This window comes from Pseudoduganella flava, assembly GCF_007830495.1.
Taxonomy (GTDB): domain Bacteria; phylum Pseudomonadota; class Gammaproteobacteria; order Burkholderiales; family Burkholderiaceae_D; genus Rugamonas; species Rugamonas flava.
The window spans coordinates 853,455-911,125 of sequence record NZ_VLKW01000001.1 but is presented as its reverse complement, the minus strand read 5'-3'; the positions used below and the strand labels follow the sequence as shown (position 1 = coordinate 911,125).

General features: G+C 65.5%; 43 protein-coding genes and 1 tRNA gene (2 of these 44 cut by a window edge). 2 read left to right on the top strand and 42 right to left on the bottom strand.

Translation table 11 applies throughout. The annotated features are described in order from the left end of the window. The 5 genes in view from IP92_RS03965 to IP92_RS03945 are tightly spaced (at most 19 nt apart) and all read right to left on the bottom strand, a layout consistent with a single transcriptional unit that may run on beyond the window. On the bottom strand, positions 1–274 hold the beginning of the coding sequence (locus IP92_RS03965) for a nucleotidyltransferase family protein (RefSeq protein ID WP_145873182.1). 893 nt of this gene lie to the left of the window's left edge; 274 of the gene's 1,167 nt are visible here — the first part of the coding sequence; the start codon lies at positions 272–274; the stop codon falls past the left edge of the window. 19 nt (positions 275–293) lie between these two features. Beyond that, complete coding sequence (galE, locus tag IP92_RS03960; protein ID WP_145873181.1) at positions 294–1,292, bottom strand: UDP-glucose 4-epimerase GalE; 999 nt, start codon at positions 1,290–1,292, stop codon at positions 294–296. Then, complete coding sequence (locus IP92_RS03955) at positions 1,293–2,546, bottom strand: glycosyltransferase family 4 protein (RefSeq protein ID WP_145873180.1); 1,254 nt, start codon at positions 2,544–2,546, stop codon at positions 1,293–1,295. It lies immediately after the preceding gene. After that, the gene (locus tag IP92_RS03950) at positions 2,530–3,840 is read right to left on the bottom strand and encodes a nucleotide sugar dehydrogenase (protein WP_145873179.1); all 1,311 of its coding nucleotides are present in this window, start codon (positions 3,838–3,840) and stop codon (positions 2,530–2,532) included. The genes IP92_RS03955 and IP92_RS03950 overlap by 17 nt, the downstream gene beginning before the upstream one ends. An 11-nt stretch (positions 3,841–3,851) precedes the next feature. After that, positions 3,852–5,867 (bottom strand): heparinase II/III family protein, encoded by a 2,016-nt coding sequence (locus IP92_RS03945; RefSeq protein ID WP_229418606.1) that lies wholly within the window; start codon positions 5,865–5,867, stop codon positions 3,852–3,854. A 182-nt stretch (positions 5,868–6,049) separates the two neighbouring features. Here IP92_RS03945 and IP92_RS03940 point away from each other — a divergent pair, with 182 nt between their 5' ends. Beyond that, positions 6,050–7,444 (top strand): phenylacetate--CoA ligase family protein, encoded by a 1,395-nt coding sequence (locus tag IP92_RS03940; RefSeq protein WP_158206818.1) that lies wholly within the window; start codon positions 6,050–6,052, stop codon positions 7,442–7,444. A gap of 62 nt (positions 7,445–7,506) precedes the next feature. On the opposite strand, the gene IP92_RS03935 is transcribed toward IP92_RS03940, so the two are convergent. From IP92_RS03935 to IP92_RS03840, 20 genes are all read right to left on the bottom strand, one after another. Beyond that, entirely contained in the window at positions 7,507–8,571 is a 1,065-nt protein-coding gene (locus IP92_RS03935) for a glycosyltransferase family 4 protein (protein WP_145873177.1), read from the bottom strand. A 16-nt stretch (positions 8,572–8,587) separates the two neighbouring features. Beyond that, positions 8,588–9,826, bottom strand: coding sequence for a glycosyltransferase (locus tag IP92_RS03930; protein ID WP_145873176.1), 1,239 nt, complete (start codon positions 9,824–9,826; stop codon positions 8,588–8,590). A 15-nt stretch (positions 9,827–9,841) separates the two neighbouring features. After that, positions 9,842–10,831: a glycosyltransferase family protein gene (locus tag IP92_RS03925; RefSeq protein WP_145873175.1), complete on the bottom strand. Its 990-nt coding sequence runs from the start codon at positions 10,829–10,831 to the stop codon at positions 9,842–9,844. Positions 10,832–10,916: 85 nt separating this feature from the next. Then, positions 10,917–12,332: a DUF1501 domain-containing protein gene (locus tag IP92_RS03920; RefSeq protein ID WP_145873174.1), complete on the bottom strand. Its 1,416-nt coding sequence runs from the start codon at positions 12,330–12,332 to the stop codon at positions 10,917–10,919. Between the two features lie 8 nt (positions 12,333–12,340). Further along, the gene (locus IP92_RS03915) at positions 12,341–14,113 is read right to left on the bottom strand and encodes a DUF1800 domain-containing protein (protein WP_145873173.1); all 1,773 of its coding nucleotides are present in this window, start codon (positions 14,111–14,113) and stop codon (positions 12,341–12,343) included. A gap of 659 nt (positions 14,114–14,772) precedes the next feature. Next, positions 14,773–17,010, bottom strand: a complete 2,238-nt coding sequence (locus IP92_RS03910; RefSeq protein WP_229418605.1) for a DUF4962 domain-containing protein — start codon at positions 17,008–17,010, stop codon at positions 14,773–14,775. Positions 17,011–17,435: 425 nt separating this feature from the next. After that, positions 17,436–18,392: a glycosyltransferase family 2 protein gene (locus IP92_RS03905; protein ID WP_145873172.1), complete on the bottom strand. Its 957-nt coding sequence runs from the start codon at positions 18,390–18,392 to the stop codon at positions 17,436–17,438. 399 nt (positions 18,393–18,791) lie between these two features. After that, the gene (locus tag IP92_RS03900; protein WP_145873171.1) at positions 18,792–19,778 is read right to left on the bottom strand and encodes an acyltransferase family protein; all 987 of its coding nucleotides are present in this window, start codon (positions 19,776–19,778) and stop codon (positions 18,792–18,794) included. Positions 19,779–19,841: 63 nt separating this feature from the next. Then, entirely contained in the window at positions 19,842–21,296 is a 1,455-nt protein-coding gene (locus IP92_RS03895; protein WP_145873170.1) for an O-antigen ligase family protein, read from the bottom strand. Between the two features lie 9 nt (positions 21,297–21,305). Continuing rightward, positions 21,306–22,811: a lipopolysaccharide biosynthesis protein gene (locus IP92_RS03890; RefSeq protein WP_229418604.1), complete on the bottom strand. Its 1,506-nt coding sequence runs from the start codon at positions 22,809–22,811 to the stop codon at positions 21,306–21,308. 33 nt (positions 22,812–22,844) lie between these two features. Further along, complete coding sequence (gene epsI, locus IP92_RS03885) at positions 22,845–23,531, bottom strand: exosortase-associated protein EpsI, B-type (RefSeq protein ID WP_145873168.1); 687 nt, start codon at positions 23,529–23,531, stop codon at positions 22,845–22,847. After that, positions 23,528–24,421, bottom strand: a complete 894-nt coding sequence (gene xrtB / locus IP92_RS03880) for an exosortase B (RefSeq protein ID WP_145873167.1) — start codon at positions 24,419–24,421, stop codon at positions 23,528–23,530. The genes epsI and xrtB overlap by 4 nt, the downstream gene beginning before the upstream one ends. Beyond that, positions 24,421–25,317: a chain length determinant protein tyrosine kinase EpsG gene (epsG, locus tag IP92_RS03875; RefSeq protein WP_145873166.1), complete on the bottom strand. Its 897-nt coding sequence runs from the start codon at positions 25,315–25,317 to the stop codon at positions 24,421–24,423. The genes xrtB and epsG overlap by 1 nt, the downstream gene beginning before the upstream one ends. 18 nt (positions 25,318–25,335) lie before the next feature. Further along, positions 25,336–26,742 (bottom strand): chain length determinant protein EpsF, encoded by a 1,407-nt coding sequence (gene epsF, locus IP92_RS03870; RefSeq protein ID WP_145873165.1) that lies wholly within the window; start codon positions 26,740–26,742, stop codon positions 25,336–25,338. A gap of 36 nt (positions 26,743–26,778) precedes the next feature. Next, entirely contained in the window at positions 26,779–27,567 is a 789-nt protein-coding gene (gene epsE, locus IP92_RS03865; RefSeq protein ID WP_145873164.1) for a polysaccharide export protein EpsE, read from the bottom strand. Between the two features lie 38 nt (positions 27,568–27,605). Further along, entirely contained in the window at positions 27,606–28,592 is a 987-nt protein-coding gene (locus tag IP92_RS03860) for an EpsD family peptidyl-prolyl cis-trans isomerase (protein ID WP_145873163.1), read from the bottom strand. A 222-nt stretch (positions 28,593–28,814) separates the two neighbouring features. Next, a complete protein-coding gene (locus IP92_RS03855; RefSeq protein WP_145873162.1) occupies positions 28,815–30,197 on the bottom strand; it encodes an undecaprenyl-phosphate glucose phosphotransferase in 1,383 nt (460 codons plus the stop codon). A 12-nt stretch (positions 30,198–30,209) separates the two neighbouring features. Further along, complete coding sequence (gene epsL, locus IP92_RS03850; protein ID WP_229418603.1) at positions 30,210–31,337, bottom strand: XrtB/PEP-CTERM-associated polysaccharide biosynthesis outer membrane protein EpsL; 1,128 nt, start codon at positions 31,335–31,337, stop codon at positions 30,210–30,212. A 118-nt stretch (positions 31,338–31,455) separates the two neighbouring features. Then, positions 31,456–32,205 (bottom strand): CAAX prenyl protease-related protein, encoded by a 750-nt coding sequence (locus IP92_RS03845; protein ID WP_229418602.1) that lies wholly within the window; start codon positions 32,203–32,205, stop codon positions 31,456–31,458. Between the two features lie 138 nt (positions 32,206–32,343). Then, positions 32,344–34,248 (bottom strand): ATP-binding cassette domain-containing protein, encoded by a 1,905-nt coding sequence (locus tag IP92_RS03840; protein WP_145873160.1) that lies wholly within the window; start codon positions 34,246–34,248, stop codon positions 32,344–32,346. A 98-nt stretch (positions 34,249–34,346) separates the two neighbouring features. Here IP92_RS03840 and IP92_RS03835 point away from each other — a divergent pair. Further along, positions 34,347–34,421, top strand: a tRNA-Arg gene (locus IP92_RS03835). Between the two features lie 8 nt (positions 34,422–34,429). Here IP92_RS03835 and IP92_RS03830 read toward each other — a convergent pair. The 17 genes from IP92_RS03830 to kdsB form a co-directional block, all read right to left on the bottom strand. Beyond that, positions 34,430–35,476 carry an alginate O-acetyltransferase AlgX-related protein gene (locus IP92_RS03830; protein WP_145873159.1) on the bottom strand — a complete coding sequence of 349 codons (1,047 nt, stop codon included), beginning with the start codon at positions 35,474–35,476 and terminating at the stop codon, positions 34,430–34,432. Between the two features lie 2 nt (positions 35,477–35,478). Further along, positions 35,479–36,951: an MBOAT family O-acyltransferase gene (locus IP92_RS03825; protein WP_145873158.1), complete on the bottom strand. Its 1,473-nt coding sequence runs from the start codon at positions 36,949–36,951 to the stop codon at positions 35,479–35,481. Between the two features lie 273 nt (positions 36,952–37,224). Further along, on the bottom strand, positions 37,225–37,626 hold the full coding sequence (locus IP92_RS03820; RefSeq protein ID WP_145873157.1) for a RidA family protein: 402 nt from the start codon (positions 37,624–37,626) through the stop codon (positions 37,225–37,227). 9 nt (positions 37,627–37,635) lie between these two features. Continuing rightward, positions 37,636–38,799 carry an acyl-CoA dehydrogenase family protein gene (locus IP92_RS03815; RefSeq protein ID WP_145873156.1) on the bottom strand — a complete coding sequence of 388 codons (1,164 nt, stop codon included), beginning with the start codon at positions 38,797–38,799 and terminating at the stop codon, positions 37,636–37,638. 1 nt (position 38,800) lies between these two features. After that, positions 38,801–39,655: an enoyl-CoA hydratase family protein gene (locus tag IP92_RS03810; RefSeq protein ID WP_145873155.1), complete on the bottom strand. Its 855-nt coding sequence runs from the start codon at positions 39,653–39,655 to the stop codon at positions 38,801–38,803. Then, positions 39,652–40,179: a MarR family winged helix-turn-helix transcriptional regulator gene (locus IP92_RS03805; protein WP_145873154.1), complete on the bottom strand. Its 528-nt coding sequence runs from the start codon at positions 40,177–40,179 to the stop codon at positions 39,652–39,654. Before IP92_RS03805 ends, IP92_RS03810 begins: the two co-directional genes overlap by 4 nt. A gap of 25 nt (positions 40,180–40,204) precedes the next feature. Continuing rightward, a complete protein-coding gene (locus IP92_RS03800) occupies positions 40,205–42,577 on the bottom strand; it encodes a bifunctional salicylyl-CoA 5-hydroxylase/oxidoreductase (RefSeq protein ID WP_145873153.1) in 2,373 nt (790 codons plus the stop codon). Next, complete coding sequence (locus tag IP92_RS03795) at positions 42,574–44,208, bottom strand: AMP-binding protein (protein ID WP_145873152.1); 1,635 nt, start codon at positions 44,206–44,208, stop codon at positions 42,574–42,576. The genes IP92_RS03800 and IP92_RS03795 overlap by 4 nt, the downstream gene beginning before the upstream one ends. A 90-nt stretch (positions 44,209–44,298) precedes the next feature. After that, positions 44,299–44,985, bottom strand: a complete 687-nt coding sequence (locus IP92_RS03790) for a response regulator (protein WP_145873151.1) — start codon at positions 44,983–44,985, stop codon at positions 44,299–44,301. A gap of 72 nt (positions 44,986–45,057) precedes the next feature. Beyond that, positions 45,058–49,281: a hybrid sensor histidine kinase/response regulator gene (locus IP92_RS03785; RefSeq protein WP_145873150.1), complete on the bottom strand. Its 4,224-nt coding sequence runs from the start codon at positions 49,279–49,281 to the stop codon at positions 45,058–45,060. A gap of 1 nt (position 49,282) precedes the next feature. Next, positions 49,283–50,452, bottom strand: coding sequence for a patatin-like phospholipase family protein (locus IP92_RS03780; protein ID WP_145873149.1), 1,170 nt, complete (start codon positions 50,450–50,452; stop codon positions 49,283–49,285). Between the two features lie 340 nt (positions 50,453–50,792). After that, the gene (gene ggt, locus IP92_RS03775; RefSeq protein ID WP_145873148.1) at positions 50,793–52,571 is read right to left on the bottom strand and encodes a gamma-glutamyltransferase; all 1,779 of its coding nucleotides are present in this window, start codon (positions 52,569–52,571) and stop codon (positions 50,793–50,795) included. Positions 52,572–52,638: 67 nt separating this feature from the next. Continuing rightward, positions 52,639–53,397 carry a 3-hydroxyacyl-CoA dehydrogenase gene (locus tag IP92_RS03770; protein WP_145873147.1) on the bottom strand — a complete coding sequence of 253 codons (759 nt, stop codon included), beginning with the start codon at positions 53,395–53,397 and terminating at the stop codon, positions 52,639–52,641. Positions 53,398–53,454: 57 nt separating this feature from the next. Continuing rightward, positions 53,455–54,075 (bottom strand): hypothetical protein, encoded by a 621-nt coding sequence (locus IP92_RS03765; protein WP_145873146.1) that lies wholly within the window; start codon positions 54,073–54,075, stop codon positions 53,455–53,457. Between the two features lie 70 nt (positions 54,076–54,145). Continuing rightward, positions 54,146–56,305, bottom strand: coding sequence for a sodium-translocating pyrophosphatase (locus IP92_RS03760; RefSeq protein WP_145873145.1), 2,160 nt, complete (start codon positions 56,303–56,305; stop codon positions 54,146–54,148). A gap of 150 nt (positions 56,306–56,455) precedes the next feature. Continuing rightward, positions 56,456–57,112 (bottom strand): adenylate kinase, encoded by a 657-nt coding sequence (gene adk, locus IP92_RS03755; protein ID WP_145873144.1) that lies wholly within the window; start codon positions 57,110–57,112, stop codon positions 56,456–56,458. A 124-nt stretch (positions 57,113–57,236) separates the two neighbouring features. Continuing rightward, a protein-coding gene (gene kdsB / locus IP92_RS03750) for a 3-deoxy-manno-octulosonate cytidylyltransferase (RefSeq protein ID WP_145873143.1) crosses the window boundary here: on the bottom strand, positions 57,237–57,671 show its 3' portion. The gene runs 315 nt beyond the window's last position; 435 of the gene's 750 nt are visible here — the last part of the coding sequence; its start codon lies off the right edge, out of view; it ends in the stop codon at positions 57,237–57,239.

The following is a 57,671-nucleotide window of genomic DNA, read 5'->3' as shown; positions in this document are numbered from 1 at the left end:
GCTCCGGCACGACCTCGCCGTCGTCGTTCGTATAGCCTTCGAACGAGTAACCGATCTGCACGCCGAACTGATGGCCTTCGCCGAAATACTCTTCGATCTTTTCGTGCAGATAACTGACGTTGACCATGATTTCCGTCACGCCGTAGCGGGCCAGATGCTCCACCAGGTACGCCATCACGGGCTTGCCGAGGATCGGAATCATCGGCTTCGGTAATTCGTAGGTCAATGGCCGTACACGCGTGCCTTTGCCGGCCGCGAGAATCATTGCTTTCATCTGAAGACCCCCTGAGAAATTATTTCGATGAGGATTGCCAACGCCATGTGTCAACGCACATGCGGGCAATGTCGAACTGTGCTTTCCAGCCGAGCTCACGTTCGGCCTTTGCCGTATCCGCGTAGCAGGCCGCAACGTCTCCGGGTCGTCGATCGACGATCTTGTAAGGCACTTTCCGTCCGCTGGCAGCTTCGAAGGCGCGTACCATCTCGAGCACGCTGTTGCCGCGTCCGGTCCCTAGATTGTAGGTATAGACGCCGGAAGCTGTCGCCAGCTTGTCCAGCGTCTTCACGTGGCCGATGGCGAGATCGACCACGTGGATGTAATCGCGCACGCCGGTACCGTCCGGCGTCGGATAATCGCCGCCGAATACGGACAGGAATTCGCGCCGGCCTTCCGCCACCTGCGCCACGTACGGCATCAGGTTGTTCGGAATGCCGCTCGGTTCTTCCCCGATCAGGCCGCTCTCATGCGCGCCGACCGGATTGAAGTAGCGTAACAAGGCGATGCGCCAGCTGTTGTCCGACTTGTACAGGTCGCGCAGGATCTCTTCGATCATCAGCTTGCTGCGGCCATATGGATTCGTCGCCGACAGCGGGAAATCTTCCGTGATCGGTACCGAGGCGGGGTCGCCGTAGACGGTCGCCGAGGAGCTGAACACGATCGATTTCACACCGAATTTCGCCATCGTCTCGCACAGCGCGACGCTGCCCGAGACGTTGTTGTCGTAGTAGCGCAGCGGTTGTGCCACGGACTCGCCGACCGCCTTCAGGCCGGCGAAGTGGATCACCGAGTCGAACTTGCGCAGCGCGAAAGCCTTCTCCAGCGCGGCGCGGTCGCGGATGTCGCCCTCGACGAACTCGAACTTCTTGCCGGCGATGCGCTCCACGCGCTCCTGCACGGAACGGTCGGCATTGGAGAGGTTGTCGACAACCACCACGTCGTGACCCGCTGCGAGCAGTTCGACGACCGTGTGCGAGCCGATGTAACCCATGCCTCCGGTAACGAGAATGTTCATTCAGCTTCCTTTGTATGACGGTGGTACTGCGCCGGGCAGCGGAGCGTTCGCCGAGTACAGCCGCTCGTACGCCGCCAGCAGTTTCGGCGCTTCGTATTGCCACTCCAGTTCGTTGACGACGCGGTGGCGCCCGTAGGCCCCCATCCGCTCGCGGCGTTCCGGATCGTCCAGCAGTTCGGCGATCTTCTTCGCCATGTCCACCGGGTCGTTCTTGTTCGCGTACAGCGAAGCCTCCTGCGCCGACACCTTGCCTTCGACCAGGTCGAACTGCACGATCGGCTTGCCGAGCGCCATGTACTCCATGATCTTGTTCATCGTCGACTTGTCGTTCATGTCGTTCGCCACGTCAGGGTTCACGCACACGTCCGACGTGTTCAGCATCTCGAGCAAGTCCTGGTCCGGCACCCGGCCCGTGAACGTCACGTAATCGGCGATGCCCATCTTGACCGCCAGCTCCTTCATCTGGTCGAGCGACGTGCCGCCGCCCACCAGGCCGAAGTGCACGTCCTTGCGCCCCATGTCGACGATCAGGTGGCGCGCCGCTTCGAGCAGCAGGTCGATGCCTTCCTGCGCACCCATCACGCCGACATAGCCGACCAGGTAACGCTTGCCCTTCTTCAGGCTGTCGACGGGCGGCAGCACGCGCAGCCGGTCCAGCTTTGGGCCGCTGCGCACGACGTAGACCTTGTCCGGGTCCATGCCGCCACGCTCGATCGCAATCTTCTTGTACGACTCGTTGGTGGCGATCGACACGTCGGACGTCTTGAACGACCAGCGCTCGAACAGCACCATCAGCTTGTAGAAGAAATCGCGGCGGCCGAACTTGGCCTCGTACAGCTCGGGATTGATGTCGTGGTGGTCGAACAGGAACTTCTTGCCCATCGTGAGCTTGAAGAACCCGCCGATCAGGAACAGCAGGTCGGGCGGGTTGCAGGCGTGGATCACGTCGAATCCACGCTGGAACAACACCTTCCACGCCAGGCGGAACGTATGGAACAGCGCCGCGGAGTATTCGATCGCGTAGCCCTTGGCGCCCTCGGCCTCCAGCGGCAGCTTGTAGCGGTAGATGTGAATGCCTTCGATTTCCTCGTAACGGCTTTCGTACCCCTTGCCCGTCGGGCAGATGATCGACACTTCGTAGCCGTTCGCATGCAGCGTGGTCGCTTCCTGCCACACCCGCCGGTCGAACGGGGATGGCAGGTTCTCGACCAGGATCAGGACCCGCCGGCTCTTGCGATTACCAGCAGATGCCATCGTACTGTCCTCCGCTCTGCTCCTTGCTGATGCGTACGAGGTCGACGATGATCTGGCCTTCCTTCAGCTTGCCCGGCACTTCCTTGAATTCCGCGGCGCCGTTACCGATCACCACGGTCTCGGCGAACGCCAGCACTTCTTCCATGGAATTCACCATCAGCTTCGAAATGTGCGGAATGTGGTTCAGGATGTAGTCCTGGTTCGCGCCGGTCAGCGCGGCCAGGTTCACGTTCTTGTCATACAGCTTCAGCTCGTAACCCTTGCCCAGCAAGTACTCGATGACGTCCACCAGCGGCGATTCGCGCAGGTCGTCGGTGCCGGCCTTGAACGAGAAGCCCAGGATGCCGACCTTGCGATTGCCCTTGTCGACGATCATGTTGACGCCCTTCTCCACCTGCTTGCGATTCGACGGCAGGATCGAGTCCAGCAGCGGCAGTTCCAGGTCCAGCGAACGGGCCTTGTACGTCAGCGCGCGCACGTCCTTCGGCAGGCACGAGCCGCCGAACGCGAAGCCCGGCTTCATGTAGTACGGCGACAGGTTCAGCTTGGTATCCTGGCAGAAGATCTCCATGACCTTGTGGCCGTCGATGCCCACCGCCTTGCAGATGTTGCCGATCTCGTTCGCGAACGCGACCTTGACGGCGTGCCACGTGTTGTCCGTGTACTTGACCATCTCGGCCGTCTCGACGTCGGTGCGCACCAGCGGCGCTTCCATTTTTTCGTACAGCTGCAGCAGCATCAGGCCGGCGCGCTCGTCGGTCTCGCCGATCACGGTCTTCGGCGGATGGTAGTAGTCGTATACCGCGGTGCCTTCACGCAGGAATTCCGGGTTGTTGCAGACGCCGAAGTCGACGCCGGCCTTCTTGCCGGACGCTTCTTCCAGGGTCGGGATCACGACGGCCCGCATCGAGCCCGGCAGCATCGTGCTGCGCGCGACGACGACGTGGAAGTCGCTCTTTTCCTTGATGGCGGCGCCGATCTCCTGGCACACCTTGCGCACGTGCGACAGGTCCAGGTTGCCGTTCAGCTGGGACGGCGTGCCCACGCAGATCAGCGAGATATCGGTGTTCAGCACGGCGTCGCGCACATCGGTCGTCGCGCGCAGCAGACCGTCCTTGACGGTCTTCGAAATCATCTCGCCGATGTCTTTTTCGATGATCGGCGTGGTGCCCTGGTTGATCAGGTCGACCTTGGTGCGGTTCGGGTCGACGCCGACCACCGTGTGTCCGTCGGTTGCCAGGCAGCCGGCGGAGACCGCCCCCACGTAGCCCAGGCCAAAGATACTGATTTTCAAGATACCACTCCTTAAATGTTTGATTTACCGCTTACGACATCACCTGCCACGTCAAGCGTGATCCGGGTTTCGATTTCGGTCGTTCCATCGATCCTGCCGCGCCACACCGCTGTCGTGATCGCACTCTTCTCATCGAATTTGCGCGAAATCCATCCCGCGATGGGCGCTTCGCTGCAACGCAGCAACTGAGGCCCGCCGCCGAACGGGGAACTCATCCGCAAACGGTTGCGTTCCCCTTGTGCGACGACGTCCGCGCCCTCTGCCTCCACCCGGCACCCCTCCGCGAAGTGCCAATGCAGGGCGATATCGTGAGCGCCCCGGCATTCTAATATATCTTTTACAACAATAGCGTTACAATTTGCGTCAAACGTAATTTTGCGGCGGTGCAGCACCGGATCCGCCAGTTTGCGGTAGCCGTCCTGCACGCCTTCGAACAATTGCGCCTGTCCTTCGGGGATATGGGCGACCCGCGTGGCTTGTGCCTTGTGCAGCCACATGAAGTTGCCGCCGATCTCGGACTGGTCCTGGTTGTCGACCTGGACAGTATTATGGGCGGCCGTGCTGCGGAAATAATCGCGCCATGCCTTCTGCGTGTGGTACGCATACGTGCCCGGATCGATCAGCAGCTCCTCGCCCCCGGCCGACAGCGTGAACGACAGCGCATCGGCGTGGCCATGCGCGGCGATCGACAGGTAGCCGAGCGGCGCGCAGTCGATGACGATCCGCACTTCGCCCGGGGTGCCAAATTCCTTGCCGAGCAGATAATACCCACCCTCCGGGAAGGCCAGCACGGGCTTTTCCGGCGCATCCGCCAGCGCCTGCCAGCGCGTGGCGCCCGCACTGCCGAACAGCCAGCGGTTCTTGTCGTCCAGCCGGCCCGCTTTGTGCTTCAAGTCGCCGCGGTTGAACAGCAGCGCGCAGCTCGCGAGCAGCGAACGATACGGGCTCCAGCCGTCTTCATACGACAGCCGCACCATCTGGGCGTCGTCTGCGTCGCCCGTCATCGGCACATTGCCGCCGACATCCATCAACGCGGCGACAAACTCGGCGAGCCGCTCGAGCCGCTGCAGGTAAGTGGCCGAGAACCCCGCACCGTTGGCCTGCCCGATGTGATGGCACAGCAGCATCATGTCCATCACTTCGTGCTGGTAATAGATCGCCTGTTCCTTGTTGACGCCGTCCGCGGTGTTCTGCTTGACGGCCTCCACCTCCAGGCCGCGCCGCGCCAGCGCTTGCCAGCGCGTGCTTTCCGGCCAGCACGGCCATTGGACGCTGGCCACGAACAGGCCCATGTACTCGCCAAACAGATGGTTGTTGGCGGACGAATGGCGCGAGAAGTAGCCGCGGATGAAGTGGCAATGCTGGTAGATATTATCGAGCCAGCGGCGCTGGAAGCGGCCGCCCTCTTCCCCCTTGAACAGCGCGCTGTCGGCGCCGCCCAGCAATTGCCAGGCAAACGCCCAGTTCACCAGGCGCACGGCCAGCTCCAGCGAGCTGGTCCAGTGTACACCCTGCGGGTAAGGGCATTGGTCGAACCACGATTCCAGCAGCAGCCGCGCGCCGGCGGCATAGCGCTGCTCGCCGCTCGCGCGCCAGGCCAGCGCCAGCGTTACCAGCTCCAGGTGGCGGCTCGGTTCCCATAGATATTTGATGTCGCCGACGACGGACTCGCGGCGGTAATCAATCGCCTTGCCCAGCTTCATCGGCGCAACGGTCCCCGTCTTCGGGTCGCGGTTCCACTGCGGCGGGAAGCCCAGGTTGAGTCCGCGCATCGCAAACACATTCCACCGCCCCGCCAGGATCGCGTCGGCCGACGCGCGCAGCGCGACCACGTCGATGCCGTCGCCGCCTTCCAGCGCTCCGACAAACGTGGCGCCGAACCGGGCCAGCGACGGTGCGGGCGGCCGCGCAGCCAGTCCCACGCCGATCTTGCTCGCCTTTTTCTGGGCCAGCTGAGTTACCCGCCAAACGATCTCGGCCGGGCCCATCAATTTCAATCTGTTAAATTTCCATGCGAGCGTGGACACAGCGCGCTCTCCTTGCAGTGGTTGACAACTAGACAATGATCTTATCATATACACTGCGGGCGCTTCCAGTGCACGCTTGCGTGCTCGGCAATTTGACGCGCCGCCACACAAGCGGCTATAGTTTGACACTGTTGATATTTAACCAACCCTCCAGGCCTGCCCTCGGGCTGGCCCATGCACTCATGCCGTCGACGATCACCCAACACCTTTCCCTGATCACCCGGCACCTCGTCCGTCGCAATCCGTTCGCGCTGGCGCGCGCGCGCGCCCTGATCGAGCGCGAGACCCTGCCGGAAGCGCAAATTCTTGAACGGCAGAGCGCGCTGCTGCGCCGTACCCTGGAGACGGCGCGCGCACGCTTGCCGCGCTATGCCGGCGTACCGGCTTGCCCGCCCGACGTGGATCCGCGCGTCTGGCTGCGCCGTCATTATCCCGTCGTCAGCAAGCCCGACCTCGTCAACAATCGGGCGCTGTATTACCCGAATGGCGGCGCACGCAAGCCGTGGTGGCCGCTGGGCAAGACCAGCGGCACGTCGGGCACGCCGCTGGAAGTGTTCCGCAGCCTGGATTCCGTCATCTGGGAAGAGGCCTTCCACCTGCAGTACTGGGCATGGGCCGGGCACCGCAACGGCGCCGCCCAGGCCATCCTGCGCGGCGACCAGATCGTGCCGGCCAAGCAGGCCAATCCGCCGTACTGGCTGTGGGACCGCTACGGCAAGCAACTGTTCGTGTCGACCCGCCACCTGACGCTGCGCACGGCCGGCGCGATGCTCGACCGCATCGCGGCCCAGGGCGCAGCGCAGTTGCGCGCCTACCCGTCCTCTTCGTATGAACTGGCGCGCGCCGCCGAACAGCTGGGCCATCCGCTGCGGCTGCGCGCCGTCATTACCGGCTCGGAACCGGTCTTCCCCGCCCAGCGCGAACAGATCGAGCGGGCATTCGGCTGCCGCGTGTTCGACTTCTATGGCATGGCCGAGCGCACGGCCTTTGCCGGACAGTGCGAGCACGGCTATTACCACCTGAATCCGGAGTATTCATACGTCGAGATCCTCGACGAGCAGAACAATCCAACTGACGGGTTCGGTTACGTGGTGGGAACCACGCTGCACAACCTGGTGATGCCGCTGGTGCGTTACCGCATTTCGGACAAGGCGCGCTGGATATCCGGCAGTTGCCCGTGCGGCCGCCATTATCCCCGCATCGAACTCTCTTCCGGCAAGGTCGAGGACCAGCTCTTCGACAGCGACAACAATCCCATCAGCGCATCGATCATCACGTTCGCCCTGAAGGGCCTGGAGCGCATCAGCAAGACGCAGATGGCGCAGGTCGGGCCCGGCGAGTGGGAAGTCAGGATCGTGCCGGAAGCCGGCTTCACGAAGGCGGACGAGGAAAAGATGCTGCGCAATATCCGCGAGCTCGTCACCGAGCGCGTGCATGCGCGCATCCGCTTGATGGATGACATTCCGCTGCAGCCGAGCGGCAAGTTCAAATGGGTGTCGCAGGAATGGCAGGGCGCGAAGGAGTTGCGCTCTGCCACCGCTGCGGCGGCGCCGAAGCCGGCGCCGTCGCTGACCTGAGCAAGGGCGGCTGAAAAACGAAGGGCCGGCTAGTCAGCCGGCCCTTGTTCTTTCCGCCAGGTTCAGCGACCGGCGTCGCACAACTCGCGATAGATTTTTTCCAGGCGCGGCATGATCACTGTGCTGGCAAAGGTCGTTTCGATCTTGCGCCGGCCCGCCTCGCCCATGCGCCGCGCCAGCGCGTTATCGTTCAGCAGCAACTGCAGCTTTTGCCGCAGCGCCGTCACGTCCCCCGGCTGCACGAGGAATCCCTCGACCCCGTCCGTGACGGCATCGGGAATGCCACCGACCGGCGTCGTGACGACGGGAATGCCGGCAGCCATCGCCTCCAGCACACTCATCGGCAAGCCTTCGGCATACGACGGCAACGCGTACACGGTGGCGCGGGCGAGGTAGCCCGGCTTGTCGTCCGGCCCCACCCAGCCCAGCAATTGCAGGCGGTCCGCCATGCCCAGCTCGGCGCCACGCTGGCGCACCTGCTCCAGTTCGCCGTCGCCGCCCAGCATCACGCGCACCGGCGGGTCGCGCAGCTCCGCGGTGGCGGCCAACAGGTCGTAGCTGCCCTTGCCTTTGTTCATGCGGCCCAGTGTCAGCACGGAAGCGGGGTCGCGGCTTTCCCACGGCGCCGGCGCGGCGTCCGCGATGACGGGGTTGTACAGCGCTTCGATGCGTGGATTGCGGCTGATCGTGCGGACCCAGTTCTGCCAGTGCGTCGACAGCACCAGCACCCAGCTGACCTTGTCGTACAGCCGGCGGATCAGCCATTGTTTGACCGGGCCGCATTCCTTCGCATAGAAGATCGAGAATTCGCCGCCGTGCAGGTGCAGGATCGTCGGCACGCCGAACAGGTGGGCCAGCTGGAACAGGCCATACTTGCGCCAGAAGCTGGCCCGCGACGCCACGTGCCCGTGCAGCAGCGCCACCCGGCCGGTCAGCAGCAGACGCAGCATCTCCAGGTAAGCCGACACCATCACCCGCAGCTTGGCCACCTTGCCGCCATCGCAGTGGGTGGCGACGTAATGGATCGGAAAACGGTCGAACAATCCCGCTTGCTGGTACACCTGGACGACCGACGCCACGCCCCCCTTGGTCATGGGGCTGGTGCCCATCATTACGATATGTTTCATGCTTTGGTCGAGATCGTCAGTGTTGTCCAAGGAAGGAACGATATCGCTGCGCTACGGTCTCGGCCAGCACCCGATAGCTGCGCTTTGCTTCGATATAACGGGGCCCGGAGGCGGCCCGGCGGGACGCGCCTTGCGGGTCCGCGAACACCATGCAGGCCGCTTCGGCAAGCGCCTCGGGCGTGCTCGCGGTCAGCCAGCCGGCATCGGACTCCAGCATCACGTTACGCTGGTCCGGATTGTCGTTGCCCAGGCTGGGAATGCCCAGCGCCAGGTATTCCAGCACCTTCGTCGGCGAATTCGTATCGAGAATCTTGCCCCGCGGGAAGTACGACACAGCGGCGTCCGCACCGGCAAGCAACTCCCACGCCTGTGCCGACGGCAGCCAGCCGGTGACATGGACGGCCTCCCCGACACCGCTGTCGGCCGCGTGTTTGAGCAGTGCGTCCACGTCCGCCCGTTGCGGCGCATCGCCGATCAACAGCAGGCGCGCGGTCGGGTAGGTGCGCCGGATGATCACCAGCGCATCGACGACCATGTGGATGTCCCGCAGCGGATCGAGCGTACCGAGATAAGCCAGCAGCGGCACGCCCTCCCAGCCAGGCAGGCGGCGTGGCGTGGGCCGCGTTGCCAGCACTTCCATGTCCACGCCCATCGGCACCGGCGTCATTTTCCCGCGTGGCACGCCCTGCCCTGCCAGCAAATCCAGCATGGCGTCGCTCTGCACGAACACGTGGTCGGCATGACGCAGCACGACGTTGTACAGCAGCCAGTATTCAACGAGTCCCTTCAGCAGCACAAGCCGGTCGCGCAAGCCGCCGCCATTGCGCAGGCGGGAACGGGCACGGTCGATGCGTCCCTCACACATCAGGAACGACATCCAGTAGACGAAAGGAATGCCCTTCAAGCGGGCGATGAGAAGTGCGACGGCGCCCAGGCTCACCATGTCGCGCGCCTGGATCACATCGCAATGGTCGCGGCGCGCTTGCAGCACCGAACGGATACACAGCCATGCGAAGCCCAGCTCGGTGCGCCAGCGCTTGCCCATCGTCGACCGGCGCGTGGAAGCAAAGCCTTGCTCCGGCAACGGCGCCTGGCTGCCCTTGCCGACGACATCGGTTGCAATACCGTGACGCGGCAGGTATTTCCCGAACAGCACCGTGACATCGGCGCGAAAAGTCGGGAGCGTTTCCGGTACCAGTTGGAGAATGCGAAGGGGCTTGTTCGTCGGGTTTGCTGCTTGAGAAGCTTGAGTCATTTGGTTCTTCACTGCTTACGCCAACAGGAAACGCTCGATGTCGGCACCCGGTTCGCCATGGCTGTCCAGCTGCTGCGCCGCGGCTTCGATCCGCTTGGCCAGTTGCGCACGCCAGGCGGAATCGTCCAACGCCCGCTGCAGCGCCTTGCGCATCGCGTCCACGTCGCCGGCCGGCACGAAGCCGGGGTAATCGCGGCCCAGATAGGCCTCGATGGATTCATGGCGGCTCGTGATCAGCGGCTTGCCGTTGCGCAGTACGCGCAGCAGCACGCTCTGGCCGCACGCCTCGCCCGCGCTGCGCAGCGGCATCGCCACCACGCGGCAGCGCGCCAGCAGCGCCTCGAATTCCGCTTCCGGCAAATCCAGGTAGATACGGGTACGCTCGTTCTCGGCGGGCGGCAGGCCGTTGCGCTCGGATGCGACGATCACCAGCGTGGCCGGCAGGTCGGCTGCCGCCTCGCGCAGCAGGCCATAGTCGCGGTTCGAATAACCGCCGGCGAAGATGGAGCCGTCGTCGCTGAGCTGGCCCGGCTGGGCGCGGCCATCCAGGTCCTGGCGCCATAAGTGGAAATGGACGTTTTCGGGTGCGATGCCGCAGTTCTCGATCAGGTTACGGCGCTCGCCTTCCGAAAAGGCGACGAAACCGAGACCGGGGTTACGCACGACGCGCCACAGGGAATTCATGACCCGGCGCACCTTTTCGCTGTGGACGAAACAGGCCAGCGCCAGGAATTTCGCGGGACGGGGCAAATAGCCGATCTTGATCAGCGCCTGCAGCGTCAATGCCTCCCAGCCGATCGCCAGCACCGTGTCGCTCGCCGTCCAGACCCCGCGTGCCTTGAGCAGGTGGGGCGACAGCATCGACTTCAGGATGGCGATCTTGCCGTGGAAGCGCGCCCCGCCCCGCGTCGGCGGGCGCAGCACCGTCACACGTGCACCGCGCGCCTCCAGATACTGAATGATGTCGCGATAGCCGCCGCCTGGCGTCTGCAGAATATGAATCATCGTCTATTCCTTGCCCGAACCGGCAACTCCCTATTGCAATATCGACAATGATAGCACTCAGCGATACGGCCGGTCAAACGTGCGCTCAGGACATGAAACCGATATTCCGCGTCTTGAAGTTGACCAGATTGGGGAAGACATCGAGCAATTGACTGTCGCTGACGCCGAACCAGCGCCCCAGTGTGGCGCCGTACTGCTCCACCGCCAGGTTCGGCAACAATGCGCCGCGGCCGACGTCGTGCGCATGGTTGAGCCCCACCGCCGGGAAGTAGCCATACATGTCGCGGCCCCGGACGGCGCCGCCCATCACGAAGTGGTGACCGCCCCAGCCATGGTCGGTGCCGTCGCCATTGGTCACCAGCGTCCGGCCGAAGTCGGACGCCGTGAACGTCGTGATCTGCTCGCGCATATTACTTCCCATCAGGTTGCCTGTGATGGAATCGAAATACGACAGGCCGTGCGCCAGTTTCGCCATCAGGTCGGCGTGGCGGGTGCGCTGGTTGGCGTGCGTGTCGAAACCGCCAAGACTGACGAAGAAGACCTGCCGCTTGACGCCGAGGACGGAACGGGCCGCGATCACCCGCGCCACCGTCTGCAACTGCACCGCGAGCGGATTGACAGCCGCGACGTTCGTGACGGGGTTGATGTAGTTCGACGGCGCCGGCACGCCGCCATTGCCGCTGGTCGCCATTGCGGCCGCCAGCACGCCCTGCGTTTCGAGCGCGCGCTGCGTGGTGGCGACGTATTCCTTCTCGATCAGGTTGTTCGAGGCGCTGCCGATGATGCTGGCAAGCGGATGGTTGTGGACGCTGAACAGCGTGCCATCCATCGACAGCACGGCGGGCACGCCGCTGGCACTCATCTGGTATTGACCGATGTTGCGGCCCGTGACGAACACGGCGTTTTCCGCCGTCGAGATGCACGTGAACGCATTGTTGCTGTTGCCTGCGGCAATCATGTCCGCCAGACGGCCGCCCCAGCCGTACGCAGCGCCTTCCGGCCGCGACGACTGCCACACCGATTGCTGGTCGTTATGCGAGAACAGTTCGCGCGGCAGCTGGGCGGTGCCGTTCTTGTATTCCGCCAGCGTGGTCGGTTGGACCAGCGGGCCAACGTTCGACACGATCGCGACGCGGCCTGCATCGAACAGCGCCTTGATCGCACCGAGATTCGGGTGTAGGCCGAAGCTGCGACCAGGCTGCTGCGTCGTCAGCCCCAGCGGCAGCGGGCCGCCGGCGGAGGCCGGCGTGCCGAGCGCGATCGACGCCATGCCGGACGAGCGGAAGCGCTGGTATTGCTCCCATGACGTGGCGTCCGTCGCCAGCACCGTGTTATAGGCGTCGTTACCGCCGTTCAGGAACACGCATACCAGCGCCCGATAATCTCCGCTCGCGGCGGCGTTGGCCGTCGCGGCCATGCCGGCCAGCACGGGAACGGTACTCACGCCGGCGAAGGACGCCGCGGAGGCCAGAAAGCGGCGGCGGGAAGTGGATTCAATCATGGTCTTTCCTATTTTTGAACGAGGTATTCCGGGGCCGCCATCGTCAAATAGACGGCGATGTAGACGCGGTTTTCCTTGGCCGTCTGCGCCTGCGGCGAATTGCCGCGCACCGGAATCGACGCCACAGCGCTGACGATCTTCGAGCGCAGGCTGTCGGACATCCGACCATTGAGCAGCAGCAGATTGATGCGGTCGACCAGCATTTCCGGCTGCTCGGCGATCGACAGCTCCGCCGCGTAGTTGGGCCGGATGTCCCAGCTCTGCCCGATGCCGCGCGCCACCGCCATCTGCATGAAGTTCAGGTATCCGATCACCGACGTTTCGCCGACCAGTTGCATCTCCGGCGCGACGTAGCCCGCGTTGGCGATCGACGTGTGCGGCGGCGTATAGTTCGGCCGGTAGAAGTTGAACACCGAGGGCGAGCGCAGCGGATTCTGGCCGATGCCCGTCAGCGGATCCTCCAGTGTCCAGATGACGTAGTTGCCCGAGACGGAACGCGCGTTGAAGGCGCGCAGCCAGTTCGCCAGGCGCAGCACCGGCTCGCGCAGCTTGCCGACGTCGTCCGCCCCCGCGGCGGCAGCTTCGCTGTCCAGCAGGACGGCGCGGAGCACCGCCTTCATATCCCCTCTTACCCCTGCGCCGTTGTCGGCAAAGGCGGCCGCGACGCGGGCCACATACCCGGCGCTGGGGTTGCTTTTCACCAGGCGCTGGATCAGCTGACGGCCGATGAACGGACCCACATTCGGATGGTTGAACAACGTGTCGAGGGCCGCCTTGAGATCGGCTTCGCCGCTGCCGCCCGCCGCCAGGGTCTTGCCGAGGAAAGTCTTCTTCGACGTCGAGTGGTACGCCGGGTAGTTCTGCATCGGCAGGCAATCGCGGTCGGGGCTCGAATAGGCGACGAGGCCGGTAAAGCCGTACTCGTTCATCTGCCCGCCGCCCCAGCTCCAGCCGGTGAAGACCTTCGCCAGTCCGGCGACGTCGTCGCGGTTGTAGGTGGGAATCGGCTGGCCGCCACTCAGCTTCACGGTGCCGTCCGGGTTCAGCTGATGCAGGCCGATCGTCATCAGCTGCATGATTTCCCTAGCGAAATTCTCGTCCGGCGTGCTGTTCTCCGATTCCGGCAGGTTCTGCATGTGGGACAGGTAGATCCCCATCATCGGGCTCGTCGCCACGCCTTCCAGCAGGTCCCGGAAATTACCGAATGCCTTGGCGCTGAGCATGTCGTAGTAGCAGGCCATGCCGCGTGCGTACATGCCGACAGCGCCATCCTGGAACGACACGACGAAGATCTGCGACAGCGCATACGTGACGCGCTCGCGCAGATGATCGCTGCCGATGATGGCGTTCTTCCAGAAGCTCTGGAAGAAGTGGTTTTCGCTCAGGACCGCGCGCGGCGGCAGTGTCGTCGCCATCTGATCCATGTATGCGCGGTGCCAGGCCGGATAGACGTTAAACTGAGCATTAAGCCAATTCAGCTTGCCCATGCTCGCCACCTGGTTGATCTCGTACATCGTCGGCCCGAAGGTGGCCTGGCTGAGGAAAGCCGAGGCTTCCTCCGGCGTGACGCGGGCGGCCGCGGCGGACCGGGCACCGCTGGTAACGAGCTCGCTCGCAAGAATCGTCGGGGCAGCTGTATCGTCCGCGCTCCTGCCGCCCTGTTTGGCCGAGGCGGTAGCCGCGCCGGCACTGGTGCTTTCGGTATCGCTGCCTGCGCCGCATGCGGCAAGCAGGAGAGCAGCGCTCAGGCAAGCGAGTGGTCGAATGTTTAATTTCGGCATAATTTCCGCAATTCATTAATTGACCAGCGGATTCTAAGAGTCGATGCAGTCTTTAGGTCCAGAAACACCTCTTTCAAGGATCAAACATTGCATATTTTGAAAAAAATTGCCCGAAGATCCCGCAAAATTAGCCGAAGTTAGCGCCATAGTTCTTGGTTGAAAGGCTTCTTTAAACATTGCTCAGAGAAATTTCTTTGTCGTTGTTGCGAAAATGCGTCACTTCCTGATTCTTTCGGTGACTACGACGGGCATCTTTCATCCTTTTTTTGAATCACAGAAAACGACGAATGCGGAAAAACCGTAGGTGTCGGATTTTGGCGACAAAAGGCAGCGTGATCGCAGCGGATTACGTGCAATTGCGCAGGTGCCGTTACTGGAGCGGAAGGTGATCGACGCGAACTCGTGCAATGAAGGGGGCAACAAGCAAGCGAAAAACGCTGCTTGGAGCGTGCGGAGAAGCACCGGCGCCGACGCCAATGCTAACCATCGAGGGCATACCCCCTATCCGCATGGCAGCTGGAGCTGCGATCCTCATTACGAAGGCTCGCAGCGTAATGACTGGCGCGGCCCGTACGATCGCCATCGTGAGGACGACGGCCCAATAAAAAACCCCGCGAGCCTGGCAGGCTCGCGGGGTTCGGCAGGGGCAGCCTGCAGACTTAACGGGGAATGTTCAACGTGTCGGTGCCGACCGTCAGCGTACGGTTGGTCGACGTGGAGTCGTAGCGTATCGCCGGGTTCTTGCAGCCGACGTCCAGCACGATCAGCATCTCCTTCGACGTCACCTTGCTCGTGCCGACGAACGCACCATGGTATTCGGTCGTTCCGGCCAGCGAGGCGCCGCCCGTGCGGCGCTCGAAGCGCAGCCCATCCGACACCGGACGCAGGCACACGGTCCGGCCCGCGTTCGTGACCGATACAAGCCCCGCCGCGTCGACGTTGATCGGCGCCAGCGCGTGGAAGTTCCACTCGAACGTCCGTGCGATGGGCGACGCCAGCTGGTCGTGGATCACGACCGCATCGCTGGTGCGCAGGTACCACAGGCGGCGGATGTTCTGCGTCATCGCACCGGTGGGGAACGCCGTCGCGGCCGAACCGGCAACGTAGTACGTATTGCCGTACTCGCCGTAGGCGATGATCTGGCCGTTGAACGCTTTCGGCTCGCGCCACCCGTCGATCACCTGACCGATGCCGCCATCGTACGTGATGGCATTGTGCGCCTTCGTCTGGCGGTACCAGCCGCTCCAGTTTGGCGAGTTGTACCAGTCGTACCAGCCGGCTTCCGTCAACAGGCCGACGCCGCCCTTCTTCAGCACGAAGCTGTTCTGGTCGCCGTGGCTATGGTTGAACGAACCATACGGGCTGGACTTGAAGAACACCGAGGTACGGTTGGTCATGTCGCGCAGGTCGCTGTGGAAGGCGGCCCAGCCGATGGACTGGAACAATGCCGCATTCGGCGGCGGGGCCGGCGTCGCCACGGTCAGGGCCGGCATCGGATACGGACCTTGCAAGTAGGTCAACGGGTCCTCGGTACCAACCAGATTACGCGCATACCATGCCGCTTGCGGCGTCTTGTAACGCAGCGCCAATGCCTTCATGAACTTCATTTCCGGCGCCGTCTCATGGCCATCGCCGAACATGTGGGTGCGCGTGCCCGGCGGCATCATCTCCATGAAGAACTTCAGGAAACCCTGGCTCCACGGTTTATCGAACAGGTTCACGCCGGTCGCCTGGCCCAGTGCCTGCCAGGTCTGCAGGTAATAGTCGATCGTGTACTCGCCGTAGGCGGTACCGTTGCCATAGCCGCCCTCCGGGCCGCTCCACGGATTCATCGAGCTGACGTAGAAACGGAACGCAAAGCGGAACCATTTATCCGCTTCCGGGATATCGCCGAGTGCCAGCGTACTGGCCAGCGCCAGGAAGCCGATCGCGGTGCCGCCGTGCGAGTCCAGCGGGAATTGGTCCATATCGCCCTTGGCCTGGGCCAGCGCGTTGTACATCGCCTCGCCGCGCACGGTCACGATACGCAGCCAGTTGGCGCGGCGGGTCGCATCGAGGTCGGCGGCAAGATAATCGATCCCCTTCATCAACGACATGATGATGGCGCGCGTTGCCTGGTCCTGGTTGGCGTAGCTGGTCGGGCCGTTCGGATCGAGCGCCACCATCTCGTCGCCACGGCGACGGGCTTCGTTCAGGTAGATCGGATCGCCGGTCAGGCGATACAGGATCACGCTGCCTTCGAGCTGCCGGGTCAGCTTGTTGATGGCGGAACGGATCGCCGACGTCTGCGCCGCGACTTCCGCGCTGGCCACGCCGGAGGTCTGCAGCGGCCAGTCGGAATCCTTGACGGTGCCGAGGCCAGTGATCTGCCGCTTCACTTCGTTCGAGAGCCATGTCACATACTGGCCGCGCTCCTGCTGCATCGCGGTAGGCCAGTTCACGTACAGCGGCAGCCCGCTCTGCAGGCCGCGCGGACGCGCCTTGCTCGTCACGCGGCTGATCAGGGTGGAGTCTTCCGGCACCTCGAACTTCGTCGACGCGTCGGTGACGACAAACGAGCGATCGGCCGACCATTCAGTCGTCGTCGAAGGACGCACGCGCCATGTATAGGTCCCGTTCGGCAAGGCCACCGATGGCAGGTACCAGTTGCGATTGGCCGTGTAAGTACGGACGACGGTCGTGCCGGAACGAATTTCCAGCACGTACGCTGCCGGGTTCGTGCTGTGGCGGGGCCATGCGAACGTCGGCGGATTTTGCACCTGGACGCGCAAGTCGGATGGGGTGGCCACCACGACGAGCGGATCGGTGGACTTGGCCCAGTCGGCACCGTGGGCTTGACCGAAGGTCAGCGCAAGTGCCAAGGCCATGCCCAGCGAACGAATGGGAAGGTGTTTCATTCAAGAATCTCCATCGCGAATAAGGAAGAGCGCAGACCGGGGAGCGTACTACCGCTGCGAAAGCAAAGGGGAGCAGCGCCCGAGGCCTGCTCCGTCAAGAGCACATTATACGGCTCCATTTCCGCTAACCAACACATATTCCTCAACAAAACACGGTGTGCGGCGAATTTGCCACATGCAATTTCCCCAATTCTCATGCATATTCGCTACTCTCTATTTCCGCCACATAAAGACTTTGCGTATAAACGAGAGGGACCGATTTGAAGAGCATCAATACCGCTACCCACGCACCGGCACGCAGACAGAAACAAATTATCTGCAGCACTAAGTGAATAACGGTTCAAATCCTGCAATTTGGATCAGAACCGTTATTTTTCGCGCAATGAATCATCGGGATTGGAGCGATTGAATTGCGACCGCTTCTATTATTTACTAATTCGCCGTTCAGGCTCGCGCGATTTGCGCCATTCCTGCCACCGACGTGCCATGCCCGACGAGAAGACCAAGCTCATCAATACGCTGATCGTCCAGTGACTCGAGCAGGCACGTCGGGCGCGCCACAGTTCGCTCAGTGCGGCGGAGCGGTTGCCCGCTACGAGATGATCGCGCGCTATCCCGGCGCGCAGGTCGGCGACCATCCGCAGCGCGGCCCGCCGTTCCGTACCGGTGATCTGCCCCTGCAGCGCGCGCTGCTCCAGCCGGACAAACGCCGGCATCAGTTCCCGCTTGGCCTGGCGGCTGTTCAGGCTACCCAGCACCTCCATCCGGTACCCGACAAGCGGCAGCGGGCAATACACGAGCCGATGCCGTTCTGCAAGCCGGAACCACAGGTCCTGGTCTTCACCGTGCGATTCGCCGACGGGGAAACACGGCTGCATCGACTGAAGTACCGTGCGCCGTACCGCGATGGTGTTGGTATTCCACAGCTTGCCGTTGCGGCGGCGCCGCTCGAAGAAGTCCATCACGACTTCATATGGCAGCGGGGTCGGAAGCGGCTGAGCCCATACCTCGGGTTCGTAGTCGCGGGTCCAGCGGAAATGCGTACTGAAATAGTGGTGATCCGGCAGCTGCGTGGCCATCGCGACGATCGCTTCAAGATAGAACGGGCCGTACCAGTCGTCCGCGTCGAGAAAACTGATCAATTCGCCGGTGGCGGCTTCAATGCCACGATTACGGGCCCGCGATACACCGCCATTCGGCTGCTGAATCAAGCGCAGGCGGGAATCCTCGATCTTCTTGATGACCTCAGCGCTATGGTCGGTAGAACCGTCATCGACGACGATCAACTCCAGGTCGGCATGCGTCTGTTCCAGAACCGACCGAATCGCAAATTCGACAAACTCTGCCTTGTTATACACAGGCATCACGACGGAACACAGCATCTGGCACCTTTCTGCAATTCAAATTTATTTCAAAACCCATCCGCCACTGACCGGGAAAGGCCTGGTGGCTCCGCACTGTGGCGCGGGCTGGAGATCCTGTTACGGTCACCGTTCGCTGCGCCTCCGCCTGCTCGCACGCGCCCGGGCACCAGCCAAGGGTTCCAGGCGCATCGAACTTTCCTGCAGAGGAGCCAGCCTGGCGCCTGGCGCACGCCAGTGCCGCCCAGCGGCACTTTGGGGCCAAGATCAGACTGATGACGTTAGCCCGACTTCGGGCCGATGGGACGATATCGCTAATGCGCGCCGTTACATTCGTCGTACGCATTCTCATCAGAAAGAATCAACACTGCCACACAACCTGAGCATTGCCGACTTATTCCAACAGTAACTTGCTTGCCGTCAAATGTAGACGGCGGCGCGCGGATGCACGCGATTTAATGCCAGCTTCACCGCGACTGGCAAGACCACCCCGACGAATGAGAGAACCACAAAATAAATAATAAAATATTCGTCGCGATACGGTATCAATGGCATTAGCATTCCTTTCACTAAGCCAATAAATATCGTATTCATCAGGTAAATCGACAATGTGTGATTACCGAGAAACACCAGGCGATCGGCGACGACGCCGCGTACGAGCTGCGCCGCCGTCAGCACGGCCGGGATGGACAGCATCCCCACAAACCATTTTGGCAACCATCCGACGAGGATGGAATACACGATTGCCGCGGCAAACGGCACACCCCAGACCAGTGCGTAGCGCGCGGACAGCACGCCCGTCACCAGCCGGCTCCAATGTTGTCCAAGCAGGATGCCCGCCGCCAGGAACGGCAAGTATTCGACCACGCCGGTGATGTTGAGCAGATAAGTCCATTCGAACTGGTTCAGCACGATGCCGAGAGCAAGCAGCAGCCAGGGCGTGCGGCGCTCGTCGTACTGCATCATCCAAGGCACGAACAGGAAGTACCAGGCCAGCACCTGGATATACCACAGGAATACCGACGCGGATTGCATCGGATACAAGATGATCTTCACGATGCCGCTGACCAGGCCGTCTGGAATATTGTCGACATGCATGAAGCGTTGGGCGACAAGCTTGCCCGCGACGATGATCACGCCAAACACCAGATACGGCACCAACAGCGTACGGATCCGCTTGCTGACCAGTTCGCCCACCGCCGCCCAGGACTGGCGGTGACGCCACGACAGGCCCAAGCCCATGCCGGACAGCGCCATGAACAGCGGCATATGGAACGAATACAACGCCCGCTTCAGGATCGGATACCACTCGACTCCCGGCACGTTTCCGCGGGAGACGACATGCCCCAGGACGACACAGATGATCGCCGCTCCTTTTGCGATGTCGAGTGCTTCAACACGTTTCATTTACTGCCATTCCTCCACTGGGCCGTCACACGGCGCGTTGTCGTCGCGAGCATCAGGCGACCTTCACGAAATTTGAGCAACCACGGGGGCAGCCGCGGGAGCTACCGCCGGTTGCTGCTGCTTTCTTGTTTTCGCCTGCGCCCAGCTGGCTTTCGCATGCGGCAGGCTGTAGGCCGTCAGCACCACGAGCAACAGCAGATGGGTCATCGTGTCCAGGCCAAAGCCCGTCATCTGCAGCGGCACTTCACTGACACCGCGCACCACGAGGATCAGGAACAGCGCCATCGACAGGCCGCCGCTGGCGCGCGCCGTGCGCAGGGTCATCGCCAGCAAGACCAGCGCGTAGACGAACAAGCCGACGAGACCGACCGTTCCGGCGCTCGAGGCCGTCTGGAAGAGCTGGCTGTGCGCATGGACTGCGAACGGCAGCCGCGCGGCGATCTGGAACTGCAGGTTCCAGATTGTCAGGCCGTAGCCAAAGATCGGATTGCGTTCGAACTCCTCCTTCGCGACGGCCCAGATGGCATCGCGGCCGCTGAACGACGCCAGTTCGGCGCCGGCACCGCTGGAGAACATGCGCTCCACCGTGCCGCCCACGTCGGCGAACATCAGGACGACGCCGACGATCGTCAGCGCGACCATCATGCCGCCAAGGATGAACGACGGCAGCGCCGGCCGGCGCGGGTCTCCGAAGCGCGCGGCCAGCGCCGGCCGGTAGCGGTAGAAAACGATGCACGACGAGGCAAGGATCAGCGAAATCCAGCTGGTCTTGGACTGGGTCAGCAGCAGCGAGCCGAGACCAAGTGCCCACGCCGCGCGGTTGACCGACAGCTTTTCGAACGGCCGGTGCCACAGGCACAGCAGATACACGACCGCCAGCGGCCCCAGCGTGTTGGCGTGCGGCGCGAGGCCGGCGTAACGCGGCAGGTGGGGAATCAATCCGTGGTACGCGAAGTCGAGCACCTGGGACGGCCGGACGAGCAGCATTGCCGCGCTGGCCAGCAGGAACAACATGCAGGCGTTACGGATCGATTTCACTGTCAGGTCGGCATCGTAAGCACTGAACAACAACGCGCACTGGCCGAACAGCGCCATGTACAGGTATTCGTGCGACAGATTCGGATGCCGGCCAAACAGTGCCGGGCTGGCGACGTTGCTCAGCACAAATACCCAGAAGCCGAACATCAGCAGTCGCGGCGGCGGCTCCGCCTTCTTCAGGTGCACCATCCGATGGAGGATACGCTCGCCGCAAGCGAGCAGGACGAACACGGAAGCGAAGCGGCTTACCCAGACCGCGAGCGGGTGCTTGCCGGTGGCCAGCGACATGATGTCCGATTCGGCGCTCAGGTCCCGAGCCGACAGCGCAATGCCAATCGCGGCAGCGGCCAGTGTCGGATAGAAGATGTAAGGTACGAGCCCATGGTCCCGCTTGTGCCCCCAGTGCATGGCCAGCGCCAGGCAGCCAACCGCGGCCAGCGCCACCAGGATAACGATCAGGGTGATCAGGATTTCAGTCATGGCAAATTCTCATTGGTGCTGCGTTCGGGAACGCAGGTACAGGTAAAGCCGGCCCGGCACCGGGGGAGTGAAACGCTTCAGCATGTCGACTACCCGCGAACCCAGCAATTGCGGAAACGCCAGCACCGCAACGGTCGGTAACAGCACGCCTCCCACGACCGCAGCGGTCAACTGCAGCAGCGGCAACGTGCCGGCGGGCGGCAGGCCCGCGGCGCCCAGCGTCCCGACCGCGGTCGTTGCCATCAGGATGGCGGCCCGCCACCCGATCGACAACAGGACCGGCACGCCGACATGCAGCCGGACACAGGCGCAAACGCCGACGACGAGCGCGCGCATTGCCAACGTTGCCGCCGCAACCAGCGCGACCGCTGTCGCGCCCTGCCCCGCAAAATGCCACAGCCCCACGAACGCCAGGGCCAGCACCGGCATTTGCAACAGGCTCTCCAGGTGCCGGCCGCCCGTGTTCCACAGCACCGGCGTGGACAGCCCCCAGCTGACATACGCCGGCATCGCCAGCGCGAGCACCGCCAGCACGGCGGACGATTCGGCCCAGACCGCGCCATACAGGAAAGCGATCAGGTGCGGTGCCGCGCAAGCCAGCAGGATGAAGGCCGGTCCGACCAGGATCCACACGCAGGACAGCACGGACAGATAGACTTCGCGCAGGCGTGCCGGCTCGTCCTGCAGCTTGCTGCCGGCAGCAAGGAAAGCAGGCTGCAGCGCCGTCAGGAACAGCGAATTCGGCGTGTTGGCCAGGTTGTAGCCGACCGTGTACACGCCTACCGAATGCGCGTTTAGGAAGCGGCCCAGGAACAGGCGGTCGACGTTATTGAGCAGCCAGTTGCAGACGTTCGTCACGAAGACGGTGCCGCCGGCCGACGTCGAGCGGCGCGCGCCGGCGTACCACAACAGCGGCCGCACGGAATGCGGAGCACGCAGGAACGTCAGCACCAGCGCCGAGAACGATTGGCTCAGCCACGCGGACACCAGGGCCCAGACGCCGAAGCCCAGGAATGCCAGCGTGACGCCAACCAGCAGGTAGCCGATGACGTAGCTGACGATCTGGATCACGTTCAGCGTGCGGAAATCCAGCTTGCGGCGCAGCAGATTGCTGCCGGGCGCGGTGACCGCCGTCAGCACGCAGGTAAGGCTGAGCCAGCGCACGATGATTTCCACGCGCGGCTCGCGGAAGTACTCCGCGACCAACGGCGCCAGCAACAACAAGGCCAGCGTCGCGGCCGTGCCGGACAACAGTTGCCACGTGAATGCGAAGCGGACGTCGTTCTCCGTCAACTCCTTGTTCTGCACGAGGCTCCAGGAAAAGCCGAAATCCGCGACGAAGGTGCTGAGCGTCAGCACGATCAAACCCATCGCGAACAAGCCGTAACTCTCCGGTCCGAGCAGGCGGGCGAGGATGACTTGTGTCAGCAATTGCAGCAGGAAACGGATCGCCGTTCCCGCCGCGGCCCACTTCACCGCGCTGACACTTTTTCGATTCAGCTCACTGCCGCTCATCAGACTGACACTTCCGTTGCAAAGAAGGCTGCATCAGCCATTGAAGGTGCCGATCAGGCGCGCGCGGTCGGCCGCCGGCAGGCGGTCGATCAGTGCCCTGATGAAGTCGGCCTGGACGCCGTAGGCATGGGAAGTATCGGTATCGAGGGTGGAAACACGTACCAGCATCCCGTCCGGCACGACGCCGGTCAGGCCGATCTTCAGTTCCTGCAGGCGCTGGTCAATGCCCGGACGGGTGATCTTGTCGCCGATCGTGATCCAGTAGGTGATCGGTTCGCTGCGCGCGCCGGTCACGGCCAGCAGCTGCCGCACCGGCAAGTTGCCGTGCGGCGTCGCGACCTCGCCGACCTCGTTGCGCCGGACGTCGAACCCTTGTGCCACGTAGCACACTTCCGGTTTGTGCACGCCCATGTTGTCGCTCTGGTCGCCACCGTAGGCGATCGACAGCATCACCCGCTCGCCATCGCGATTGATATACGTGCGCGACAGCGTCTGGTTGTAGATACGGTTCAGGCGCGCCTGCGTGTCCGGATCGACCTGCAGCGGCACGATGGTCGGGTCGACTTTCCAGTCGCCGAACTCGCGCGGAATCCGCGTCTCGAGATCGAACTGGCCGCGCCGGTCGGCCATCTTCGCGGTCGGCGCGACCGCGTAGCTGATCGCCGCGGCCGATGCCATCATCGCGAACAACACCAGGCTTACCGCCATGGGCTTTTTCATGCTTTTGCTCCCTGGCGCTCGCGGCGCCGCACGACCCACTGCAGCAGCGAATCGATCGAAAGTATCAGGATCAGTGCCGAGACGAACAGCACCATGCCGGCGAACCCGTGCAGGAAACCTTGCCCCGCCGCGTCACCCAGGTAGAACGTCACCAGCGTCAGCGTGATCACGCGAATGACGTTCGCGGTAAACGAGATCGGGATGATCAGCAGCGCCAGCGCCAGGTTGCGGAAGGCCGACGTATGCCGTACGACGTTGAGGTAGAACAGCCCCAGCGCTTCCAGCGTGAGCAGCGTCTGCAGGCCGGCGCATGCGTCGGCGACGAGCAGCTGATACTGGCCGATTTGCAGGATCACCCCGCTGCGGGCGATGGGGTAACCCGCCGCATACAGCAGATGCTCGGTGACGTACGAGACAGCCATCTTCATCGGCATCGTCAGCGCGCTGACGACCGTGCCGGGCAGCGGAACCAGGAACAGCATGAAGAAGAACGGGAACCACTGCACGCGCAGTGCCGGGAAGCCGCGGCGCAGCAGCAACAGCGCCACGGCCACGCCTTGCAGCGACAGGATCTCGAACGACAGGATCTGCTGCGAGCGGCCCAGTACGTACAGCAGCAACGACACCACAAGGACCGGCCAGCCCGCGGCGGACGGCCGGGCGGGCAACTGCTGTACCGTCGGGAGATTGCGCCACATCAGCCACAGCGACAAGGCCAGGATGATCGGGCCATGCGCCTGTTCCTCGCTGGCCCAGGCGCCGGTGAACAAGCGATACAGCGTGGGCACCAGCAGCAGGGCCATGCCCGCCACGATCGGCACCAGCTCGGGCGGCAGCTTGCGCAACGCTTGCGGCTCCGCGGCCGGCTGCAACTTGTTCGCCATGTCCATCAGAAGCTCACCAACACCGAACCGACGACCTTGACGCCGTTCTGCGCCAGCTGGTCGCTCATCGTGGCGATCGCGGCGAGCGGCGTCACGTCCTTGCGCGCCACCAGCAGCACGCCGCCGGTGCGTGCCGCGACGGCCATGCCATCCGAACCGCTGCTGCTTGCCGGGACGTCGTACAGCACCACGTCGTAACGGCTTTCCAGCTGGGTGTTCAGCGTGCCGAACGTATCGCGGCTGAGCAGTTCCTGCGGATTCGGCGGCAGCGTGCCGGCGCCCAGCACCGACAGGTCGACGAACGATTCCACGCGGGCGATCGCGTTCAGGTCGGCGCGGCCGGCCAGCACATCGGACAGACCCTGGCGGTTCTGCGCGTTGAAGATGGCTTGCTGACGCGGCTGACGCAGATTGGAATCCACCAGCAGCGTCTGTTCACCCAGTTGGGAGAACACCACCGCCAGATTCGCGGCGAACAGGCTGGCGCCGTCGCCCGGACGGGCGCTCATCACGGTCAGCGACTTGTGGCCGCGGGCGAACCAGCGCAGCATCAGCTGGCTACGGACCGCGCGCAGCGTTTCGACCTGCGGGCTGAACGGCTGGTAAGCGGCAACCAGATGGGGCGAGAACTTGCCCTCGCCCGGCTGCAGGTAGGGATAGTCGAACTGGCGCGCCAGCACTTGCTGGATGTCGGCTTCCGTGATCAGGCCGAGGCGCTGTGCCGCCTCGCCGAAACGGATGCCCAGTTCTTTCTGCATGCGCAGGACGCGTTCCGCGCCCTCGGGCGTGATCTTGCCCGACTCCAGCAGGAGGCCGCCGATGCTGTTTCCGGCACCGGCACTACCGCTGCCGTTGCCGCGCGCCGGCGTCTGCGGTGCCAGGGGAATGGTTGCTTGATTCATGGCTGTCTCCAAATCAGATCAGGTTAAGCGCGGACGGCGCGGCATCAGGGAAGCAAGGATGCCTGTCTTGCGGCGGGCCGGCTCTTTCCAGTCGATGACACCGAACAGCGGAATGTCCAGCGCGTCGTTGAGGTCGTTTTCGGAACGCACACGGCGGTCAAGCAGTTCCAGCACGATGGCGGCACCGAAGCCCAGCAGGATGCCGAGGAACACGGACAGCAGCAGGTTGCGGAACACGCGCGGGCCAGACGGCTCGGTCGGCACGACGGCCGGGTTCAGGATCGCGATGTCGGACTGCTCGGCCTGGCCTTCGATACGGGTCTGCGAGCCGCGCTGCGACGTCACGTCGAACGCACGCTGCGCGCTCTCGACGTCCTTCATCAGCACGTTCATCTCGTCGCGGGTGCGGTTCAGTTCGAGCACCTTGGCCTTCTGCTCCGCCAGCGCCTGGCGGATCTGCGCTTCGCGCTGGGCCAGCACGGTGGCGTTGTTGCCCACGCTCTGGGACGTCAGCGCGATCTGCTCGTTCAGGTCGCGGCGCAGCTTCGCCACTTCGGCTTGTGCGCTCTCGTATTGCGGGTGGTTGCGGCCGAGGCGTTGGCCGATATCGGCCAGCTTCGCTTCCGCGTTACCCAGGCCGACACGCAGGTTCTGGATCAGCGGGTTCGCGGCGACGTCCGGCGACGCGCCGGCGCTGCCGCTCGCCATGCGCTGGCGCGAGGTCGCTTCCATCAACTGGGCCTGGGCGGCAACCAGCTGCGCGGACAGGTCGTTCAAGCGGTTCGATTCGACGTCGAGGCGGTTGTCGACGCTGACGATGCCGTGTTCCTGCTGGTATTTGGACAGGCGGCTCTGCGCTTGTTCCACGTTGTCGCGCAGCAGCTTGGTTTGCTGGTCGAAGTAGTTCGACGCGCGGCGCATTGGATCGACTTTCAGCTGCACCGATGCATGCATGTACTCTTCGGCGAAGGCATTGGCCACGGCCGCGACGAACTGCGGGTCGGAGCCGGAGAAGCCGACGCTGACGACGCTGCTTTCGCGTGACGGCGTCACGTCGAGCTTGCGCAGCAGCAGGTCCGCCAGCCAGTCGCGGACGGAGCCCTTGCCGTCGGTGCTCTCGTTGAACTGGGCGATCACGGCCGGGCTGTTGGCGAGCTGCAGGCGATCGACGACGCGCAGCGCCACGTTCTTACTGCCGATGATGTCGATTTGCGTCGCCATATAACCGGGCATCAGCTGGCCGGGCATCGTCAGGCCGGTCAGCGGGTCGACACCCTTGTAGTTCAGCAGCAGCGTGCTGTTCGCCTGGTACGTCTTCGGCAGCAGCAGGCTGACCGCGAGCGTGACGACCACGACCAGCAGCAACGTGCCGATCACCATTTTCTTCCGGGCCCGGAGGATCAGCAGTAGTTGAGAGAGATTCATGAGTACACCTTACACTTGAGGGAACGCGAAGCCTTGTCAGAACAGGCTTTCCTTGACATACACGATATCGTCCGGCAGCAGCAGGTCGTCGTGCTTGGCATCGATCACCTGGATCTTGCCCTGGGCGTCACGGCGCTTGATGCGCATGCCACGCTCAGTACCGCGCGGGGTCAGGCCACCGCCCACCGCCAGCGCTTGCAGTACCGTCATCGAACGCTCCAGCTTGAATGCGCCCGGACGCTGCACTTCACCGTAGATATAGAACCGCGGTGCGCGTTCCACATACAGGATATCGTCCGCGCCCAGCTCCACGTCGCGCTGCAGCTCGCCGGTGCGCATCATCTCGACGATGTCGACGGTTTCCTTCGTCACGTTGCCGCTGCGTTTGCGGATCAGCGTCACGGTGTCGGCGCCATCGATGCTGGTGCCGCCGGCCAGCGCCAGCATGTCCAGCATCGTGCGCTTGCCTTCGATCGGGAAGCGGCCCGGGCGATTGACCTGGCCCAGCACGGAGACCTGCTGGCTCGAGATCGCCGTCACCAGAATCGTCACCTGGGGCTTGCGGATGAAGCCGCCGCTCTCGAGCAGGCCGGCCAGTTTCTTCTCGGCGGCCGGCAGTTCCAGGCCGCCCAGCTGCACCTGCCCGACCAGCGGGAACGTGATCACGCCACTCTGGCTGATCCGGGTTTCGGTGGTGAGATCAGGGCTGCCATAGACGGAGATCTTGACCACGTCCCCGGCCCCCAGCGTTGCATCGGCCGCCATGGCCCAGCCCATTGCAAGCGTCATCACACTTGCCAGCATCCACATCACGAAGCGTTTCATAGGATTCCTTTTTTTTATGTCGTTGATCGCGTCACTACTTACTTCAGACCGGCGACGCCGCGTGCATTGACGTCTTCGCCATGCGACGCATTTGCCGCCGGTGCCGCCGGGGCCGGCGCAGCAGCCGGGGCCGCGGCAGGCGCCGGTGCGCCGGTCGCTGCGGGCTGGTTCATGTACTCGATCTTCGCTGTCGAGCGCAGCTGCTTGACGGCCGCCTCCGCCGCTTCCTTGTTCTTCTTATTGAACAGGAACTGTTCGATCTGCGGACGCGCTTGCTCGAGCGAGACCGGCGCGTCCTTCACGTCGGCAATCGACAGCAGCATGCTGCGCTGGCCTTCGCGGATGATGAACAGCTGGCCCTTCGGCATCGCCTGCAGGCGGGTGCTCAGCTCGGGCGGCAGTTCGGTGGTGCTGCGGCTCAGCTGGCCGCGGCCATAACGGATCTTTTGCTGGTCGAGCCACTTCGCCACTTCCTCGATCGACTTCGACGCATCGATGACCTTCTTGGTCTCGTCGGTCACGTCGGACGACGCCAGCACCAGCTGGTTCATGTCGAACTGCTTGCGATTCGAGAAGAACTGCGGATTCTGGTTGTAGTACGCCTCGACCTCGGCCTTCGTCGGACGGGGAATCGTGCCGACGCGCTTTTGCAGATAGGCCTGCGCAACGATGGTTGCCTTGGCCCGCTCGATCGCCTGCACGACCTTCGGATCGCGGTCGATCTTTTCCTTTGCCGCCTCGCTCTGCAGCAGCTGGCGGTCGATCAGCGCTTCCAGCAACTGCTTGCGGGCGCCTTCCTGCTGGGCCACCTGCGGATTGACGCGTGCCAGCTCCTCATTGAGCTGCAGGACGGTGATTTCCTCGCCGTTCACGCTTGCCAGCGCCTGCCCGGGCTTCTTCTCGGCTTTCTCACCGCAAGCCGACAACACAGCGGCAGCCAGCACCAGCAGGCCCACACCCAAGACCTGCGTATGACGGCGTTGGCCGTGGCGATGTTTCGGGCTGGATTGTTCAGAATGTTTCAAGAGACTCCTCCGGTTCCATGATGAGCGCCGTGGCGGACTGCCGGTTCAGCGGTTCAAATATTTACAAAAATATCAAATTAGAGACAAGAAAGCAACTTTTTAGTCGAAAGCTTGCGCCACGGCAGATGGGCGTGTCGTCCCAGAAAGTTGCAATTTGATTCACGCATTGTAGCGAAGGAAGTGCGTTGACACGACACAAAATAACAACATTTAAGTCAGTCTTCAGTGTGCGTTCTCCCGCGCGAGCACCACCTTGACGGTCTTGACGATGATCCACAGGTCGAGCCACAGCGACCAGTTGCGCAGGTAATCGAGGTCGTAGCGGATCCGTGCTTCCATCTTGTCCAGCGTCTCGGTTTCACCACGGAAGCCATTCACCTGGGCCCATCCGGTAATGCCGGGCTTGGCCTTGTGGCGCAGCATGTAGCCCTTGATCAGCTTGCGGTACTGCTCGTTGTGCGCCACCGCGTGCGGCCGCGGCCCCACGATGCTCATCCGCCCTTGCAGCACGTTGAGGAACTGCGGCAGCTCGTCGAGCGACGTCTTGCGCAGGAACGCGCCGACCTTCGTGATGCGCTGGTCGTTCTTCTTGGCCTGCACGACGTTGCTGCCATCTTCCGTCACCGTCATCGAACGGAACTTGTAGACGAAGATCTGTTCGCCGTACAAGCCATAGCGGCGCTGCCGGAAGATGACGGGACCAGGCGAGCTCAACTTCACTGCAACCGCGATCGCCAGCATCAGCGGCAACAGCATCAACTGGATGATCAGGGCCAGCACGATGTCACTGGCGCGCTTGAGCAGGCTGTTAAAGCCCGTGAACGGCGTTTCGCAGATCGCGATCACCGGCATGCCGCCGACGTTGTCGAAGCGGGCCTGCATCAGGTCGAACACGTAGATGTCGGGCAGGAAGTAGACCGATGCGGTCGTGTCCTGCAGGTCGTCGAGCAGCTTGCGGATGCGCGGCTGGGCCGAGATCGGCTGACTGATGAAGATCATCTTGATGTTGTTCTCGCGCACATACGCGGCCACGTCGCACATCTTGCCGAGAATCGGGTGATGCAGTTCGGGCGGGCGGCGGTCTTCGGTGCGGTCGTCGAAGAAACCGCGCACTTCCATGAACAGGTTCGGATAGCGCTCGACGGTGCGGGCGAACTTGATACCGACGTCGTTCGCACCGACGATCAGCGTGGAACGTACTTCGCTGGCGTTCGACGGATCGGAACCGACCTTGCGGGCGGCGAGGTGGCTGGCCAGCAGGACGAACGGCGTGGCGACGAACCAGGTCAGCACGACGCGTTCGTCGTAGTGGTAGGCCAGGCCGCTGACGTTGCCGAGAAAGACCAGGATCAGTGCCGTGACACCCCAGCCGCAGAAGATGTCGCGCGAGTAGGCCAGCATGCGGCCGCTGCGCCACGTACGGTACGGGTCGATGTGCTGGTAGACGGCGGACGAGATGAAGAACGCGAGGATCATCAGCACGAGCGCGTAGCCGGTAAACGGCTCGCCATACATCGTCGAGGTGGCATACAGCGCCCCCATGATGACGAGGGGATCCAGGACGCGTTGGAAGAACGAAATCAGGGGAATATCGTTAATGGTCATTGCAACACTTCTTTAGAACTGCACGCTGCCGTTGATCGACACGCCGTTTGCACGGTAATCATTGGTGCCGGCAAGCTGGCTGCCGTCCCGTTTTTCGCGGAAGGCAGACACGCTCAGCTGTGTGCGCAGCGTCGGCGAGTAGGTCAAGCCCAGCTGGCCGCTGGTTGCCCGGTCGCTCGTCTGGCCGGTAAAGCCGATGCCCGGGAACTGCTCGAAATCGCGGGTTTCGCGCCGCACGCTGGCCGAGGCCTGCAGCTTGGCGCTGATATCCCACGTCGCACCCAGGCTGCCGCCCTTGTTCAGGCTGTTGCTGACGATGAAGCTTTCGACGGCCGCGAATTCGCGCCACACTTCGCCGGTGAACTTCACCTTGCCCAGTGGCGCCCAGGTCACGGATGCCCGCCCGTTGGCGCCGCTCGAATCGCGGCTGCTGGAACGTTCGTGCTTGCGCTTGGCGTAGCCTGCCAGCACCTGGACGTAGGTGACGCCGCTGATCCGCCAGTTGATATTGGCCTTCAGCTCATCCTGCGTGTAGTTGTCGTCCAGCGCGATGCCGCCGATGAAGCGGGGATTCTCATAGCTGCCCTTCAGGCGCCGCGCGACCAGGCCGATCTGGCTGCCGCTGGCGGCAAGGTAGTCGCCACCGACTTCCGACACGTCCTCGGTACGGTTGTTGACGCGCTGCGCGAGCAGCTCGTATTCGTGCTTGGTACGGGTGAAGCCGGCGCGTGCCTGCCAGCTCGGGTGGAAGCGCCATTTGCCGCTCAGGTATTCGCGGCGCGTGGTGCGCAGATTGCGCTCGTCCGAGTTGTAGTCGGTGAACGGCGTCAGCGTCTCGACGTAGCTGCCGCCCAGGTTGCCCGAGAAGCGATTGCCGAGCTGCCAGGCAAGATCGGCCTTGAAATCCTTGCCGTTGTAATCAAGTTGGGTGTAATGATCGAACGATACTCGGGAAACCTTCGCCGTCGCCGTCAGCCGCTGGCGGCTGATGTCGCGCTCGACAACGATACCGGCCTGGGCTTGCCGGGCCCGGTCGGAGCGCTGCTCGACCGGATAGTTGTCCGGCAGCCGCAAAAGGTTGTCGTCGTAGGTGTATCCGAGCGCCACGAATGGGTGGATCGTGTCGCTGATCTCGGCCATGGCGCTCCCCGAAAACAGTGCGGCCGCGCAGGCCACCGGCAGCAAGCGGCAGCGAACGAATACTTTTGAACTCAGCATTATGATTTGGTCTTCCCGAAATATTATCGAACGTGCAATCTTACCAGTAAGTCCAGTTGGCAGTAACGACTACCCAGACCCCGAGCAAGCCATTGGTCGTGGCGTGCGCGAGAACCGCGGACCAGAGATTGCCGCTTTTTATGTAGAGCAGGCTGTACGCCGCACCGGCGACGATGCCGGCGAACCAGAGGTTGTGCTCGACCCCAAATAATATCACACTGACAACTACTGCCATCGTTCCGACGCGTGCCGGATAGACGTTGAGGAATTGGCGCTGTTCGATCCAGCGCATCAGGAACGAGCGCCAGAACAGCTCTTCCATCACCGGCACGACAAGGGCCGCGCCGGCGACGCGGATGGCAACGAGCAACCAGTCGATGCGGCCGGCCGCATTGGTCGGATTGAAACCGGCGGACGCGCCGACCTGCATCCACGCAGCATCCAGATTGACCCATAGCACGAGGACAACGACGCCCACCACCACGGCGGCGGCCGCCTGGCTCCACCGCAGCGTGCGCCAGGCAAGCTCGGTGTAGTGATGCCGGTACATCCACAGCAGGCCGACGACTGCCGCGGTCTTGGCCGGATACAGCCAGCGCAGCGCCTCGTCGCTCCATCCCAGCCGCGCCAGCAGGTCGGCGAGCGCGATGAAGGCCATGTAGGTGGCGAACGGCAGGATACGTGCGGTGGAGGGACGCTGGAAGAACCCGTCGCCGCCGGGGATGCGCTCCGCATGTGCAGGCGCCGGCGTGGGAGGTCGATGTGGCTGGGCGGTCATGACGATCTGCATTCCTGAGGTTTGATGGACCACTCCCACTGGCCCAAGGTTTGCAGATTTTACAATAACCTGCCCGATGTGTATCGCTTCAATTGTGCACCGGGGCAATTTAAGGCGGATCTAAGCGGCGCCCCGCGCCGCCTGTCCCGCCTAGGTCCGCGACTCCATCTCTTCCCACCGTTCGAGGGCGGCCATCAGCTCCTCCTCGATCTCGCCGATGCGCTGCTGCAGCTGCTTCGCTTCCGCCGGTGTTTTCTTGTAGAACTCGGGGTCCGCCAGCGTCGCGTTCAGCGCCGCCTGCTCCTCTTCCAGCTGGGCGATCCGGCCTGGCAGCGACTCCAGTTCGCGCTGCTCCTTGAAACTGAGCTTTTTCTTCGGCGCCGCCGGCGCCGCGGGAGCCGCCGCTTCCGCCTTCCCCTTCGACTCCGCCTTCTTCGCGGCAGGCGTCGCGGCCGGCGCGGCAACACGCACCCGCTCCCAGTCGCTGTAGCCGCCGATGTATTCGCGCCACTGCCCGTCGCCTTCGGCAACGATGACCTGCGTCACGACGTTGTCGAGGAACATGCGGTCGTGGCTGACAAGGAAGACCGTGCCCTGGTAATCCTCCAGCAGCTCCTCGAGCAGTTCGAGCGTGTCGATGTCCAGGTCGTTGGTCGGCTCGTCGAGCACCAGCACGTTGGCCGGCTTCGCGAACAGCCGCGCAAGCAGCAGGCGGTTACGCTCGCCGCCGGACAACGTGCGCACCGGCGAGCGCGCACGCTCGGGGGCGAACAGGAAGTCGCCCAGGTAGCTCATCACGTGCTTCTTCTGCCCGTTGATCTCGACCCAGTCGCTGCCTGGGGAAATCGTGTCGGCCAGGCTGGCTTCCTCGTTCAGCTGCGCGCGCATCTGGTCGAAATACGCGACCTGCATCCGCGTGCCCTGCTTGACGGTGCCGGTATCCGGTTGTTCCTCGCCGAGGATCAGCTTGAGCAACGTGGTCTTGCCGGCGCCGTTCGGCCCGATCAGGCCGACCTTGTCGCCGCGCATGATCGTGGCCGAGAAGTCGCGCACGATCACCTTGTCGCCATAGCGCTTGCCGATGCCTTCCAGCTCCGCGACGATCTTGCCGGAGCGTTCGCCGGTCGCCACTTCCAGCCGCACCTGCCCTTGCTGGTCGCGCCGCACGGAGCGCTGCTCGCGCAGGCGCTCCAGCCGGCGCACACGGCCTTCGTTACGGGTGCGGCGCGCCTCGACGCCCTTGCGGATCCACACCTCTTCCTGCGCCAGGAACTTGTCGAACTTGGCGTTCTCCACTTCCTCGACCGCCAGTTGCTCCGCCTTGCGGGCCTGGTAGGCGCTGAAGTTGCCGGGATAGGACAGCAGCCGGCCGCGATCGAGTTCGACGATGCGGGTCGCCACGTTGTCGAGGAACGAGCGGTCGTGCGTGATGAACAGCACGCTGCCCTTGAACTCGCGCAGCAGCCCTTCCAGCCACTGGATCGACGTGAAGTCGAGATGGTTGGTCGGCTCGTCCAGCAGCAGCACATCGGGCGCCGCGACCAGCGCACGGGCCAGTGCCACGCGCTTCTGCATGCCGCCGGACAGCGTCTCGACAGCGACGTCACCCGCCAGCCCCAGCCGGTCGAGGGTCTGCTCGACGGTATTGTGGATGTTCCACGCGTTGGCGGCATCGAGCCGCGCCTGGATGACGTGCATCCGCTCCATCAGCGCGTCGTCATCGCCCTGGCCGAACTGGCCCGTCAGCGCATCGTATTCCTTGACCAGCGCCGGCAGTTCGCCGAGGCCGGCGGCCACGGCATCGGCCACGCTCTGGCCCGCCGTGAACGTGGGTTCCTGCTCGACGTACGCGATGCGCAAGCCCTGCTGCATGACGAGCAGGCCGTCGTCCAGCTTTTGCTGGCCGCTGATGATTTTCAGGAGCGACGACTTGCCGGTGCCGTTGCGGCCGATGAGACCGACGCGTTCGCCGGTCTCAAGGGAAAATTCGGCCTGGTCGAGAAGCGCGTGGTGGCCGAACGCCAGCTGCGCGGAAGTAAGGGAAATGACTGCCATGGAGATGCCTTGTGCGTGAACCCGCCATTGTAACGACAGAGTTCAGCAAATACTAACTTTTGCGCGGCGGTCAGCTATAATTGCGCTCGTTTTGCGTCCTCCCCGTAGCACAATGGATAGTGCACATGCCTCCTAAGCGTGGGATACTGGTTCGATTCCAGTCGGGGGGACCACCCCGCCGTCAGCGCGCCTCCGCCGGCTTCTTGCCGCGCTCCTCCTCCATCACCTCCAGCACCTTGTCCGCCGCCAGCTTGTGCGCCACCGGATTCCAGTGCCCATCCATCGGCAGGAAATCCATCCGCTCGTGATAACGCTGCCAGTGTTCGGCGAAGAGCGGTTGCATGTCGACCAGGCCGAAACCGTGCTTGCGCACCTCGGCGAACAATTGTTCGCGGTCGTCGCCCAACCAGTTCGGCTCCGCTTTGCCATGCGAATAGATGGCGTTGCGGTCGCCGTCGACGAGGAAGACGAATTCGGTGCCGTACTCGCGCCGCAGTTTGTCCAGCTCGGTCATCAGGAATGCCAATGCGCGGTCGCGGTATTCGCGGTGCCGGGCCAGTGCCGCGCTGTCCGGCTTGTCCCATGCTTTCGTCGTGCCGCCCTTCGTCAGTTCTGGCAGCTTCAGCTGGTAGTACACGTAGCGCGCCAGCGCCGACTTCACGACGAGGCGCCGGGCGGCCGGTTCCACATACGGCACCTGGTGCAGGCCGACGGTGGCGCCGTCGAACGTGAAATGGTTGTGGCCGCGGCCGGCCGGCTGCTCGATCGCGCGCAGGTCACCGGGCTCGACGAACACGATGATGTGCTTCGCGTGCGTCAGCGGCAGGAAGTGCCGCGACAGCACGAGCGCGTCGGCAAGCGTGTTGCCGGACGCCGCCGCGGCATACACCTCGCCCACCGCCGCATCGAGCCGTCCCTGCACGGTGTCCTCGTACCGGTTCATGAAGCTTTCGATGAAGCTGTCGCCCAGCACCAGCGCATTGGCGCCGTCCTGCAGGTCCTTCGAATTGGTGAAGCCCTGGCGGTTCGTCACACCGCGCTGCATATTGTTCAGGGCCCAGCCGTACGAGTAGATGTAAGGCTGCTGCGGCCGGTAACTGGCGTACGGCATGCCGGGCACGGTGTCGGTCATGCGGATGCCGGAGCTCACCGGCAGCAGCCGAAACACGACCTCGAGCGACGCGCATGCAAGCAGGAGACCGGCGGCGACGGATATCAGGTATCTCATGGCTAGAAATTAAAGTAGAGGAACTCGGAGACGCCGCGCGTCTCGCTGATCGCCAACAGCAGCAGGCACAGCAGCAGCAGTGCGCCGCACAGCACACCGCCGCGCGCGCTGCGCAGCCGGCGCTCCTTGTCCGGCTGGATCCCCCAACCCAGCATCTGGTACGCGTTCGGCAGCAGCAGCACGATGAGGGCGCAGGCCGCCAGCCACACCAGGCACTCGTCCATCGGCATAATCCGGCTCGCGCCCAGCAGCGCGTGGCCGATCGACTCGCCGGCGGTGCCCTGCCACATCGCTTGGAGGATCGCCAGCGCGACGTCGAGCGAGCTGGCGCGGAAGAGCACCCACGCAACGATGACGGCAAGCCAGGTGGCCAGCAAGCCCAGTGCGAGGCGCACCACGCCGCCCCGCTCGCCGAGCACGTGACGAATCCCGTGGTTGATCATCAGGTACAGGCCATGCAGGCCGCCCCACACGATGAAGGTCCAGTTCGCGCCGTGCCACAGGCCGCCGAGCAGCATCGTGATCAGGAGGTTCAGGTAGCGGTGCAGCTGCCCCTTGCGGTTGCCGCCCAGTGCGATGTACAGGTAGTCGCGCAGGAACGTGGACAGCGTGATGTGCCAGCGGCGCCAGAACTCGATGATCGACGTCGACTTGTAGGGCGAGTTGAAGTTCATCGGCAGCACGATGCCGAACATGTACGACAGGCCATACGCCATGTCGGAATACGCGGAGAAATCGAAGTACAGCTGGAACGTGTAGGCCAGCGCGCCGGCCCACGCTTCCAGCTGCGTCAGTTGCGCGTAATGGACGTCGAACACGGGGCCGACGAAGCGCGCCACGCCATCGGCCAGGATTACCTTCTTGAACAGGCCGATCGAGAAAAACACGAGACCGAGCGTGATCCGGCCGCGCCCGAGCACGTGGCTCTCGCGCGCGTCGAACTGCGGGATCATCTCCTTGTGGTGCAGGATCGGGCCGGCGATCAGGTGCGGGAAATAGGTGACGAACAAGCCGTAGCTCTCCGGCCGCGTTTCCTTTACCTTGCCCTGGTGGCAGTCGACCAGGTAGGCGATCTGCGTGAACGTGAAGAACGAGATGCCGATCGGCAGCTCGATGCCCGGCGACGGGATATGCCACCCCGTCAGCAGCGCGAAGTTCTCCACCGCGAAGTTGGCGTACTTGTAGAAGAACAGCGCCACCAGGTTGAAGACCAGGCCGCCGACGAGCAGACGCCGGGCGTGCGGTTCTCGGTCTTGCTCCTTGGCGTGCGTGACGGCCCGCCCGACGAAGAAGTTGACGACGACGGACACCGCCAGCAGCGGCAGGTAGCGGATGTCCCAGTAGCTGTAGAAGACGACCGACGCGACCAGCAGGAAGACGACGGATGCGCGGATGCTGTACCGCGAAATGAGGAAATAGCCCGTCAGCGCCAAGGGCAGGAACACCAGAAAGAATGCAAAGGTATTGAAGAGCAATCCAATTCCTTTCGAACAGCTGCGCTGTATCCAAGGGCCGGCAACGCACGTGCCGGGAAAGTAATAATGACAATAAAGTGTAACGAAATAACAATATCACAAATGAAAGATTGCAGATTGTTTATTCGCTATAGTGTGGGGAAAGTTGTTGTAGCAAAGCACAGCGGGAAGTGTCCGCCGGACGGCGGTGGAAGAAGCTGCCGGCTTGGGTGAGCCGGCATGTGTGTCGGGGCAAGCGAGGGCCGGCAGCGGCCCTTCAAGACAGCCGCGCGCCTAGCCTTGCGGCGGCGCCTGCGTCACGGCCGTGACTTCGATTTCGACGCGGGCGGCGGGTTCCATCAGGGCCAGGACAGCCACCGCCGTCATCGCGGGGTAGTGATCCCCCATCAGTTCGCGGTAGGCCTGGCCGAGCGCCCGCCCCGCGGCGACGTACTCATCGCGATCCAGCACGTACCACGTCATCCGGACGATGTCGCACGGCCCCGCGCCCGCTTCGGCCAGCACATCCAGCGCGTTGCGCAGGGCCTGCGCCGCCTGGGCCACGAAGCCCTCGGCAAAGACGCCCTGCGCGTCCCAGCCCACCATGCCGCTGGCGAACACCATCCGTCCGCTGGCGGCGATCCCGTTCGCATAGCCCTTCGGGCGGGGCCAGCCTGGCGGCTGCAAGATCTGCATGTGTGCTCCTCAACTCGGTGCGCGCAGCAGCTCGCGCGCGATGATCAATTGCTGCACTTCGGTGGCGCCCTCGTAGATCCGCAGCGCACGGATCTCGCGGTACAGCCGCTCGACGGCATTGCCGCTGACGACGCCCAGGCCGCCGAACAGCTGCACGGCCGCGTCGATCACCTGCTGCGCCGTTTCGGTGGCTGTCATCTTCGCCATCGCCGCTTCCTTCGTCACGGTGGCCCCCGTGTCGCGCAGCCATGCGGCGCGGTACGTCAGCAGCGCTGCCGCATCGATGCCCGTCGCCATCTGCGCCAGCTTCGCCTGCGTCAGCTGGAAGTCGGCGAGCGTCTGGCCGAACATCGTGCGCGAGCGGGCGCGCGCCAGCGCTTCGTCCAGCGCGCGCCGTGCGAAGCCCAGTGCGGCGGCGGCAACGGACGTGCGGAACACGTCGAGCGTGGCCATCGCCACCTTGAAGCCCTGCCCTGCCGTGCCGACCAGGCGGTCGGCCGGGATGCGGCAGCCGTCGAAACGCAGGCGTGCCAGCGGGTGCGGCGCGATCACGTCGATGCGCTCGGCGATGTGCAGGCCCGGCGTGGCCGCGTCGACGACGAAGGCGCTGATGCCGCGTGCGCCCGGCGCTTCGCCGGTGCGGGCGAAGACGACGTAGAAATCGGCGATGCCGCCGTTCGAGATCCACGTCTTCTCGCCATCGAGCACGAAATGGTCGCCGTCCCGCACCGCCGCGCAGCGCAGCGCCGCCACGTCGGATCCCGCATCCGGCTCGGACAGCGCGAACGCGGCGATCGCCTCGCCCCGCGCCACGCGGGGCAACCACGCTTCCTTCTGCGCCGCGCTGCCGAACAGGCTGATCGCACCGGAGCCCAGCCCCTGCATCGCGAACGCGAAGTCGGCCAGGCCTTCGTGGCGTGCCAGCGTTTCGCGGATCAGGCACAGTGCGCGCGTGTCGAGCGCGTCGTGCAGGCCGCCGTACTGCGTGCCGCCGACGGCATGGCGCAGCCAGCCGCCATCGCCCAGCTGGCGCACCAGCGCACGGCATGCGGCATCCACGTCACTGCCATGCCCCGGAACCAGGTGCGTGCGTGCCCACTCGTCCAGCTCGCGCTCGAGCGCGCGGTGCTCGCCGGCGAAAAACGGCCAGTCCAGGTATGCCTTGTCCGCCACGTCAATCTCCTTCGAATTCGGGCCGGCGCTTCGCGACGAACGCGTGATAGGCGCGGTGAAAATCGTTGGTGGCCATGCAGATCGCCTGCGCCTGTGCCTCCGCTTCGATCGCTTCGTCGACGCCCATGTTCCACTCCTGCTGCAGCATCTTCTTCGTCATGCCGTGCGCGAACGTCGGGCCGGCGGCCAGCGACTGCGCGAGCGTGCACGCCGCCGCCTGCACGTCTTCCGGCGCATGCAGCGCGTTGAAGAAGCCCCACCGTTCGCCCTCGGCGCCGGACATCGAACGCCCCGTGTACAGCAGCTCGGCCGCGCGGCCCTGGCCGATCACGCGCGGCAGCAGCGCGCACGCGCCCATGTCGCAGCCGGCCAGGCCCACCCGCGTGAACAGGAACGCGGTCTTGCTGCGCTCCGTGCCGTAGCGGATGTCGGATGCCAGCGCCAGCATCGCGCCGGCCCCGGCGCACACGCCGTCCACGGCGGCGATCACCGGTTGCGGGCACGCCCGTATCGCCTTGACGACGTCGCCCGTCATCCGGGTGAACGTCAACAGGCCCGGCATGTCGAGCCGCGTCAGCGGGCCGATAATCTCGTGCACGTCGCCGCCCGAGCAGAAGTCGCTACCGGCGCCGGCGATGACGACGGCCTTCACGTCGTCCGCGGTCGCCAGCGCGCGGAACAGGTCGCGCAGCTCCGCATACGAATCGAACGTCAGCGGATTCTTGCGCTCCGGCCGGTTCAGCGTCACCGTCGCGACGCCATCCTCCACGGCGAACAGGAAGTGGCGCGCCGCGTAGCCCGCCAGTGCGGTGCGATGGCCGGGCAGCGCGTGCGCTTCACCCTGCAGGTATTTCATGTCTCGTCCTCCCGGGCATCGAGGTGCCCCTTCATGCGCGTCAGCAGCTCGAGGAGCCGCCCCTTGTCGTCCGCCGGCACGTCGCCCAGCAGTTCGATGACCCATTCCTCGTGCACCTGCGCCATCTTCGCGAACGCGCGCCGGCCGGCCGGCGTCAGCTGCACGCTGTACGCCCGGCCGTCGCGCGGATCGGGCACGCGCGCCACCAGCCCTTCCTGCTCCAGCTGGTTGGTGATGCCGGTGACGTTGCCGCCGGTGACCATCATCCGCTTCGACAGTTCGCCCATCCGCAAGCCGTCCGGATGGCGCTCCAGCTGCGCCATCAGGTCGAAGCGAGGCAGCGTGATGCCGAAGCGCGCGCGCAGCCGGGCGCGGATCTCGTTCTCGATCCGCACCGTGCACGACAGCATACGCAGCCACAGCTTCAGCGACTGGTGGTGATCGTCCGTCAACCGGCTGGCCAGGTCCAGTACCTCCGGCCGGTCGGCGCCGTCGTCGTCGTTGTCGTTGTCGTTCAAATGCATCCGTTTATCCTGTAGTGTCCCAGCGTTATCCTTCCAGCAGCTTCGCCGCCACCTGCTGCGGCGTCAGGCCGGCGCCGGCCGCCGCCAGCTGGCGCTCGCGCTCCAGGTTGCGTTCCAGCTGCTGCTTGCCCGGCAGGTATTGCTTCGGCCACGCGACCATGCGGTAGCCGATCCGCGCCGCTTCCGCCAGGGTCCACGCCGGATTGGCCAGGTGCGGCCGGCCGACGGCGCACAGGTCAGCGCGCCCTGCCGCGATGATGCCGTTAGCATGGTCGGCTTCGAAGATCGAGCCGACGGCCATCGCCGCGATGCCCGCCTCGTTGCGCACGCGGTCCGCGAACGGCGTCTGGAACATGCGCCCGTACACGGGCTTTTCCTGTTTGCTGACCTGGCCGGACGAGCAGTCGATCACGTCCGCCCCCGCTTCCTTGAACAGCTTCGCAATGGCCACCGCGTCGGCCGGCGTGATGCCGCCGTCGACCCAGTCGTGCGCCGAGATCCGCACGCTCATCGGCTTGTGCGCCGGCCACGCCGCGCGCATCGCCGCGAACACGCGCAGCGGGAAGCGGCAGCGGTTTTCAAGACCGCCGCCATGCTCGTCGGTGCGCCGGTTCGTCAGCGGCGAGATGAACGACGACAGCAGGTAGCCGTGCGCGCAATGCAGCTCGAGCCAGTCGAAGCCGGCGCTTTCCGCGGCCAGCGTCGCGCGCACGAAATCGGCGGCGATGCGGTCCATGTCGGCAGCGGTGGCCTCGCGTGCGACCTGCGAAACGCCTTCCAGGTATTGCTGCGGCGACGCCGCCACCAGCGGCCAGTTGCCGTCGTCCAGCGGCATGTCGATGCCGTCCCACATCGCCCGCGTCGAGCCCTTCGCGCCGGCATGGCCCAGCTGGATGCCGATCTTCGCATCGCTGGTCGCGTGCACCGCGTCGACGATGCGACGCCACGCCGCGGTGTGCTCCGGCGCATACAGGCCTGGGCACCATGGCGTGATGCGCGCATCGGCCGACACGCACGTCATCTCGGCCATCACGAGCGCCGCGCCGCCGACCGCGCGCGCGCCCAGGTGCAGCAGGTGCCAGTCGCCCACCGTGCCGTCGACGGCGCTGTACTGCGCCATCGGCGACACGACGATGCGGTTCTTCAGCACCAGCTCGCGCACCCTGAACGGCGTGAACATCGGCGGAATCGCCAGGTCGCCTGGTGCCGCCACGCCGGCCTGTTCGAAGGCACGGCGCGCGAACCAGCTTTCGTAGCCGGCCACGTAGGCGCGGTCGCGCAGGCGCAGGTTCTCGTGCGACAGCCGCTGGCTGCGCGTCAGCATCGCGTAGGCGAACTGCGGCGCGTCCAGGCCCGCATAGCGCTCCACGTTCTCGAACCATTCCATCGAATTGCGCGCGGCGCTCTGCAGCTTGACCACCTCGACCGCCCGTTCCGCCTCATACGCGGCCAGCGCGGCCGGCAACCCGGCGTGCGCGGCGATGCAGGCGTCCAGCGCGATCGCATCCTCCAGCGCCAGCTTGGTGCCGGAGCCGATCGAGAAGTGCGCCGTGTGCGCCGCGTCGCCCATCAACACCACCGGCACGTCGCCGTTCCAATGCACCCAGTGTTCGCAGACGATGCGCGGGAAGCGGATCCACATCGCCGAGCCGTGCAGGTGCGCCGCGTTCGACATCAGCGGATGGCCGTCCAGCCGGTCGGCGAACAGCCGCTCGCAGAACGCGATCGATTCCTGCTGCGTCATCGCATCGAGCCCGCTGGCCTGCCACACGCTTTCCGGCGTCTCGACGATGAACGTCGACGTGGTGCCGTCGAACTGGTAAATGTGGGCCTGGAACCAGCCATGCTGCGTGGCGCGGAAGTCGAACGTGAACGCGTCGAAGCGCTTGGTCGTGCCGAGCCAGACGAAGCGGCACTGGCGCGCCTCGACCTGCGGCAGGAAGGTGGCGGCGTAGCGCGTGCGCACGCGGCTGTTCAAGCCGTCCGCCGCGATCACGAGGTCGGCGCCGTAGCGCGCCGCGAGCGCGCGGTCGTCCTCGACGTCCGTCTCGAACACCAGCTCCACACCCAGTTCCTCGCAGCGCCGCTGCAGGATGTTCAACAGGCGCTTGCGGCCGATGCCGCAAAAGCCATGGCCGCCCGAGCGCACCCGTTCGCCCTTGAAGAACACCTCGATGTCGTCCCAGTGATTGAACGACTGCAGGATCGCGCGGGCGCTGGGCTCATCGGCGGCGACGAGGTTGCCCAGCGTCTGGTCGGAGAACACGACGCCCCAGCCGAACGTGTCGTATGGCCGGTTGCGTTCAACGACGACGATGCGGTGGCCGGGCGTGCGCTTCTTCATCAGCAGCGCGCAATACAGGCCGGCGGGGCCGCCGCCGATGCACAGCACGTTCATGTGGCCGCTCCCGCGTCGCGCAGCCGGAAGCGCTGCAGCTTGCCCGTCTCGGTACGCGGCAGCGCTGGCGCGAACAGCACGCGGCGCGGGTATTTGTACGGCGCGATGCTGCTCTTGACGAATTCCTGCAGCTCGGCCGCCAGCGCGGGCGTGCCGTCGAAGCCGGGGCGCAGCACCACGTGCGCCTCGACGACCTGGCCACGCTCCTCGTCGTCGCGGCCCACCACGCCGCACTCGGCCACCGCCGGGTGGCGCAGCAGCGCGTCTTCGACCTCGGGCCCGGCGATGTTGTAGCCGGCCGAGATGATCATGTCGTCAGTGCGCGAGCGGTAGATGAAGTAGCCGTCGGCATCCATCTCGTAGGCGTCGCCCGTCAGGTTCCAGCCGTCGCACACGTAGTCCTTCTGGCGCGGGTCGGCCAAGTAGCGGCAGCCCGTCGGCCCCTTCACCGCCAGCCGCCCGACGACGCCTGGCCCCACCGGCTTGCCTTGCGCGTCGAGGATGCAGGCCTGGTAGCCGGGTACCGGCTTGCCTGTCGCACCGGGGCGAATGTCGGCGCCGGCGGCGGAAATGAAGATGTGCAGCATCTCCGTCGAACCGATCCCGTCGATCATCGCCAGCCCGGTCGCACGCTGCCACGCATCGCGCGTGGCAACGGGCAGCGCCTCGCCGGCCGACACCGTCGCGCGCAGGCTGGACAGGTCGTAGCGCGCCGCCAGCGGCGCCATTTGCCGATAGAACGTGGGCGCCGTGAAGCACACGGTGGCGCGATGCCGCGCGATCGCCTGCAGCAGCGTCTCGGGCGTCAGCTTTTCCAGCAGCACGGCGCAGGCGCCCACGCGCAGCGGGAACAGCAGCAGCCCACCCAGGCCGAACGTGAACGCCAGCTGCGGCGTGCCGATGAACAGGTCCGACGGTTGCGTGCGCAGCGTGTGGCGCGGGAAGCAGTCGCAGATCGCCAGCACGTCGCGGTGAAAATGCATCGTGCCTTTCGGGACGCCCGTGGTGCCCGACGTGAAGCTGATCAGGCAGACATCGTCCGCCGCCGTGTCGCAGGCTTCGAACGCTGCCGGCGCCTGCGCCATCAGCGCTTCCAGGCTGGATGCGTCGTCCGCGCCGGGGCCGAAGTACACGGCCGGCGGCAGCCCGGGCACGGCGTCCAGCTCCGCGCGCAGCGACGCCGCGCACAGCACCGCGTCCACCTGCGCCTTGGCGATGATCGTGCCCAGTTCGCGGGTGCGCAGCAGCGGCATCGTCGGCACGGCGATCAGGCCCGCCTTCAGCACCGCCAGGATCGCGGCCGCCATCAGCGGCGTGTTCGCGCCGCGCAGCAGCACCCGGTTGCCCGGCACGAGGCCGAGCCGCCCGCGCAGCACGTGCGCGATGCGGTCGACCTGCTGCTGCAGCTGTGCATACGTCCAGCGTTCGTGCTCGTCGCACAGCGCCGGGCGGGCGCCCTGCCCGGCCGCGACGTGGCGGTCCAGCAGTTCGGCGACGCAGTTCAGGCGGGGTGGATAGCGCAGCTCCGGCAGGTCGAACAACAGCTCGGGCCAGAGTTCGGGAGGTGGCAGGTGTGCCCGCGCGAACGGATCGACGTGCCCGCTCGGTGCGGCCGCGGTGGATTGGTCCATGATCGCCTTGTGGTTGATGGTTGGACTACCCACTTACTTTAAGCTTAAAGCAAATTGAATACAAGAGTGACGCGGCACGCCGTACACGCTTCACTCGCGCAGCAGGCCGGCCTGGCGGCGCACCGCGCTCAGCACGGCCGCCAGCATCGCTGCCAGCTCATGCGGCGTGGCGGGCACACCGGCCAGCACGCGCGCGGCACCGTGCAGCCCGAGCGTGGCACAGCCGGTGCGCAGGCGCTCCAGCCGCACGGCGACTTCGCCCTGCGCGCCGCGCCCCAGCAGCGCTTCCAGTTCCGCGTCCGCGGCCAGCAGTTGGGTTTCGAAGCCGGCCAGGTAGGCCTGCAGCCGCTCGCCGTCGATGCCGAGACGGGCCTGCGTGGCCGCCGGCTCTTCCGCTTCCAGCGCCTGCATCCGCGCCGCCAGCGCGTCCAGCTGGGCGCGCACGTGCACCGGTTCGAATGGTTTCACGATGTAGCCGTTCGCCCCCGCACGCGTGGCCTGCTCCACCGTCTCGCGGTCGTTCGCGGACGACACGAGCACGAACGGCAGCGTGGCCAGCGCCGCGTCGGCGCGCACCTTCTGCAGCAATTCCATGCCGGACAGGCGCGGCATGCGCAAATCGCAGAAGCACACCGCCGGCCGCAACCCTTCGGACAGCTGTTGCCACGCGTCGGCGCCGTCCTCGGCTTCGACGATCTCGTAGTTGCCGCTGCTGTCGATCAGGTGCATCAGCATCATCCGCGACACCACGTCATCGTCGACCACCAATACCTTCATATAGCTCCCTCACCGGTCTCGGAACCGCCGGCGCGTTGCGATTATAACCACTCGGACGCGCGGCCGTGACGTTCAGCGGCCCTGGGTTCCCGCCGGCGTCAGGATCCGGCCCAGCATCGCGTGCAGGCGCGGCAGCTTCTGCTGGATGGCCTGCCACAGTGCGCGGTCGGCGGCACGCTCCAGTTCCGCGCACAGCGCATGCAGCTCCATCTCCTGCAGGTAGGCGGCGCTGCCCTTCATGCCGTGGAACAGCCGGCCCGCCGCATCCGCATCGGCGGCGGCCAGCGCCGCATCGAGCTCGTCGAGCCGGCCCGGCAGGTCGGCGATGAACGCGTCGCGCAGGCGCAGGCGCAGCGCGTCGGCCGCTTCCTGGTCGATGGCCGGCAACGGCCGCTGCAGCGGCCGCTGCAGCGGCGGCTGGCCCGTATCGACGCCGAACATCGCATCCAGCTCGGCCACGCTGGGCCGCGGGGCGTGCGGCTGCGCCGGCATCGGCTCGAGCTCGAGGCCGCGGCGCAACTGGCGCTCGATCGCGCGGGTCAGCTGCAGGTGCAGTGCGCCCTCGTCGATCGGCTTGGTCAGGAAGTCGTTCATGCCGGAGGCGAGGTAGCGGCTGCGGTCTTCTTCGCTGACATTGGCCGTCAGCGCGATGATCGTCACGTCGCGGTCGCGCACCGGCGCGCCGACCGGGCCGCCGGCGCGGATCACGCGGGTGGCAGTCGGCCCATCCATCTCCGGCATGCGGCCGTCCATCAGGATCAGGTCATAGCGGGTGTGCGCGCACGCCGCCACGGCCAGCGCGCCGTTGCCGACGATGTCGACGCTGTGCCCCAGGTCCTCCAGCATCATGCGGATGATGATCTGGTTGGTCGGGAAGTCCTCGGCGCACAGCACCTTCAGCCGGTGCGTGTGCGGTGCGCGCGGCAGCTGCGGCACCAGCGGCGGCGGCACGCCGTCGCACAGCGGCAGCGTGAAGGTAAACACGCTGCCCTCGTCCGGCGCGCTGATGGCGCCGATCTCGCCGCCCATCAGGTTGACCAGCTGACGGCAGATCGCCAGGCCAAGGCCCGTGCCGCCGTAGCGCCGCGTGGTCGTCGCGTCGGCCTGCTCGAACTTCTCGAACAGCCGCGGCAGCTCGGCCGGCGGGATGCCGATGCCGGTGTCCTCGACGGTGAAGCGGATCAGCGCGCAGCCGCCGTCGGTTGCCCCGACGCGGGCCACGCGCAGCGCGACGTGGCCACGCTGGGTGAACTTGAACGCATTGCCGACGAGGTTGACGAGCACCTGGCGCAGCCGCATCGGGTCGCCGACGACGAAGTGCGGCAGGTCGCGCTCATAGTCGACGCGGAACTCGATGCCCTGGGCCGCGGCCTGCTCCTCGAACAGGCTGACGACGTTCTCCACCGCGGCGGCCAGCGAGAAATCGATCTTCTCGATCGTCAGCTTGCCCGCCTCGATCTTCGAGAAATCAAGCAGGTCGTTGATGATCGACAGCAGCGACTGCGCGTTGGCCTGGCCCCGTTCGATCTGCTCGCGCGTGGCCGGCTGCAGCGTGGGATCGCGCAGCGCGAAGCCCAGCATGCCGATCACGCCGGCCAGCGGGGTGCGCATCTCGTGGCTCATGTTGGCGAGGAATTCGGACTTCTGCCGCGTCGCATCCTCGGCGCGCTGCTTCTCGTGCGACAGCCACTCGTCGCGCTGCTCCAGCTCGCGCGTCTGCTGCGTCAGCAGCCGGTTCTTCATCTCGACTTCGGCCGTGCGCAGGCTGACCTGGCGCTCCAGCCGCGAGCGCTGGCTGCGCAGCGCCTGCACGCGCGCCCGGTACAGCACGAATGCACCGCCCAGCACGGACAGCAGCACCGCCGTGCGGAACCACCACGTCTTCCACATCGGCGGCATGATCGTGATCGCCAGCTCGGTCGGCTCGCCCCACACGCCATCCTTGTTGGCCGCCTTCACGCGGAACACGTAGCGGCCCGGGTCCAGGTTCGTGTACGTGGCGAAGCGCTTGTTCGCGCCCGTGCTGACCCAGTCCCGGTCGAAGCCTTCGAGCTGGTAGGCAAAGCGGTTGTTCTGCGGCGACGCAAAGTGCAGCGCCGCGAACTCCAGCGAGAACACGGAGTCCTGCTGCTGCAGCGTCAGTTCGCGGGTCGCCTCGATGGCCCGCTGCAGCGGCACGCGGCCATCCGGGCGGCGCGCGCCGGGCCGCAGCGATTCGTTGAAGATCTGGAAGTCGGTGATCGCGACGGCCGGCGCAATGCCGTTCGGCCGCACCGCCGTGGGATCGAATGCCGTGATGCCGTTGAAGCCGCCGAAGTAGAGGATGCCGTCGCGCGCGGCCAGCGCCGAACCGTCGAAATAGGCCCCTTCGATCGTGCCGTCGGCGCCCGCGTAGTTGCGCACGCGGCCCGTAGCCGGGTCCAGGCTCGTCAGCCCGATGTTCGTCGACAGCCACAGCTTGCCCTGCGCGTCGGCCAATATCGCCGCGATCGAATCGTCGGCCAGGCCGTCGCGCCGCGTGTAGCGGCTGAACGAGACGGCGCCGTCGGCGCCGCGGCGCATGCGGTTCAGGCCCGCCGCGGTGCCAACCCACAGCGCGCCGGCGCTGTCCTCGTACAGGTAATGCACCTCGTTGTGCGACAGGCTGGCGGGGTCGTTGGGGTCGTGCTGGACGTGCGTGAAGCGGCCGGTGCGGCGGTCCAGCAGATCGAGGCCGTTGAACGTGCCGACCCACAGGTTGCCGGCGCGGTCTTCCAGCACGGGGCGCACCGTGTTGTCGGCCAGGCTGTGCGGGTCGTTCGGGTCGTGGCGGAACGCGAGCATGCCGCCGCTGGCGGGATCGAGACGGTACAGCCCCGCCTTGCTCGATACCCACACCATGCCGGCGCGGTCGCCGTAGATGAAGCGCACCGTGTCCAACTCGGGGTTGCCGCGCGAGAGCAGCAACGGGCCAAAGGTGCCGGTGGCGGGATCGAACGTGCGCACGCCGGCACGCGAGCCGACCCACACCGTGCCGCCGGGTTCGCGCCACAGCGCCGTCACGTGGGCGTCGCCATGGCCGCCGCCGAGCGGCAGCACGTACAGGCGGCTGGCACCGCTGACGGGATCGTACAGGCTGAGGCCATCGTCGTTGCCGACCCATAGCTTGCCGCCGCCGGCGTCGACGATCGCGCGCACGCGGTTGTCCTTCAGCGTGCCGTGGTCGTCCGGATCCTTGACGAGGCGCGAGAAGCCGCCGCTCGACAGGTCCACACGGCTGACGCCGTTGTACCAGGTGCCCACCCAGAACGTGCCGACGCGGTCGCGGAACAGCGCCGACACGTAGTCGTCGCCGAGGCTGTGCGGATCGCCCACCTCGTGGCGGTACGACGCGAAGCGCCCCGCTTCCGGGCGCCAGCGGTACAAGCCGTCGTTGCGGGTGCCGACCCAGATGGTGCCGTCGACATCCTGGTACAGGGCGATGACGGTGATCGCGGGCATGCCCGCCTGGTCCGGCATCCGTTCGCGCCGCGGCGGCTGGCCGGCCGCGTCGAGGCGCCAGCGTTCCAGGCCCGCATGCGTGCCGACCCACAGGTTCTGGCCACGATCGACCAGCAACGCCTGCACCGGCAAGCCCCGGCCCTTGCCGCCGCCGTTGGCCGCGAAGTGCTCGAACTGCGCGCTGCCCGGCGCCAGCACGTCGATACCGGCCGGCGTGCCGATCCACAGGCGCCCCGCCGCGTCGCGCGCCAGCGCATTGATCTGGTCGTGCCCCAGGCTGTGCGGGTCGCCGACGGTGTTGTGCCAGATCGTGTAGCGGCCGGTGGCGGGATTGAAGCGCTGCAGGCCATCCGCGGTGCCGAGCCACAGGCCGCCGGCGTCGTCGTCGACGATCGCGCGCACGTGGCGGTTGCCGTTGCCACGTTCCTCCGGCTCGGCCGGGCGGTAATGCGTGAAGCGCTGCGTCAGCGGGTCGAACAGGTCGAGGCCGTTGTCGGTGCCGATCCACAGCCGGCCGGATGGATCGACGTGCAGCACGCGCACCCAGTTCTCGGCAAGGCCGTGCGGATCGGCCAGCGCGTGCTGGTAGACGACGGTGCGGTAGCCGTCGAAGCGGGCCAGCCCGGCCTGTGTGCCGAACCAGATGAAGCCCTGCCGGTCCTGCGCGATCGCCAGCACGGATTCCTGCGGCAGGCCATCCTCCACGCTCAGCTGCTCAAAACGCAGCGTGCGGGGCGGCACCGCGAGCACCGTCTGGCAGGCCAGCGCAAAGCACAGCAACAGTACATGGGGCAAGCAGCGGAACAGGCGCGCCATCTCAGTTTCCAAAGAAGGCCAGCACGTCGGCGCGGCGCGCGTGGGTATCGCGCTGGCCCAGCCGGATCAGCTCATTGGTGTAGCTGGCCTCGAACAGCAGGTAGGACGCCAGCGCGGCGCCGCGCGACTCGGTCGCGCCGATCCCGGACAGCATCGCGCGGATCGGCGCGGGCAGGCTGCCGACGTGGCGCAGCGCCAGGTCGTCGAGCCGCTCCGACGGCGCGATGACGAGCAGTTCGACGGGGCGCAGCGGGGTCTTGTCCAGCAGCTCGGCCGGCAGCATCGACAGCGTGTGGTTGACGCGGTTGAGGCGCTCGATGTCCATCGCCAGGCCGTCCAGGAAGATCGACGACATCGCGTGGCCCGCCACTTGCGCGAGGCTGGGATAGCGGGCGTTGTCGCCGCCCTGGCGCGGCGGCTCGGTCAGCCGCCCGGCACCGACGACGAGCACCTTCGCGGCGCCCAGGTGGATCGCCGGCGAAATCGGCGCCAGCTGGCGCATCGAGCCGTCGCCGCAGTATTCGCGCTGGCCGCCGACGAACAGCGGCGTCGCCGGAAAGATGAACGGAATGGCGGACGACGCCAGCAGGTGCTCGACGCCGATCTGGTCCTGCAGCGCCACCCGCTGCATCCGCACCCACGGCGCGATCTCCGCCGCGGTCTGGTAGAACGTGATGTGCTGGCCACCCGTGTACGACGACGCCGTCACGGCCACCGCATGCAGCAAGCCTTCCTGCAGCACGCCGTCGAGGCGCGGCAGGTCGAGCATGCGGTGCAGCAGGTTGACGAGGGGCGTGTTGTCCAGCAGCGAGGTGGGCGGCGCCGCATGCCATTTGCGCAGCAGCCAGCCGAACGACAACAGCGACAGCCAGCGCGCGCCAGAGCGCAGCACGCCAAGCGAATCGGCGCGGTACACCTGCTCGACGGCGATATGTGACCACACCTCCATCAGCTTCGCGACGCTTTCGCCGAAATTATCGGCGCGGCACGCCAGCGCCGTCGCATTGATCGCCCCGGCCGACGTGCCGCAGATGATCTGGAAGGGGTTGCGCGCCGGCGCCCAGCCCTCGTCCCACAGGATCTCGGCAATGGCCTGCAGCACGCCGGCCTGATAGGCGGCACGGGCGCCGCCTCCCGTCAAAATCAGGCCGGTCTTCTTTTTCATTCCCATTTACTAAGGGTAACACGCCCGATATGTTTCCCAAACTCCCGAGTCCGTTGCAAATCCGCACAGGGACTGTCCCTCGTTTCAGGAAACAAAACGCACGACGCAAGCCGTCATCTCCAGCTCGCCGTATTTTCCACGGCCGAGTAGCCAACTTGCCGTCGCTTCGATGCTTTGTTGCCCAAAATCGGGGACAGTCCCCGATTTTGGGCAACAAACTGAAGAAAGGACGGGGCGCCGCGCCGGGCACCCGCAGGTTGTGTGGCGATCGCGTGGAAACGCCAGAGCTTCCACGGAGTGTTTCCACGGATGAGGGACAGTCCCTGGTGCGGAAATGCGACAGGCGTCAGTCGCCTTTGACGATGCCTTCGCGGCGCGGGTCGGCGCCGCCGAACCACACGTCGCGGCCGTTGCGCTGCTGGCGCTGGATGCCTTGCAGGCCGGAGTTCTGCTCGAATTCGCGGACGACGTGGCCCTTCGCCTTCAGCTGGGCGATGACGGCCGGGCTCACGCGGCCCGCTTCCAGCTCCGTCGGGCCGTTGCGGCTGCCGAAGTTCGGCAGGCTGATCGCCTGCTGCACGTCGAGGTGCCAATCCAGCGTGCCGACCAGCACCTTGGCCACGTAGTTGATGATCGCCGAGCCGCCCGGCGAGCCCGTCGCCAACACCAGCTTGCCCGTCGCCTTGTCGAACACGAGCGTCGGCGACATCGCGCTGCGCGGCCGTTTGCCCGGCTGGACGCGGTTGGCGATCGGGCCGTTGTCGTCGCGCGCGTCGAACGAGAAGTCGGTCAGCTGGTTGTTCAGCATGAAGCCATCCACCATCTGCCGCGAGCCGAATGCATCCTCGACGGACGTCGTCATCGACAGCCCGTTGCCGTACTGGTCCACCGCCACCAGGTGCGACGTCGACGGCCGGTCCAGCGCCGTGTCGGTGCCCCATGCCACTTGCATCCCTGGCGGCGTGCCGGCCTGCGCGCTGCCCATCGACTGCGCGCCGATCAGCGTGGCACGCTGGGTCAGGTAGCGCTTGTCCAGCATCGATGCGATGCCGTTGCCGGGCAGCGGCACGAAGTCGGTGTCGGCCACGTAGCGGTTGCGGTCCGCGTACGCCAGCCGGCCCGCTTCGGAGAACAGGTGGATCGCCTCGGCGTCCAGCGCGCCGCCCACCGGCGCATGCGCACCGATCGGCGTGTGTTCCAGGATGCCCAGCATCTGCGCGATGGCGATGCCGCCCGACGACGGCGGCGGCATGCCGCACACCTTCCATTGCCGGTAATCGGCGCAGACGGGATCGCGCTCCTTGGCGCGGTAGTCGGCGATGTCCCTGGCCGTCAGCAGGCCCGGATTGGTCGGATGGTTGGCGACCTTCGCGGCGATGTCGCGCGCGATCCGGCCCGTGTAGAACGCATCGGCGCCTTTGCTGGCGATCTCGCGCAAAGTGCGCGCCAGTTCCGGGTTCTTCAGCACGTAGCCGACCGGGCGCGGCGCGCCATCCGCATCGTAGAAATACGCGGCGGCGACAGGGTCGCGCGGCAGGCGGCGCTGGTCGTACTTCAGCAATGCGTTCAGGCGCGGGCTGACCGCGAAGCCTTCCTCGGCCAGCCGGATCGCGGGGCCGAACAGCGTGGCCCACGCCAGCTTGCCGTGGCGCTTGTGCGCCAGCTCCAGCATGCGCAGCACGCCCGGCGCCCCCGTCGAGCGGCCGCCGACGATGCCCTGCTCGCGCGACATCGGCTTGCCGTCCTTGTCCAGGAACAGCGCCTCGGTGGCGGCCATCGGCGCCGTCTCGCGGCCGTCGTACGAATGCACTTTGTTCCCGTCGAACAGCAGCAGGAACGCGCCGCCGCCGATGCCCGACGATTGCGGCTCGACGAGCGTCAGCACCAGCTGCGTGGCGATGGCCGCATCGATCGCGCTGCCGCCCTGCTTGAGCATCTGGTAGCCCGCATCGGTGGCGAGCGGGTTGGCCGCGGCCACCATGTACTTGTGCGCGACGGCGCCCTGCTTCTCGGCATAACCGGTGGCGATTTCGGGCGCGCGCTCCTGCGCGAACGCGTCCGGACCACCGCACAGCAAGGCCAGCGCAAGGGATACGGCACCGGGCACCAAATTCAGTCGCTTCATCGATCCTCCTTCAAAAAGCAAAACGCGCGACGGCGGCCGCGCGTTCTCTTGACGAACGAATGCTACCTTATTTCGGCTGCATGCGGATCGCACCGTCCAGGCGGATCGTCTCGCCGTTCAGCATCACGTTGCCGATGATGGCCAGCGCCAGCTGCGCATACTCGTCCGGCTTGCCGAGACGCGGTGGGAACGGCACCATCTTGCCCAGCGCATCCTGCACCTCGGCCGGCATCCCGAGCAGCATCGGCGTCTCGAAGATGCCGGGGGCGATCGTCATCACGCGGATGCCGCTGCGCGACAGGTCGCGCGCCATCGGCAGCGTCATCCCCGCCACGCCGGCCTTCGATGCCGCATACGCGGCCTGGCCGATCTGGCCGTCGAACGCGGCGACGGACGCCGTGTTGACGATCACGCCCCGCTCGCCGTGCTCGAGCGGGTCGAGCTTGCTCATCGCGTCCGCCGCGAGGCGGCACATATTGAACGTGCCGATCAGGTTGATGCCGATGGTGCGGGTGAACGCGTCGAGCGGATGGGGGCCGTCCTTGCCGACCGTCTTCGCGGCCGGCGCCACGCCGGCGCAGTTGACGATGCCGCGCAGCGCACCCAGCTCGCGCGCCGCGGCAACGACGGCCAGGCCGTCCGCCTCCTGCGTCACGTCGCAGCGCACGAAGCGCCCGTTCAACTCGGCCGCCAGCGCCTCACCTGCCTCGACCTGCACGTCCGCCAGCACCACCTTGCCGCCCTGCGCGGCCAGCGCACGCGCCGTCGCCGCGCCGAGTCCCGAAGCGCCGCCCGTGATGATGAATACATTGTCCCGAATTTGCATGCTGTCTCCACTGTTGGTGACGTTTACGTAAACGTCAATGGAGGCGATTGTAGCGGATCACATGCAGCGGATAAAGCCGCCCGTGCTCGTGCAGATGCGTCCGCTGGGGCTCTTCAGCACGCCCGTCCCGCCGCCGCCCGTGTAAGGGGCGCCGCCGGCATCGCGGCATACCCCGCCGACGCACGCCGCCGGAGACGGCCGGCTGGGCCCCGGCGGCGGCGCGGCGAACGTGCCGGGGGCCGGGCTCACGTAGGGTGACTGCGCCGCCTGCGGATTGACGGCGGGCGGCACCGGCGGCACCGGCGCGGCCGGATACGGCGAACGGGGTTCCAGCGTGGCCGCCGGCAAGGTCAGCTCCGGGCGCGGGGCTTCCTGGATGCCGATGCGGGGTTCGGGATAGTCCTGGTGCGGCACGGGGCGGCGCGGCATCGGCCGCTGCGCCGGCGCCGTGCGGCACGGCTCGACGGCGAGGCTGCGGCCGTCCGGCGCCAGTTTGCACACCGGCAGCCGGGCATACGCGGCCTGGTCGGCAGCCGGCTTGGCGGCGGCCGCCGGGTTGGCGGCCTCGTTACGCCGCCCCTGCTCCACTTCCTGGGCGTGCGCCCCGGCCAGCGCCAGCAAGGCGCAGCAAAGCAGATAGCGGCGGAAGGACGGGCACCGGGGCGCGGCGAACGGCATCGAAAACTCCAGGCGAGGACGGCCGGTCCATGATACGCCGGCCCGCCCCGCCCTGCCGCACCGCAGCCGCTCAGCGCTCGGCCGGGCGCTCCGCCACCGGCGCGGGCGTGGTCCCGGTGGCGACGCGGTTCTTCACGGCGGCCGGAGCGTGCGCCTGCAGCGGTTCCGTCGCGACGGCAAGCCAGCCGGTGGCCGGCAGCAGCGGCACCAGCAGCAGCGCGACGATGTTGATGATCTTGATCAGCGGGTTCACCGCGGGGCCGGCCGTGTCCTTGTACGGGTCGCCCACCGTGTCGCCCGTCACCGCGGCCTTGTGCGCATCGGAACCCTTGCCGCCGTGATTGCCGTCCTCGATGTATTTTTTCGCGTTGTCCCACGCGCCGCCGCCCGTCGTCATCGAGATCGCGACGAACAGGCCCGTGACGATCGTCCCCATCAGCATGCCGCCCAGCGCCGCGGGCCCCAGCAGCATGCCGACCAGGATAGGCACGATGACGGGCAGCAGCGACGGCACGATCATCTCGCGGATCGCCGACGCGGTCAGCATGTCGACGGCCTTGTCGTACTCGGGCCGGCCGCTGCCGTCCATGATGCCCTTGATGTCGCGGAACTGGCGCCGTACCTCGACGACGACGGCACCTGCCGCGCGGCCGACCGCTTCCATCGCCATCGCCCCGAACAGGTAGGGAATCAGGCCGCCGATGAAGAGGCCCACGATCACCATCGGGTTGGACAGGTCGAACGTCATCGACAGCTGGCGCGACTCCAGCGCGTGCGTGTAGTCGGCGAACAGCACCAGCGCGGCCAGCCCGGCCGAGCCGATCGCATAGCCTTTCGTGACGGCCTTCGTCGTGTTGCCGACGGCGTCCAGCGGATCGGTGATCGCGCGCACCGAGTCGGGCATGCCGGCCATCTCGGCGATGCCGCCGGCGTTGTCCGTCACCGGACCATACGCGTCCAGCGCAACGATGATGCCGGCCATCGACAGCATCGACGTGGCCGCGATCGCGATGCCGTACAGGCCCGCCAGCTTGTACGACACGAGGATCGCCACGCACACGGCCAGCACGGGCCACGCGGTCGACTTCATCGACACGCCCAGCCCGGCGATGATGTTGGTGCCGTGGCCCGTCGTCGACGCCTCGGCGATGTGGCGCACCGGCTTGAAGTCGGTACCCGTATAGAACTCGGTGATGTAGACCATCAGGCCCGTGAGCACGATGCCGACGACCGTCGCGCCCATCATCTGCCAGCGCATCGTGTCGTCGCTCCACAGCAGCCACGTGACGACGGCGAAACCGATCAGCGACAGGATCGCCGACCACCACAGCCCCGTGTACAGCGCGGACATGATCTTCTTGCCCGGCTTGGCCTTGACGAACAGGCAGCCGACGATCGAACCGAGGATCGACACGCCGCCCAGCAGCAGCGGATACAGGATCGCTTCGCGGGGTGCGTCCGTGATCATCAGGGCGCCCAGCAGCATCGTCGCGATCAAGGTCACGACATAGGTCTCGAACAGGTCGGCCGCCATGCCGGCGCAGTCGCCCACGTTGTCGCCCACGTTGTCGGCGATGACGGCGGGATTGCGCGGATCGTCCTCGGGAATGCCCGCCTCGACCTTGCCGACGAGGTCGGCGCCGACGTCGGCGCCCTTCGTGAAGATGCCCCCGCCCAGGCGCGCGAAGATCGAAATCAGCGACGCGCCGAACGCGAGGCCGATCAGCGGCTTGATCACGTCGTGCGGGGTCAGGTTGGTGGCGGGATAGGCGGTGCTGGCGAACGTCGTCAGCACCCAGTAGAACAGCGCCACGCCAAGGAGGCCCAGGCCGACCACCAGCAGGCCCGTGATCGCGCCGCCGCGGAAGGCCACGTTGAGCGCCTCGTTCATGCCGACGGACGCGGCCTGCGCCGTGCGCACATTGGCCCGCACCGACACGTTCATGCCGATGAAGCCGCACGCGCCGGACAGCACGGCACCGATCAGGAAGCCCAGCGCCGTATGGAAGCCGAGCATGAAGAAGATGGCGACGAGGAGAACGATGCCGACGATGCCGATCGTGCGGTACTGCCGCGCCAGGTAGGCGCCGGCGCCCTGCTGGATCGCCGTGGCGATCTCCTGCATGCGCGGATTGCCCGCGTCCTGCCGCAGGATCCAACTGCGCGACCACAGCCCGTACACCACCGCAATGACACCGCACGCCACCGCAAACCACAGACTCGCTGCCATATGTCCCCCTCTTCTAGCCAACGTTATCAAATCGGACTTCATCAAACCGCCACGCGGCGGCAACGAAACGATACAAACGAAAACTGGTGCGGCCGATAGGGGGCCGGCAAATAAAAAAAACGGACCGTTGCCGGTCCGTTTCAGGTTTTGTTATTGCGCGAGCGCGGCGAATGCGCGGTCGCGGATTTCCTCCACCGGGCCGACGCCTTCGATCTTGCGGTATTTTGGCGCGAGGGAGTCGCCCGATTTGGCCCATTCGTTGTAATAACCCAGCAGCACTTCCGTCTGGTTATGGTAAACGTCCAGGCGCTTCTTGACGGTCTCGGCCTTGTCGTCGTCGCGCTGCACCAGCGGTTCGCCGGTCACGTCGTCGACGCCGTCGACCTTCGGCGGGTTGAACTTCACGTGGTACACGCGGCCGGAGCCGGGGTGGCAACGGCGGCCATCCATGCGCTCGATGATCTGTTCGTCCGGCACGGCGATCTCCAGCACGTAGTCGATCTTCACGCCGGCATCCTTCATCGCGTCGGCCTGGGCGATCGTGCGCGGGAAGCCGTCGAACAGGTAGCCGTTCGCGCAGTCCGCTTCCTTCAGGCGGTCCTTCACCAGGCCGATGATGATGTCGTCGGATACCAGCTGCCCAGCGTCCATCACCTTCTTCGCCGCGATGCCCAGCTCGGTGCCCGCCTTGATGGCGGCGCGCAGCATGTCACCGGTCGAAATCTGAGGAATGTTGTACTTTTCCTTGATGAAGTTGGCCTGGGTGCCCTTGCCGGCGCCGGGAGCTCCTAACAGAATGAGACGCATGAAAATTCCTAAAACGATTTTAATAATATAGTGGTAAGTGTGTCAGGGTCGTGACGAAACTTACCACAAAACGCTGGACGAACGCCACTTTGCGAGCAGTTTTGACATGCAAAACTGCAAATGCTCAGACAAACTGAGCGCGCACGCGTTCCAGGTCTTCAGGCGTATCGACACCGGGGGCGGGCGCCGCGCCGGTGACATGCACGGCGATAGGATGGCCGTGCCACAGCACGCGCAGCTGTTCCAGCGCCTCGATGCCTTCGAGGGGCGACACGTCCAGCCGCGGATAGGCTTGCAGGAAGTCGTTGCGGTAGGCGTACAGGCCGATGTGGCGCAGCGGTTGGTAGCCGGGTGGCAGGATGTCCTTCGATTGCGCGAACGCGTCGCGTGCCCACGGGATCGTCGCGCGGCTGAAGTACAGCGCGCGGCCCGCCTTGTCCAGCACGACCTTGACGACGTTCGGATTGAAAGCTTCCCCGGCATCGGTCAGCGGGTGCGCGCAGGTGGCCATCGGCACGTCCGGCCCGATGCGGCTTGCGCATGCGGCCAGCAGGGCCGG

What these genes read in the sequence shown, in the direction of transcription:
- adk (WP_145873144.1), bottom strand. Translation starts at nt 57,112, where the DNA reads ATGCGTCTCATTCTGTTAGGAGCTCCCGGCGCCGGCAAGGGCACCCAG.
- IP92_RS03920 (WP_145873174.1), bottom strand. Translation starts at nt 12,332, where the DNA reads ATGATTGAATCCACTTCCCGCCGCCGCTTTCTGGCCTCCGCGGCGTCC.
- IP92_RS03795 (WP_145873152.1), bottom strand. Translation starts at nt 44,208, where the DNA reads ATGGACCAATCCACCGCGGCCGCACCGAGCGGGCACGTCGATCCGTTC.
- ggt (WP_145873148.1), bottom strand. Translation starts at nt 52,571, where the DNA reads ATGAAGCGACTGAATTTGGTGCCCGGTGCCGTATCCCTTGCGCTGGCC.
- IP92_RS03760 (WP_145873145.1), bottom strand. Translation starts at nt 56,305, where the DNA reads ATGGCAGCGAGTCTGTGGTTTGCGGTGGCGTGCGGTGTCATTGCGGTG.
- epsI (WP_145873168.1), bottom strand. Translation starts at nt 23,531, where the DNA reads ATGAAAAAGCCCATGGCGGTAAGCCTGGTGTTGTTCGCGATGATGGCA.
- IP92_RS03955 (WP_145873180.1), bottom strand. Translation starts at nt 2,546, where the DNA reads ATGGCATCTGCTGGTAATCGCAAGAGCCGGCGGGTCCTGATCCTGGTC.
- IP92_RS03785 (WP_145873150.1), bottom strand. Translation starts at nt 49,281, where the DNA reads ATGGCGCGCCTGTTCCGCTGCTTGCCCCATGTACTGTTGCTGTGCTTT.
- IP92_RS03790 (WP_145873151.1), bottom strand. Translation starts at nt 44,985, where the DNA reads ATGAAGGTATTGGTGGTCGACGATGACGTGGTGTCGCGGATGATGCTG.
- epsE (WP_145873164.1), bottom strand. Translation starts at nt 27,567, where the DNA reads ATGAAACGCTTCGTGATGTGGATGCTGGCAAGTGTGATGACGCTTGCA.
- galE (WP_145873181.1), bottom strand. Translation starts at nt 1,292, where the DNA reads ATGAACATTCTCGTTACCGGAGGCATGGGTTACATCGGCTCGCACACG.
- IP92_RS03890 (WP_229418604.1), bottom strand. Translation starts at nt 22,811, where the DNA reads ATGAGCGGCAGTGAGCTGAATCGAAAAAGTGTCAGCGCGGTGAAGTGG.
- IP92_RS03840 (WP_145873160.1), bottom strand. Translation starts at nt 34,248, where the DNA reads ATGGCAGTCATTTCCCTTACTTCCGCGCAGCTGGCGTTCGGCCACCAC.
- IP92_RS03925 (WP_145873175.1), bottom strand. Translation starts at nt 10,831, where the DNA reads ATGATTCATATTCTGCAGACGCCAGGCGGCGGCTATCGCGACATCATT.
- IP92_RS03800 (WP_145873153.1), bottom strand. Translation starts at nt 42,577, where the DNA reads ATGAACGTGCTGTGCATCGGCGGCGGCCCCGCCGGCCTGTATTGCGCG.
- IP92_RS03915 (WP_145873173.1), bottom strand. Translation starts at nt 14,113, where the DNA reads ATGCCGAAATTAAACATTCGACCACTCGCTTGCCTGAGCGCTGCTCTC.
- IP92_RS03845 (WP_229418602.1), bottom strand. Translation starts at nt 32,205, where the DNA reads ATGCAGATCGTCATGACCGCCCAGCCACATCGACCTCCCACGCCGGCG.
- IP92_RS03805 (WP_145873154.1), bottom strand. Translation starts at nt 40,179, where the DNA reads ATGCATTTGAACGACAACGACAACGACGACGACGGCGCCGACCGGCCG.
- IP92_RS03765 (WP_145873146.1), bottom strand. Translation starts at nt 54,075, where the DNA reads ATGCCGTTCGCCGCGCCCCGGTGCCCGTCCTTCCGCCGCTATCTGCTT.
- IP92_RS03780 (WP_145873149.1), bottom strand. Translation starts at nt 50,452, where the DNA reads ATGGGAATGAAAAAGAAGACCGGCCTGATTTTGACGGGAGGCGGCGCC.
- IP92_RS03940 (WP_158206818.1), top strand. Translation starts at nt 6,050, where the DNA reads ATGCCGTCGACGATCACCCAACACCTTTCCCTGATCACCCGGCACCTC.
- IP92_RS03770 (WP_145873147.1), bottom strand. Translation starts at nt 53,397, where the DNA reads ATGCAAATTCGGGACAATGTATTCATCATCACGGGCGGCGCTTCGGGA.
- IP92_RS03810 (WP_145873155.1), bottom strand. Translation starts at nt 39,655, where the DNA reads ATGAAATACCTGCAGGGTGAAGCGCACGCGCTGCCCGGCCATCGCACC.
- IP92_RS03905 (WP_145873172.1), bottom strand. Translation starts at nt 18,392, where the DNA reads ATGCTGTGTTCCGTCGTGATGCCTGTGTATAACAAGGCAGAGTTTGTC.
- xrtB (WP_145873167.1), bottom strand. Translation starts at nt 24,421, where the DNA reads ATGGACATGGCGAACAAGTTGCAGCCGGCCGCGGAGCCGCAAGCGTTG.
- IP92_RS03895 (WP_145873170.1), bottom strand. Translation starts at nt 21,296, where the DNA reads ATGACTGAAATCCTGATCACCCTGATCGTTATCCTGGTGGCGCTGGCC.
- IP92_RS03855 (WP_145873162.1), bottom strand. Translation starts at nt 30,197, where the DNA reads ATGACCATTAACGATATTCCCCTGATTTCGTTCTTCCAACGCGTCCTG.
- IP92_RS03930 (WP_145873176.1), bottom strand. Translation starts at nt 9,826, where the DNA reads ATGACTCAAGCTTCTCAAGCAGCAAACCCGACGAACAAGCCCCTTCGC.
- IP92_RS03830 (WP_145873159.1), bottom strand. Translation starts at nt 35,476, where the DNA reads ATGAGATACCTGATATCCGTCGCCGCCGGTCTCCTGCTTGCATGCGCG.
- IP92_RS03910 (WP_229418605.1), bottom strand. Translation starts at nt 17,010, where the DNA reads ATGAAACACCTTCCCATTCGTTCGCTGGGCATGGCCTTGGCACTTGCG.
- epsG (WP_145873166.1), bottom strand. Translation starts at nt 25,317, where the DNA reads ATGAATCAAGCAACCATTCCCCTGGCACCGCAGACGCCGGCGCGCGGC.
- IP92_RS03900 (WP_145873171.1), bottom strand. Translation starts at nt 19,778, where the DNA reads ATGAAACGTGTTGAAGCACTCGACATCGCAAAAGGAGCGGCGATCATC.
- IP92_RS03820 (WP_145873157.1), bottom strand. Translation starts at nt 37,626, where the DNA reads ATGCAGATCTTGCAGCCGCCAGGCTGGCCCCGCCCGAAGGGCTATGCG.
- epsF (WP_145873165.1), bottom strand. Translation starts at nt 26,742, where the DNA reads ATGAATCTCTCTCAACTACTGCTGATCCTCCGGGCCCGGAAGAAAATG.
- epsL (WP_229418603.1), bottom strand. Translation starts at nt 31,337, where the DNA reads ATGGCCGAGATCAGCGACACGATCCACCCATTCGTGGCGCTCGGATAC.
- IP92_RS03935 (WP_145873177.1), bottom strand. Translation starts at nt 8,571, where the DNA reads ATGAAACATATCGTAATGATGGGCACCAGCCCCATGACCAAGGGGGGC.